The 57,671-nt window shown below is 42.2% G+C and carries 63 protein-coding genes, 1 tRNA gene and 1 other RNA gene (2 of these 65 only partly in view); 38 read left to right on the top strand and 27 right to left on the bottom strand.

All coding sequences use genetic code 11. The features are described 5' to 3' along the window. A protein-coding gene (locus tag OC538_RS03470; RefSeq protein ID WP_251624480.1) for a BrxA/BrxB family bacilliredoxin crosses the window boundary here: on the top strand, positions 1 to 123 show its end. 318 nt of this gene lie to the left of the window's left edge; only the last 123 of its 441 coding nucleotides appear in the window; its start codon lies beyond the left edge, outside the window; the stop codon is at positions 121 to 123. Between the two features lie 32 nt (positions 124 to 155). Here the strand turns inward: OC538_RS03470 and prli42 are convergent, their stop codons facing one another. Then, positions 156 to 251 carry a stressosome-associated protein Prli42 gene (gene prli42 / locus OC538_RS03465; protein ID WP_251694461.1) on the bottom strand — a complete coding sequence of 32 codons (96 nt, stop codon included), beginning with the start codon at positions 249 to 251 and terminating at the stop codon, positions 156 to 158. A gap of 113 nt (positions 252 to 364) precedes the next feature. Between prli42 and mce the strand changes: the two genes are divergently transcribed. The 6 genes from mce to rnz are packed head-to-tail and all read left to right on the top strand — an operon-like array spanning position 365 to position 6,149. After that, on the top strand, positions 365 to 784 hold the full coding sequence (gene mce, locus OC538_RS03460; protein WP_251694462.1) for a methylmalonyl-CoA epimerase: 420 nt from the start codon (positions 365 to 367) through the stop codon (positions 782 to 784). Next, on the top strand, positions 771 to 2,318 hold the full coding sequence (locus OC538_RS03455; RefSeq protein WP_251694463.1) for an acyl-CoA carboxylase subunit beta: 1,548 nt from the start codon (positions 771 to 773) through the stop codon (positions 2,316 to 2,318). Before mce ends, OC538_RS03455 begins: the two co-directional genes overlap by 14 nt. Before the next feature lie 30 nt (positions 2,319 to 2,348). Beyond that, positions 2,349 to 3,476: a M20/M25/M40 family metallo-hydrolase gene (locus OC538_RS03450; RefSeq protein WP_262173307.1), complete on the top strand. Its 1,128-nt coding sequence runs from the start codon at positions 2,349 to 2,351 to the stop codon at positions 3,474 to 3,476. Positions 3,477 to 3,479: 3 nt separating this feature from the next. Further along, positions 3,480 to 3,950 (top strand): chemotaxis protein CheW, encoded by a 471-nt coding sequence (locus OC538_RS03445; RefSeq protein WP_262173306.1) that lies wholly within the window; start codon positions 3,480 to 3,482, stop codon positions 3,948 to 3,950. 60 nt (positions 3,951 to 4,010) lie between these two features. After that, positions 4,011 to 5,201 carry a DNA polymerase IV gene (locus tag OC538_RS03440; RefSeq protein WP_251694466.1) on the top strand — a complete coding sequence of 397 codons (1,191 nt, stop codon included), beginning with the start codon at positions 4,011 to 4,013 and terminating at the stop codon, positions 5,199 to 5,201. A 9-nt stretch (positions 5,202 to 5,210) separates the two neighbouring features. Further along, positions 5,211 to 6,149 (top strand): ribonuclease Z, encoded by a 939-nt coding sequence (rnz, locus tag OC538_RS03435; RefSeq protein ID WP_262173305.1) that lies wholly within the window; start codon positions 5,211 to 5,213, stop codon positions 6,147 to 6,149. A gap of 42 nt (positions 6,150 to 6,191) precedes the next feature. Here the strand turns inward: rnz and namA are convergent, their stop codons facing one another. From namA to OC538_RS03415, 4 genes are all read right to left on the bottom strand, one after another. Further along, positions 6,192 to 7,211 (bottom strand): NADPH dehydrogenase NamA, encoded by a 1,020-nt coding sequence (gene namA, locus OC538_RS03430; RefSeq protein ID WP_262173304.1) that lies wholly within the window; start codon positions 7,209 to 7,211, stop codon positions 6,192 to 6,194. A gap of 22 nt (positions 7,212 to 7,233) precedes the next feature. Beyond that, positions 7,234 to 8,046, bottom strand: a complete 813-nt coding sequence (gene proC, locus OC538_RS03425) for a pyrroline-5-carboxylate reductase (protein ID WP_251694468.1) — start codon at positions 8,044 to 8,046, stop codon at positions 7,234 to 7,236. Between the two features lie 313 nt (positions 8,047 to 8,359). Continuing rightward, the gene (locus OC538_RS03420; RefSeq protein ID WP_251694469.1) at positions 8,360 to 9,478 is read right to left on the bottom strand and encodes a hydrogenase maturation nickel metallochaperone HypA; all 1,119 of its coding nucleotides are present in this window, start codon (positions 9,476 to 9,478) and stop codon (positions 8,360 to 8,362) included. 18 nt (positions 9,479 to 9,496) lie between these two features. After that, positions 9,497 to 10,636, bottom strand: a complete 1,140-nt coding sequence (locus OC538_RS03415) for an SPFH domain-containing protein (protein ID WP_251694470.1) — start codon at positions 10,634 to 10,636, stop codon at positions 9,497 to 9,499. A 174-nt stretch (positions 10,637 to 10,810) separates the two neighbouring features. Here OC538_RS03415 and OC538_RS03410 point away from each other — a divergent pair, with 174 nt between their 5' ends. Further along, positions 10,811 to 11,755 (top strand): MBL fold metallo-hydrolase, encoded by a 945-nt coding sequence (locus tag OC538_RS03410; RefSeq protein WP_251694471.1) that lies wholly within the window; start codon positions 10,811 to 10,813, stop codon positions 11,753 to 11,755. Then, a complete protein-coding gene (locus OC538_RS03405; RefSeq protein ID WP_262173303.1) occupies positions 11,742 to 12,500 on the top strand; it encodes an SDR family NAD(P)-dependent oxidoreductase in 759 nt (252 codons plus the stop codon). The genes OC538_RS03410 and OC538_RS03405 overlap by 14 nt, the downstream gene beginning before the upstream one ends. Before the next feature lie 467 nt (positions 12,501 to 12,967). Here OC538_RS03405 and OC538_RS03400 read toward each other — a convergent pair whose 3' ends face one another. Further along, positions 12,968 to 13,249, bottom strand: a complete 282-nt coding sequence (locus OC538_RS03400; RefSeq protein WP_251694473.1) for an alpha/beta-type small acid-soluble spore protein — start codon at positions 13,247 to 13,249, stop codon at positions 12,968 to 12,970. Positions 13,250 to 13,407: 158 nt separating this feature from the next. Between OC538_RS03400 and hprK the strand changes: the two genes are divergently transcribed. Then, a complete protein-coding gene (gene hprK / locus OC538_RS03395; protein WP_251695268.1) occupies positions 13,408 to 14,325 on the top strand; it encodes an HPr(Ser) kinase/phosphatase in 918 nt (305 codons plus the stop codon). Between the two features lie 22 nt (positions 14,326 to 14,347). Continuing rightward, the gene (locus OC538_RS03390; protein ID WP_262173302.1) at positions 14,348 to 15,178 is read left to right on the top strand and encodes a DUF2785 domain-containing protein; all 831 of its coding nucleotides are present in this window, start codon (positions 14,348 to 14,350) and stop codon (positions 15,176 to 15,178) included. Positions 15,179 to 15,212: 34 nt separating this feature from the next. Here the strand turns inward: OC538_RS03390 and OC538_RS03385 are convergent, their stop codons facing one another. Continuing rightward, the gene (locus OC538_RS03385; RefSeq protein ID WP_316044269.1) at positions 15,213 to 15,887 is read right to left on the bottom strand and encodes a TetR/AcrR family transcriptional regulator; all 675 of its coding nucleotides are present in this window, start codon (positions 15,885 to 15,887) and stop codon (positions 15,213 to 15,215) included. 283 nt (positions 15,888 to 16,170) lie between these two features. Here OC538_RS03385 and OC538_RS03380 point away from each other — a divergent pair, with 283 nt between their 5' ends. Further along, positions 16,171 to 17,673 carry a BCCT family transporter gene (locus tag OC538_RS03380; protein ID WP_251694475.1) on the top strand — a complete coding sequence of 501 codons (1,503 nt, stop codon included), beginning with the start codon at positions 16,171 to 16,173 and terminating at the stop codon, positions 17,671 to 17,673. A 28-nt stretch (positions 17,674 to 17,701) separates the two neighbouring features. Next, positions 17,702 to 19,750, top strand: a complete 2,049-nt coding sequence (locus OC538_RS03375; RefSeq protein ID WP_251694476.1) for a CocE/NonD family hydrolase — start codon at positions 17,702 to 17,704, stop codon at positions 19,748 to 19,750. 120 nt (positions 19,751 to 19,870) lie between these two features. Here OC538_RS03375 and OC538_RS03370 read toward each other — a convergent pair whose 3' ends face one another. Further along, a complete protein-coding gene (locus tag OC538_RS03370; RefSeq protein WP_251694477.1) occupies positions 19,871 to 20,308 on the bottom strand; it encodes an OsmC family protein in 438 nt (145 codons plus the stop codon). Between the two features lie 119 nt (positions 20,309 to 20,427). On the opposite strand from OC538_RS03370, the gene OC538_RS03365 reads away from it, so the two are divergent. After that, positions 20,428 to 21,210 (top strand): GNAT family N-acetyltransferase, encoded by a 783-nt coding sequence (locus OC538_RS03365; protein ID WP_251694478.1) that lies wholly within the window; start codon positions 20,428 to 20,430, stop codon positions 21,208 to 21,210. Between the two features lie 46 nt (positions 21,211 to 21,256). Here the strand turns inward: OC538_RS03365 and OC538_RS03360 are convergent, their stop codons facing one another. Then, complete coding sequence (locus OC538_RS03360; RefSeq protein WP_251694479.1) at positions 21,257 to 22,474, bottom strand: MFS transporter; 1,218 nt, start codon at positions 22,472 to 22,474, stop codon at positions 21,257 to 21,259. Positions 22,475 to 22,673: 199 nt separating this feature from the next. On the opposite strand from OC538_RS03360, the gene OC538_RS03355 reads away from it, so the two are divergent. Continuing rightward, a complete protein-coding gene (locus OC538_RS03355; protein WP_251694480.1) occupies positions 22,674 to 22,880 on the top strand; it encodes a hypothetical protein in 207 nt (68 codons plus the stop codon). Positions 22,881 to 22,982: 102 nt separating this feature from the next. Beyond that, positions 22,983 to 23,852, top strand: a complete 870-nt coding sequence (locus OC538_RS03350) for a YitT family protein (protein WP_251694481.1) — start codon at positions 22,983 to 22,985, stop codon at positions 23,850 to 23,852. Between the two features lie 35 nt (positions 23,853 to 23,887). On the opposite strand, the gene OC538_RS03345 is transcribed toward OC538_RS03350, so the two are convergent. After that, positions 23,888 to 24,847 carry an LCP family protein gene (locus tag OC538_RS03345; RefSeq protein ID WP_251695270.1) on the bottom strand — a complete coding sequence of 320 codons (960 nt, stop codon included), beginning with the start codon at positions 24,845 to 24,847 and terminating at the stop codon, positions 23,888 to 23,890. 330 nt (positions 24,848 to 25,177) lie between these two features. Here OC538_RS03345 and OC538_RS03340 point away from each other — a divergent pair, with 330 nt between their 5' ends. Next, on the top strand, positions 25,178 to 25,786 hold the full coding sequence (locus tag OC538_RS03340) for a protein kinase family protein (RefSeq protein WP_251694482.1): 609 nt from the start codon (positions 25,178 to 25,180) through the stop codon (positions 25,784 to 25,786). Positions 25,787 to 25,999: 213 nt separating this feature from the next. After that, positions 26,000 to 26,746 carry a VanW family protein gene (locus tag OC538_RS03335; RefSeq protein ID WP_262173301.1) on the top strand — a complete coding sequence of 249 codons (747 nt, stop codon included), beginning with the start codon at positions 26,000 to 26,002 and terminating at the stop codon, positions 26,744 to 26,746. Positions 26,747 to 26,801: 55 nt separating this feature from the next. On the opposite strand, the gene OC538_RS03330 is transcribed toward OC538_RS03335, so the two are convergent. The 3 genes from OC538_RS03330 to OC538_RS03320 form a co-directional block, all read right to left on the bottom strand. Then, entirely contained in the window at positions 26,802 to 27,092 is a 291-nt protein-coding gene (locus tag OC538_RS03330; protein WP_251694484.1) for a DUF2653 family protein, read from the bottom strand. Further along, the gene (locus tag OC538_RS03325; protein ID WP_251694485.1) at positions 27,080 to 27,517 is read right to left on the bottom strand and encodes a hypothetical protein; all 438 of its coding nucleotides are present in this window, start codon (positions 27,515 to 27,517) and stop codon (positions 27,080 to 27,082) included. Before OC538_RS03325 ends, OC538_RS03330 begins: the two co-directional genes overlap by 13 nt. Positions 27,518 to 27,653: 136 nt before the next feature. Continuing rightward, positions 27,654 to 27,809: a DUF1540 domain-containing protein gene (locus OC538_RS03320; protein ID WP_251694486.1), complete on the bottom strand. Its 156-nt coding sequence runs from the start codon at positions 27,807 to 27,809 to the stop codon at positions 27,654 to 27,656. 103 nt (positions 27,810 to 27,912) lie between these two features. Here OC538_RS03320 and OC538_RS03315 point away from each other — a divergent pair, with 103 nt between their 5' ends. Continuing rightward, a complete protein-coding gene (locus tag OC538_RS03315) occupies positions 27,913 to 29,220 on the top strand; it encodes an alkaline phosphatase family protein (protein ID WP_262173300.1) in 1,308 nt (435 codons plus the stop codon). Positions 29,221 to 29,241: 21 nt separating this feature from the next. Here the strand turns inward: OC538_RS03315 and OC538_RS03310 are convergent, their stop codons facing one another. Continuing rightward, on the bottom strand, positions 29,242 to 30,072 hold the full coding sequence (locus tag OC538_RS03310) for a S1C family serine protease (RefSeq protein ID WP_251694488.1): 831 nt from the start codon (positions 30,070 to 30,072) through the stop codon (positions 29,242 to 29,244). Positions 30,073 to 30,199: 127 nt separating this feature from the next. Here OC538_RS03310 and OC538_RS03305 point away from each other — a divergent pair, with 127 nt between their 5' ends. After that, the gene (locus OC538_RS03305; RefSeq protein ID WP_262173299.1) at positions 30,200 to 30,502 is read left to right on the top strand and encodes a YunC family protein; all 303 of its coding nucleotides are present in this window, start codon (positions 30,200 to 30,202) and stop codon (positions 30,500 to 30,502) included. Positions 30,503 to 30,548: 46 nt separating this feature from the next. Here OC538_RS03305 and OC538_RS03300 read toward each other — a convergent pair whose 3' ends face one another. Next, positions 30,549 to 30,764, bottom strand: a complete 216-nt coding sequence (locus OC538_RS03300; RefSeq protein WP_262173298.1) for a hypothetical protein — start codon at positions 30,762 to 30,764, stop codon at positions 30,549 to 30,551. A gap of 151 nt (positions 30,765 to 30,915) precedes the next feature. Further along, positions 30,916 to 31,109, bottom strand: a non-coding RNA gene (ssrS, locus tag OC538_RS03295) — 6S RNA. Between the two features lie 137 nt (positions 31,110 to 31,246). Between ssrS and cax the strand changes: the two genes are divergently transcribed. The 3 genes from cax to OC538_RS03280 are packed head-to-tail and all read left to right on the top strand — an operon-like array spanning position 31,247 to position 33,349. After that, positions 31,247 to 32,299, top strand: coding sequence for a calcium/proton exchanger (gene cax, locus OC538_RS03290; protein ID WP_251694491.1), 1,053 nt, complete (start codon positions 31,247 to 31,249; stop codon positions 32,297 to 32,299). A gap of 55 nt (positions 32,300 to 32,354) precedes the next feature. After that, positions 32,355 to 32,798, top strand: coding sequence for a DUF948 domain-containing protein (locus OC538_RS03285; protein ID WP_251694492.1), 444 nt, complete (start codon positions 32,355 to 32,357; stop codon positions 32,796 to 32,798). Beyond that, a complete protein-coding gene (locus OC538_RS03280; protein ID WP_251694493.1) occupies positions 32,795 to 33,349 on the top strand; it encodes a DUF948 domain-containing protein in 555 nt (184 codons plus the stop codon). The genes OC538_RS03285 and OC538_RS03280 overlap by 4 nt, the downstream gene beginning before the upstream one ends. 41 nt (positions 33,350 to 33,390) lie before the next feature. Here OC538_RS03280 and OC538_RS03275 read toward each other — a convergent pair whose 3' ends face one another. The 3 genes from OC538_RS03275 to OC538_RS03265 all read right to left on the bottom strand — a co-directional run bounded on the left by OC538_RS03275 (position 33,391) and on the right by OC538_RS03265 (position 34,736). Continuing rightward, on the bottom strand, positions 33,391 to 33,804 hold the full coding sequence (locus OC538_RS03275; protein WP_262173295.1) for a DUF948 domain-containing protein: 414 nt from the start codon (positions 33,802 to 33,804) through the stop codon (positions 33,391 to 33,393). A gap of 27 nt (positions 33,805 to 33,831) precedes the next feature. Next, on the bottom strand, positions 33,832 to 34,311 hold the full coding sequence (locus tag OC538_RS03270) for a DUF948 domain-containing protein (protein ID WP_251694495.1): 480 nt from the start codon (positions 34,309 to 34,311) through the stop codon (positions 33,832 to 33,834). An 80-nt stretch (positions 34,312 to 34,391) separates the two neighbouring features. After that, the gene (locus tag OC538_RS03265) at positions 34,392 to 34,736 is read right to left on the bottom strand and encodes a DUF3899 domain-containing protein (RefSeq protein ID WP_251694496.1); all 345 of its coding nucleotides are present in this window, start codon (positions 34,734 to 34,736) and stop codon (positions 34,392 to 34,394) included. A gap of 258 nt (positions 34,737 to 34,994) precedes the next feature. On the opposite strand from OC538_RS03265, the gene OC538_RS03260 reads away from it, so the two are divergent. The 5 genes from OC538_RS03260 (at position 34,995) to OC538_RS03240 (ending at position 40,851) form a co-directional block, all read left to right on the top strand. Then, entirely contained in the window at positions 34,995 to 36,716 is a 1,722-nt protein-coding gene (locus tag OC538_RS03260; protein ID WP_251694497.1) for a peptide ABC transporter substrate-binding protein, read from the top strand. 167 nt (positions 36,717 to 36,883) lie between these two features. After that, positions 36,884 to 37,816 (top strand): oligopeptide ABC transporter permease, encoded by a 933-nt coding sequence (gene opp3b / locus OC538_RS03255; protein WP_262173292.1) that lies wholly within the window; start codon positions 36,884 to 36,886, stop codon positions 37,814 to 37,816. Further along, positions 37,816 to 38,838, top strand: a complete 1,023-nt coding sequence (gene opp3C, locus OC538_RS03250) for an oligopeptide ABC transporter permease (protein ID WP_262173291.1) — start codon at positions 37,816 to 37,818, stop codon at positions 38,836 to 38,838. Before opp3b ends, opp3C begins: the two co-directional genes overlap by 1 nt. A 16-nt stretch (positions 38,839 to 38,854) precedes the next feature. Next, on the top strand, positions 38,855 to 39,919 hold the full coding sequence (locus OC538_RS03245; protein WP_251694499.1) for an ABC transporter ATP-binding protein: 1,065 nt from the start codon (positions 38,855 to 38,857) through the stop codon (positions 39,917 to 39,919). Next, on the top strand, positions 39,919 to 40,851 hold the full coding sequence (locus tag OC538_RS03240; protein WP_251695272.1) for an ABC transporter ATP-binding protein: 933 nt from the start codon (positions 39,919 to 39,921) through the stop codon (positions 40,849 to 40,851). The genes OC538_RS03245 and OC538_RS03240 overlap by 1 nt, the downstream gene beginning before the upstream one ends. Positions 40,852 to 40,914: 63 nt before the next feature. On the opposite strand, the gene OC538_RS03235 is transcribed toward OC538_RS03240, so the two are convergent. The 3 genes from OC538_RS03235 to OC538_RS03225 form a co-directional block, all read right to left on the bottom strand. Continuing rightward, on the bottom strand, positions 40,915 to 42,210 hold the full coding sequence (locus OC538_RS03235; protein ID WP_262173290.1) for an OFA family MFS transporter: 1,296 nt from the start codon (positions 42,208 to 42,210) through the stop codon (positions 40,915 to 40,917). A gap of 209 nt (positions 42,211 to 42,419) precedes the next feature. Continuing rightward, positions 42,420 to 43,208, bottom strand: coding sequence for a formate dehydrogenase accessory sulfurtransferase FdhD (fdhD, locus tag OC538_RS03230; protein WP_262173288.1), 789 nt, complete (start codon positions 43,206 to 43,208; stop codon positions 42,420 to 42,422). A 13-nt stretch (positions 43,209 to 43,221) separates the two neighbouring features. After that, the gene (locus OC538_RS03225) at positions 43,222 to 43,569 is read right to left on the bottom strand and encodes a DUF2294 domain-containing protein (protein ID WP_262173287.1); all 348 of its coding nucleotides are present in this window, start codon (positions 43,567 to 43,569) and stop codon (positions 43,222 to 43,224) included. Positions 43,570 to 43,829: 260 nt separating this feature from the next. On the opposite strand from OC538_RS03225, the gene fdhF reads away from it, so the two are divergent. The 3 genes from fdhF (at position 43,830) to OC538_RS03210 (ending at position 47,985) form a co-directional block, all read left to right on the top strand. Then, a complete protein-coding gene (gene fdhF, locus OC538_RS03220; protein ID WP_262173285.1) occupies positions 43,830 to 46,766 on the top strand; it encodes a formate dehydrogenase subunit alpha in 2,937 nt (978 codons plus the stop codon). Between the two features lie 5 nt (positions 46,767 to 46,771). Beyond that, positions 46,772 to 47,251 carry a DUF1641 domain-containing protein gene (locus tag OC538_RS03215; RefSeq protein ID WP_262173284.1) on the top strand — a complete coding sequence of 160 codons (480 nt, stop codon included), beginning with the start codon at positions 46,772 to 46,774 and terminating at the stop codon, positions 47,249 to 47,251. 95 nt (positions 47,252 to 47,346) lie between these two features. Further along, a complete protein-coding gene (locus OC538_RS03210; protein WP_262173283.1) occupies positions 47,347 to 47,985 on the top strand; it encodes a Yip1 family protein in 639 nt (212 codons plus the stop codon). Between the two features lie 48 nt (positions 47,986 to 48,033). On the opposite strand, the gene OC538_RS03205 is transcribed toward OC538_RS03210, so the two are convergent. Together OC538_RS03205 and OC538_RS03200 are read right to left on the bottom strand one after the other, a co-directional pair. Continuing rightward, positions 48,034 to 48,213: a hypothetical protein gene (locus tag OC538_RS03205; protein WP_251694506.1), complete on the bottom strand. Its 180-nt coding sequence runs from the start codon at positions 48,211 to 48,213 to the stop codon at positions 48,034 to 48,036. A gap of 100 nt (positions 48,214 to 48,313) precedes the next feature. Further along, a complete protein-coding gene (locus OC538_RS03200) occupies positions 48,314 to 49,162 on the bottom strand; it encodes an MBL fold metallo-hydrolase (RefSeq protein WP_251694507.1) in 849 nt (282 codons plus the stop codon). 150 nt (positions 49,163 to 49,312) lie between these two features. On the opposite strand from OC538_RS03200, the gene OC538_RS03195 reads away from it, so the two are divergent. Continuing rightward, positions 49,313 to 49,385: transfer RNA gene (locus OC538_RS03195), tRNA-Arg, on the top strand. A 137-nt stretch (positions 49,386 to 49,522) separates the two neighbouring features. Here OC538_RS03195 and OC538_RS03190 read toward each other — a convergent pair. From OC538_RS03190 to OC538_RS03180, 3 genes are all read right to left on the bottom strand, one after another. Beyond that, on the bottom strand, positions 49,523 to 50,641 hold the full coding sequence (locus tag OC538_RS03190) for a tyrosine-type recombinase/integrase (protein ID WP_262173282.1): 1,119 nt from the start codon (positions 50,639 to 50,641) through the stop codon (positions 49,523 to 49,525). Positions 50,642 to 50,662: 21 nt separating this feature from the next. Next, entirely contained in the window at positions 50,663 to 51,163 is a 501-nt protein-coding gene (locus OC538_RS03185) for an ImmA/IrrE family metallo-endopeptidase (protein WP_262173281.1), read from the bottom strand. A gap of 112 nt (positions 51,164 to 51,275) precedes the next feature. Beyond that, positions 51,276 to 51,635 carry a helix-turn-helix domain-containing protein gene (locus OC538_RS03180; RefSeq protein WP_262173280.1) on the bottom strand — a complete coding sequence of 120 codons (360 nt, stop codon included), beginning with the start codon at positions 51,633 to 51,635 and terminating at the stop codon, positions 51,276 to 51,278. Between the two features lie 314 nt (positions 51,636 to 51,949). Here OC538_RS03180 and OC538_RS03175 point away from each other — a divergent pair, with 314 nt between their 5' ends. The 6 genes from OC538_RS03175 to OC538_RS03150 all read left to right on the top strand — a co-directional run. After that, positions 51,950 to 52,270: a DUF771 domain-containing protein gene (locus OC538_RS03175; protein ID WP_251700382.1), complete on the top strand. Its 321-nt coding sequence runs from the start codon at positions 51,950 to 51,952 to the stop codon at positions 52,268 to 52,270. Between the two features lie 48 nt (positions 52,271 to 52,318). After that, on the top strand, positions 52,319 to 53,248 hold the full coding sequence (locus OC538_RS03170) for a transcription termination/antitermination NusG family protein (protein ID WP_262173279.1): 930 nt from the start codon (positions 52,319 to 52,321) through the stop codon (positions 53,246 to 53,248). Then, positions 53,245 to 55,458, top strand: a complete 2,214-nt coding sequence (locus tag OC538_RS03165; protein WP_262173278.1) for an ATP-dependent RecD-like DNA helicase — start codon at positions 53,245 to 53,247, stop codon at positions 55,456 to 55,458. The genes OC538_RS03170 and OC538_RS03165 overlap by 4 nt, the downstream gene beginning before the upstream one ends. A gap of 4 nt (positions 55,459 to 55,462) precedes the next feature. After that, entirely contained in the window at positions 55,463 to 56,122 is a 660-nt protein-coding gene (locus OC538_RS03160; RefSeq protein WP_262173277.1) for a helix-turn-helix domain-containing protein, read from the top strand. Positions 56,123 to 56,615: 493 nt separating this feature from the next. Continuing rightward, complete coding sequence (locus OC538_RS03155) at positions 56,616 to 57,017, top strand: hypothetical protein (protein WP_316044266.1); 402 nt, start codon at positions 56,616 to 56,618, stop codon at positions 57,015 to 57,017. Between the two features lie 287 nt (positions 57,018 to 57,304). Continuing rightward, positions 57,305 to 57,671 carry the 5' portion of a metal-dependent hydrolase gene (locus OC538_RS03150; RefSeq protein ID WP_262173274.1) on the top strand. It continues 95 nt past the right edge of the window, so 367 of the gene's 462 nt are visible here — the first part of the coding sequence; its start codon is at positions 57,305 to 57,307; its stop codon lies beyond the right edge, outside the window.

Here is a 57,671-nt window from a genome sequence, read left to right as displayed (position 1 = left end):
GCTTTATTGAAAGACGGAAAGGTTGTTGCGGAAGTCGGACGCTATGAAATTGAAGGCCATGATCCGATGTCCGTCGTCACAAACCTTCAAAGCCAATTTGAAGAACATTGCGAAGAAATATAAAAAAACAGTCCTTCGGGACTGTTTTTTTGTACTTATAAAAGAACGCTCAAACCAATCAGGACAGTTGAAGCGACCATAGCGGCAATCATTAAATAAACAACGACTTTTTGTACTTTTTTATTGCTCATCGGACAAATCTCCTCGCGTTATAGATAATTCCATTTTAACAGATTCCCTAAAATTCTCAAGATGTAGCGGATTTAATTAGAAAACGTTACAATGGATTGAAGGAGGCGTTCAAATGAAAAAAGTGGATCATATCGGAATTGCCATTAAAGATTTGAAGAATGCGCTGCCATATTACATAGAAACATTAGGGTTGAAACTGCTTGGAATTGAAGAGGTTGAAAGTCAAAAAGTCAAAGTTGCCTTTCTCGATGCTGGCAATTGTAAAATCGAGCTACTTGAGCCGATCGGAGAAGATGGGGCGATTGCGAAATTCCTTGAGAAACGCGGGGAAGGCATCCATCATATTGCATTCGGTGTTTCTGACATACGGACAAGAATGGAAGAGTTGAAGGAAAAAGGCGTGCAATTACTGCAAGAGGAGCCGAAGCCGGGCGCAGGCGGTGCAGAAGTAACCTTCTTGCATCCGAAGTCATCTTTCGGAGTGCTGTATGAATTATGCGACAAAGGGGATAAGCCGAATGGACATTTATGATAAAATCAATGAATTATACGATAGGAAACGGGAAATCGAACTAGGCGGAGGAGATGAACGGATCGCCAGACAGCATGAAAAAGGGAAGTTGACAGCCCGTGAACGGATCAATCTTTTGCTGGATGAAGGTTCATTTGTCGAATTGAATCCTTTCGTCATACATAGGACTCGTGATTTTGGCATGGACAAGCAGATTGGGCCAGGAGACGGCGTCGTGACAGGATACGGGAAGATTGACGGACGTCCTGTTTATTTATTCTCACAAGATTTCACTGTTTTCGGCGGCGCTCTAGGAGAAATGCACGCCATGAAAATTGCGAACGTCATGGACTTGGCCGCGAAGAATGGCGCACCATTCATAGGTTTAAACGATTCAGGAGGCGCGCGTATTCAAGAAGGTGTCGTATCACTCGATGGTTACGGTGAAATTTTCTATCGAAATGCGATTTATTCAGGAGTCATCCCTCAAATTTCTGTCATTTTAGGGCCATGTGCAGGTGGGGCGGTCTATTCCCCTGCTATCACCGATTTTGTATTCATGACGGACGAAACGAGCCAAATGTTCATCACAGGTCCGAAAGTCATTGAAACGGTGACAGGTGAAAAAATCACATCTGAAGATTTAGGTGGATCAAAAGTACATAATTCAATTAGCGGGAACGCCCATTTCCGCGGCAAAGATGAGAAGACGGTTTTGGAACAAGTGCGTCATCTGCTATCCTATCTTCCGCAAAACAATGATGAAAAAACTCCAATGCTCGATACAACGTCGGAGGAAGACTATCGAAACGATCTGGCGGATGTCGTCCCTTACGAAACGATTCGCCCTTACGATGTACGTAAAGTCATCGAACAAGTTGTCGATGAAAATTCATTTCTCGAAGTGCAGGCGGAATTTGCGAAGAACGCAGTTGTCGGTTTCGCACGGATGAGAGGCGAGTCTGTAGGGTTAATATGCAACCAGCCGAAAGTGATGGCGGGAGGGCTGGATATCAATTCATCTGATAAGATTGCCCGATTCATACGCACATGTGATTCATTCAATATCCCGCTGATCACGTTTGAAGACGTAACAGGCTTCTTCCCGGGAGTGAAGCAAGAGCATGGGGGCATTATCCGGCATGGAGCGAAAATCCTTTATGCTTATTCGGAAGCGACCGTTCCTAAAATTACGGTCATCTTGCGAAAAGCATTCGGGGGCGCATATGTTGCATTGAACTCGAAGGCAATCGGCGCGGACGTTGTATATGCATGGCCGAATGCAGAAATAGCCGTCATGGGGGCGGAAGGGGCAGCAAACATCATTTTTGCACGTGAAATTGCAAATAGCGATAATCCGGATTCGACGAGAGCCGACAAAATCGAAGAGTATAGGGCGAAGTTTGCAAACCCGTACGTCGCTGCTTCCCACGGGATGGTAGATGATGTGATCGATCCAAGGGAGACACGCATCAAACTATTGCAGGCGCTTGAAATGATGAGGAATAAGCAAGAGACAAGACCAAAGAAAAAGCACGGTAACATACCATTATAAAGGATCGAATACGAAGGGGAGAGATGCAAAGTGAATGCACAACGTCTATTGGATGAGTTTTTTGAGCTTGTACAAATTGATTCCGAAACGAAACATGAAGATAGAATTGTCACTGTTTTGAAAGAGAAAATTGAGAGATTCGGTTTTGCAGTTATTGAAGACGACACAAAAGATGTTACTGGACATGGTGCAGGAAACTTGATCGCAACATTGAAGGGCACTATCGAAGGTGCACATCCTATCTATTTTACATGCCATATGGATACGGTCGTTCCCGGAAAAGGGATCAAGCCGGAACTGCGTGAGGACGGATATATTTATTCGGATGGCACGACGATTTTAGGAGCGGATGATAAAGCTGGAATTGCCGCTTTATTTGAAATGGCTAGAGTGTTGAAGGAAGACGATATACCGCACGGGGATATTCAATTCATCATTACCGCGGGAGAAGAGAGTGGACTTGTCGGAGCCAAAGCGATGGACCCATCTCTACTGAAAGCGAAGTATGGGTATGCTGTCGATAGTGATGGGAAAGTGGGCGGCATTGTGACTGCTGCCCCTTATCAGGCTAAACTATGGACGACGATTCATGGAAAGACGGCACATGCTGGAGTTGCGCCTGAGAAAGGCGTTTCAGCAATCAATATCGCTGCCAAATCGATTGCAGCGATGACGCTCGGACGCGTAGATTCGGAGACGACGGCCAACATCGGCCGTTTCGAGGGCGGACAGGCGACGAATATCGTTTGTGACGAAGTTAGGATCTTAGCGGAAGCCCGTTCCATCAATTCTGAAAAGCTCGAGAAACAGACTGCCCATATGGTGGAAACGTTTGAAAAGACGGCGGCTGCCATGGGCGGTACTGCTGTAACAGAAGTGAAACTTATGTATCCAGGCTTCAGCTTCGATGAACATGCGGAAGTTGTGCAAACGGCAATGGAAGCAATCCGTAACGTGGGCAGAGAGCCGGAACTTATGACAAGCGGCGGCGGAAGCGACGGCAACGTATTCAATGGAGCAGGCGTGCCAACTGTGACTTTATCGGTCGGCTATGAGGAAATCCATACGAAAAATGAACGGATGCCAGTGGAAGAATTGAATAAACTCACTGAATTATTAATTGAAATTGTACGCGTAGCGTCGACTAAGGGGGTATGAGTGATGAGCGATATGAAAACGGTTATCATTCAATGCGGTAAAGAGGAATACGCTTTGCCTGTCGATACTGTCGTCTCGATTGAAAAACTGGAACGGATAAATCCGATTCCGCATTTGCCCGATTACATGTTAGGATTGATGAAAATCAGAGGTGAATTGGTTTCGATTTTGGACTTTCAGCAAATTCTTTACGGAAATTCTGCAAAAGATGATCCGAATGCTAGGATTGTTGTCGTTCAAACCGAAAAGCTATTTATTGGGTTGCTAGTTCTTGACGCTAAAGAGATATTGGATATCCCTGAAAGTAAATTGACTTCATCCGGCTTGATGGCCTATTCAAAAACGCCATATTTCAAGACGGTCGCAAATTTGGAAGATCGGATGATCACCGTTGTCGACGCTGAAATTCTTTCTCGTACATTGACGGGGATGGATGAAATCGGGCAATATGTGCAAACAATGATAGATAAATGATGTAGAACCGGATGGTTGCATCCATCCGGTTTTTTGAACGAAGCGATGGAGGTGAGGCAAATGACATCTGTCCCGAATGCACAGACGAAAGTCATTCTTCATCTTGACATGAACAGTTTTTTCGCTTCCGTCGAGCAAGCGCATGATCCGAAATTGAAAGGGATACCATTGGCTGTTGCTGGAAATCCAAGAGAGCGGCGGGGCATCCTTGTCACTTGCTCATACGAGGCGAGGGCGCTCGGCATTTACACCACAATGTCAGTCGGCGAGGCGAAAAGGATTTGTCCCAATCTTGTCATCGTGCCACCCGACCATGAAAAGTATCGATTGGCTTCCAATGCTGTTTTTTCGATTTTGCGTTCATATACCGAGCTGGTTGAGCCTGTGTCGATAGACGAAGCCTATATTGACATAACAAATATCGGTGGGTTGACGAGAGCCGTTCAAATTGCAGAGCATATGCAACAGAGAATTCTTAATGAATTGGACTTACCATGCTCCATTGGAATCGCTCCGAATAAGTTTTTGGCGAAGACTGCTTCAGATATGAAAAAACCGATGGGAATTACCATCTTGCGTAAAAGGCAAGTGCCGGATGTTTTATGGCCGCTGCCTGTTATTGAAATGCATGGGGTTGGCAAGAGCACTGAAAAACGTTTGAGCGTAATGGGCATTGTGACAATCGGGGATTTGGCGAAAGCTGACGAATCATTGATCAAAGCCACAATGGGAAAAAACGGAACCCGACTACGAAACCGGGCAAACGGAATTGATTACCGACCAGTCGATCCAGATGCGGCGGAGGAAAGAAAAAGTGTCGGCAGCTCAACGACATTGCCGGTAGACGAAACGGAACTGTCTGCATGCCTTGAAATATTTAAGCGGTTGTCTGTAAATGTCGCTCAGCGATTAGACAGGCGGCAGCTGGCTGGTACGGTCGTCATGATCCAAATCAGGACGTCCGACTGGCGAAATTTCACGAGAAGCAGGACAGTACTTAATCCGCTTTATAAAGCGGAAGACTTATACAAAGAAGCCGCTGATCTATTTAAACGGCATTGGGAAAGGGATCCGATAAGGCTTCTAGGGATTACTGTTTCGAATGTTATTCCGATGAGTGAATTGAATGAGCAATTATCATTCGAGAACTACGAAAAATACGCTAAAGAAGCGAAGATGGATGAGCTCGTCTCGGAGCTCGAGAATAAATTCGGTCCAAACTCCGTTAAACGGGGGCTGGGAGAAAGGTAGGCAATCGAATTGGAATTGTTTTTCTTAGGAACCGGAGCCGGCATGCCCTCAAAGCAACGAAACACATCGTCACTGATCCTAAACCTATCGGCAGAGCAAGCTGGCTATTGGATGTTTGACTGCGGAGAGGCGACTCAGCATCAACTGCTTAGGACATCCATAAAACCTCGGAAAATAAATAAGATTTTCATTACACATCTGCATGGCGATCATATTTTCGGGTTGCCCGGTTTCCTTGGATCCCGTTCGTTTTTGGGCGGCGAAGAAGAATTGGTCATTTACGGACCTGTAGGTATTAGAGAATGGATTTTGACCACTCTTCGTGTAACGAAAACACATTTGACGTACCCTTTGAAAATTGAAGAGATTGAAGAAGGCGTACTCTATGAAGATGATCAATTCATAGTGCATACACAAGAACTCCAGCATGTTATCCAATGTTACGGTTTTAGAATCGAGCAGAAGCCCTTGCCTGGCAAGCTTCTTGTAGAAAAAGCATTCGAGTCCGGAGTTCCAAAAGGGCCTATGTTGAAAAGATTGAAAGATGGGGAAGACGTCGAGCTGGACGATGGGCGTATCGTTTATAGCGACGACGTGACAGGTGAACCGCAAAGTGGGTTTACAGTAGCTGTTCTCGGGGATACAAGATACTGTTCATCGGCTGTAGAATTGGCGAATGAAGCTGATATTCTCATCCATGAAGCCACTTTCGACAACGAAACCGGAGACCTAGCTAAAGAATATGGACATTCAACAATAGGCGATGCAGCACGGACAGCTGAAGAGGCTGAGGTGAAGGTGCTTATCGCAAATCATATTAGCGCACGCTTCATGCCAGCCGATATTGCCAATCTACAAAAGCAGGGCAGCGCTATTTTCCCGAATATCCATATTGCAGAAGACTTCAGCCATTTCGAGTGGATAAACGAACAGTTGATAAAAAAATAAAGCTGCCGCAGTCATTATTGACGAGCGGCAGCTTTTCTAGATTTAATAGGTCCATCCACGATCATACTGTTTAGGCGGCTCGATTTCCACGCCCAATTCCTTCGCAGCAGAATAAGGCCAATACGGATTACGGAGCAGTTCACGTGCTAGCAGAACGACATCTGCTCGACCATTCTTTAAAATCTCCTCAGCTTGCAACCCCGTCGTGATCAAACCGACTGCACCTGTTGCAAGACCGGTTTCTTTTCTAATCTGTTCGGAAAACGGCACTTGATAGCCAGGATATGCATCAATCTTCGCCGGAACGACCGCACCAGAGCTTACATCGATCAAATCGACATCTTGCGTTTTCATCCAATTTACCATTTCAATATATTGGGAAGTCGACATCCCGCCATCCACGTAATCTTCTGCAGATATCCGTACGAATAAAGGTCCTTTCCAGACTGAGCGGACAGAATCGATGATTTCTCGCAAAATGCGGTAACGATTTTCTGAAGGACCTCCATATTCATCCGTTCTCTTATTTGCTAACGGCGAAAGGAATTCATTGATCAAATAACCATGGGCGGCATGCAATTCGATGACGTCAAATCCTGCTTTCTTTGCCCGGATCGCAGCATCCTTGAAAGCGTCAATCGTTTCCCGGATTTCCGCAAGCGACATTTCGACGGGCGTTTTATATTGTTCATTGAAGCGTATGGCGCTTGGCGCATAAATATCGCCTTCCACTGTAGCCTTTCTTCCTGCATGCGCCAGCTGGATGCCAGTCTTAGCTCCATGCTGTTTCATGAGGCGGACAATTTCGAAAAGTCCTTCCACATGGTCATCGCTCCAAATGCCAAGGTCGCGATCTGAAATCCTGCCTTCCGGCAATACAGCTGTCGCTTCCACGATTATGAGCCCAACTTGCCCGACAGCACGGGTGGCATAATGGATCTTATGCCAATCCTCGACTTTGCCATCAAAGTTATGGCTTGAATACATGCACATCGGTGCCATGACAATCCGATTTTTAAATTCTACCCCGCGAATTGTATAAGGTGTAAATAATTTTGCCAATTCAATTACCTCCTCTTTCTTGTCACTGAGATAGTGCGCCCAGTTCCCGCGAACGCCTTTCCGCACTTAGTAGGCAGTCATGAATCGTCTCTTTGAATAAACGAGCTTCTAGAGCCTTCAATCCGGCTTCTGTCGTACCGCCTGGACTTGTCACATTCTTCCTTAACTGTTCAGGCTCTTCGCCAGTTTGCCGTAACATCGCGGCAGCCCCTTCGAACGTCTGGATGATCAGCTCGCGTGCCACTTCATTGGAAAGCCCATTTGCAATTGCGGCTTCTTCCAATGCCTCAACCAAATAGTAAACATATGCTGGGCCGCTGCCGGATAAAGCCGTCACTATATGTAACTCATCCTCATCCACTTCTTTCACAACACCAATGGATGACAGCAGTTCTAAAATACGGTTTCGCATAGTTACATCCACTAAAGCATTCATTGAAACACCGCTTGCGGATTTTCCAATGGCGGCAGAAGTATTTGGCATGGAACGGGCGATAGGGCGATTGCCTAGGCCATTCTCAATCGTATTGATCGACACGCCGGCGATTACGGATAAAACAGCCGCATCATCATTGATGTAATTGGAAATATCATCCATCGCTTGTTTAATGTCTTTCGGTTTCGTCGCCAACACGATAAGTTCTGCATTCTGCAATGCGTTTCGATCCCGACAGACGATAGAAACCCCATACGTTTTCTGCATGTGGGCAAGCCTCTCATCATCCGATTTATTCATTACATATATATCAGCAGGCAGCATGACTTCATTAGCAAGTATACCAGCAATGATCGCCTCCGCCATGGAGCCGGCTCCTACGAACACAATCTTTCCCATCCTCATCCGTCCTTTCGTGTGAATAAAAAAAAGCGCTCCCGTCCCGATACAATCAGGACGAAAACGCATGTTTCCGCGGTACCACCTAAATTTGCCAGAGTCAATCCAGCACAACTTACTAGCTTTCGTAACGTGAAAGGGACGGCCATGTTTCCATGGCAGCTCAGAAGCAGGTTCGGGGCAGGAGAGGGATAGCGGCTCTCAGTCGATGGCCGGCTTTCCTGTTTCCTTCACTGCCTCTACTTGTCTTCTTCAACGCTCTTGTATTGAGAATTATAGTGATTATTGCATGTTGTCAAACAAAAGTCAACGATTACAATACATCTTGGAATAGATAAACGGTGCCTACGAGAAGGGCAGCCGTCAGAACGATGAACATGACTTTCCACACACTGATCGGGGCTTTCCCGCTTACTTTTCCCGTCTGGCCATTCACAAGGAACCGGTATACATTATTGTTGAAGGTGAAGGAGGATATCCATAGCGGCAATAAAACATGCTTGAAAGTTATGTCGTCATATGATGTATCCACTTGCACAATTCGCACTTCGTCGCCAGTTTCCTGACGTAATATGCCATTCCGTATCCTATGATCGATAATGCTACGAGCTGAAAACCAGCCTTCTTTTAACGGAATCGAATAACGCTCTGCGAGGAAGCCCGATAAATATTCTGTTCTATAATCCAGTAAGCCTTCAAGTTGAAATGGCTCCACTTTATCAATCAAGCCGGAGGCGACATTGCGTGACGCCTTTACTAATACATCATCGAAGAAATTAGTATAGGTCCCATATTTGGTGCGCCATCTGATTTTCCTGACCTGCTCTGTAACTTGCTCCATCTTGCCGTCGCGATGAACGGTCCGAGTCTCCATTACATAATAATATGTGCCGATCCTAACTGTATAAGCGGATTTGGTATGTGAGTCAAACGTCCAATAAGGGATATAGGCTCCATTGATCTTTTTCAGCTCATAATCCTTTTTCAACCTGGAAGGAGCGAAATATCGTTTGGAGATCCATTTTTTGAATTTCTCCATAGCCTCATCCTTCGAGATTTGAAAAGGAAGCACCAATGCGGGTTTAATACCTGCATCATGATCCGTGACTGCAATATGAGAAGAACCGCAAAAGGTGCAGAAATCGGCAACTTTATCATTGTCCAAAAGAGTTTCCGCTCCGCAATTATCACATTTGAATACCCGTTTCTCGTTGCTCCAACTATGATCCGCCTGATCCAATGCATCCAAATAGTCATGTTCGGTCGTATTTTCACGGGTCGCTTCAATCTCTACCTCAGTCCCGCAAAAAGGGCATTTCAAACCGCGGGAAACAGGGTCATACACTGTATTTCCTCCACAGGAATTACATTGATTCACTTCAGTTTCTTCAATTATCCCATCTTTAACGAATTCATTCTCCACATTCGTCATCCCATCACCCCGTCACGATTAGCCATCAAGGCCCTCTCCGCAATCTCCACAAAACTTTGAAGCGGGGCCATTGTTTGCGCCACATCCTGCACATTTCTTCTCAGTCACTTGTTTTGCGCCGCAATCTCCGCAGAAATTCGCTCCTTCTTTAATCTGCGCTTGGCAATTGACGCAAGGAACTTTCTTCTCCTGAACGGAATTTCCGCATTCCGGACAGAATTTTGCAGTCGTCTTAATTTGCGCCTGGCAGTGCGGGCAAGCCTTTTTTTCCGCTTCTGCGGAAGGTGCTGTCTGCTGATTCGCAGTGAAAGCTCCAGCTATTGCATTTCCGATTGCAGCGCCAGCACCGATGCCAGCTCCTGTTGCTGCCATGCCGCCGCCTTCATTTCGTGCTGCTTCACGGATCGCTTCTGCGGCCTGGTATTGGGTATACGCACTCATATTCCCTAGGACACCCATTGTTGTCCGCTTGTCCATAGCCTCCTCGACTTCTTTTGGCAGGGACAAGTTTTCTATATAAAGGGAAGTGATGTCGAAGCCGAATTCTGCGAAGCGCTCTTTCATTTTCTCTCTGCCTTGTGTGCTTAGTTCGTCGTAATACATGGCAAGGTCAAGCGCAGGTATTTGCGATTCTGCAAATAGGTCCGTCAATCCCGAAAGGATCATCTTCTTTAGATGATTTTCAATGCTGCTTGTTTCATAAGAACTGTTTGTGCCGAATAGCTCCCTTAGGAAAACGGCAGCATCGGAAACTCTGTATGAATAAATGCCATAGCCCCGCAGACGGATCATTCCGAAATCTGCATCTCGCATCATAATCGGATTGGAAGTTCCCCATTTTTGATTGATGAACTGCTTCGTATTTATAAAATAGACTTCAGCTTTGAACGGGGAATTGAAACCGGTTTTCCAAGATTTAAGTTTCGTCAATACAGGCATATTTTGCGTGTATAAAACATGATGCCCAGGTGTGAATACATCGGCAATCTCCCCTTCATTCACAAATACAGCTACTTGCGATTCGCGGACGATCAAGCTCGCCCCCATTTTAATTTCATTATTTTGTACAGGAAAACGGTACACCATTGTATTGGTATTTTGGTCCGTCCATTCTATGACTTCGATGAATTGGCTTTTGAAAAAATTAAAAATCCCCATATGCATCCTCCTACAAAAAAGTTATCGTTATTATAGTATACTACGGATTATGTGATTAAAGGTTTCAAGAAAGTGGTTTTATCAAGAGTGACGAGACTTTGGAAAAGAGGTACAATAGACTGAATAACCATTCATTACTATAAAAACGGATGGAACTTGAAGGAGTTTACCTATATGATACATAAAATCGAAATTCCGACGCCGTTCGCTGTTGGCGATGTCAATGCATTCGTCGTTAAAGGGGATGCCTTATCGCTAGTCGACGCAGGCCCTAAAACACCCGAAGCTTATGAGGCTCTAAAACGCGGTCTTAACGAAATCGGTTATACATTCAATGATATAGAGCAAGTCATTTTGACGCATCATCACCCGGATCATGCCGGTTGGATGGATGCTTTCGAAAAGGCAGAGTTGATCGGTCATCCGTATAACGACCTTTGGCTGAGAAGGGATCAGTCATTCATGGAATACCATGACCGTTTTTATTTGCAATGCCTAAAAGAAGAAGGAGTACCAGAAAGCTATTTCAATTGGGTGGAAAAGATGAAGCGGCCAATACGGTTGATGGGGGACAGGACACTGGATCGGACAATTGGGGAAGGCGACGAGTGGTCAGGGCATCCGGGCTGGACTGTTATGGAAACACTTGGACATGCTCAAAGCCATATTGTACTCTTCAATGAAAAGACGGGTGAGATGATTGGGGGAGACCTTGTTCTAGAAAAAGTATCGTCCAATCCTTTGATCGAACCTCCTGCAAACCGTGAAGCGGATCGTCCGAAATCATTATTGCAATACAATGCTTCATTGACACGTCTTTTAGAACTGCCAATCGGCATCGTTTACGGCGGTCATGGAAATGAAGTTCGAAATGTTCATCCTCTAATAGAGTCAAGACTTCAGAAACAGTATGAACGAGCTATGAAAGTACACGCAATGTTTGATGACGGAAGCAAGACAATCTATGAGCTGACTCAACGATTATTCCCGACTGTCTATGAAAAGGAACTCGGACTAACCTTATCCGAAACAATCGGGCAAACGGATTATCTAGTATCTAAAGGACTTGTGCATGAAATAGTTGGCGAAGGCGGTATTTTGTATTATGAACAAACGTAAGACAGTTTTAATAACTGGGGCAACGAGCGGTGTCGGGTATGCAACTGCAATGCGGCTATTGTCAAATACCGACCGATACACCGTTTTTGTAACTGGAAGGGCTCCGGACAAACTTTGGGAGTTGCAGAACGAAGGGGCAATTGCAATTCCTGCTGATATTACAAATAAAGATGAGATGCAAAGCCTATTGGGACAGACCGGCCCATTGGACATCGTCATTTTTTCAGCTGGAGTAGGACATTTTGAAGCAGCGCATCTACTCTCTGACGAAGCGATCCGCTCAATGATGGATACTAATTTCATTGCTCCTGTTGAACTGACGAAGCGCGTCCTTCCTCAGATGATGGAACAACAGGAAGGGCATCTCATTTACATTGGTTCGCAAGCCGGAAAAGTAGCGACGCCAAAGGCTTCTGTATATGCAGCATCCAAGCATGCCTTGATCGGATATACAAACGCGCTGCGCATGGAAGTCGCGCCATTCGGCATCAATGTTTCTGTCATACATCCGGGTCCGATCGACACGCCGTTCATAGATGGTGCAGACAGAACAGGAAACTATCGTTCATCGCTCGGCAAGCATCTTTTGAAAGTCGGCACTGTTGCAGATGCGGTCGTCCAAACCATCGCAAAACCCGTCCGTGAAATTAACCTGCCCGGTATCATGGGGATTACAAGCAAAATGTACGCACTCACACCGAGAATAGTGGAAAATGTTGGACGTAGGTATTTCATGAAAAAATAAATAAGCTGAAAAAGCGTAAACCTGCAAAAAAGCTCCATAAACGAATAAAAAGAGCATGATCCAAACTTCGGACCATGCTCTTCTTTCCGCACCGGAAAATTTGATTGTTTGTTCACTTGCTTCAAACTGTTCTTCCTGACAAACCTTAAACGCCCGTCAGTGCAGTCTGATCATACTGACCTCTGACTTTCCTAAGTCTGGCCTTCATTTCATCGACCCAATTGAGTGTCAGCCTCATGTTGCACTTCCACAAAAAACCTACCTCTTACCGTACCAAAGTGGCCGGAGCAATAATAACTATCCCCGGACGAGTGTTCCACTTGCCAGTAAAGCAAATTTTCCGCCAAGGCTGTGCAAATCTCCGTGGAATCGACAATCGATCTCCTCCACTTTCGTTCTGCCTTGTACTCTACTAATACCCCTCACAACTATGTGATAAACATCTTTTATAAATTATTTTTTTATTTTCAGATTTTATCCTTTGCTAGTTGTTCTTGAGCTAATCGGACCATTTCCTTGACCATATTTCCACCGATTGGTCCACCGATTTTTCCCGCTTGTTCCGATGTCAGTTTTCCATTGTACTCTTTCGAAAGGGGAATACCCAGTTCCTTTGCGACTTCATATTTAACCGAATCTGGTTGTTCATTATCTACGGTATATCCCTTTGCTTTCATAACATCTGCTTTAAGTTGATCCATTTGTTTACGTGCCTCGGGGAAGAAAATACGATTGTTGTTACGTGCCATTCATTCATCTCCTTTAACAGGTAGTCTTTCCCGAAAGTGAAAAATGATAATGGATGAATTGAGATACGGTTTGGGAATGCATTAGCAGTCCAACATGTTATACTAAACGAAATGAAACAAATAACCATACCGATTTGAAACTGGAGGTGAGCTTGGATATGAAAACTGTGACGGTCAAACATATCGTAAAGCGATTCTCATTGGAAGTTCTTGTTGGACACCATATGCTAGATAAAGTCCTGAAAAAGACCAAAGTCAGAAGACCGGGCTTGGAATTCATGGATAAATTTGATTTTATTGCAACAGAGCATGTCCAAATTCTTGGAAAGAATGAAATCAATTATTTACATACGCTCACTGATAGTGAATGCAAGCATCGAATCGCAAATATTGTCCAATACGATCCGCCGTGCATCATCATTACTTCCAATCAGGCAGAGCCGCTAGGATTGAGGCAATATTGCACAGAAGAGCATATACCTGTCTTGAGGACGCCTGACTCGACGAGCGAAATGAGCGCGAAGCTGGATGCTTACGTCACTAAAGAAATGGCTCCTGAAATTGCGGTCCATGGGGTGTGCGTCAATGTAGCCGGGATCGGAATACTTCTCCGTGGCAAGTCTGGGGTAGGGAAGAGTGAAACGGCACATACATTGATTGGCAGGGGACATCGATTGATTGCAGACGATATCGTCGTGTTAAAAAAACTGAGTCCGCAAACGCTTCTGGGAACACATGACGAAAAGAACAAGGAATTCCTTGCGTTGCGAAGCATTGGGCTTCTCAATGTCGTCAGGCTTTATGGACGTGCAGCTTTTCAGGAAGAGAGCCGAATTGCGCTCGATATAGAATTGACTGAATGGAAGGATAATGCATTGAACAATGAACTTGAATTAGATACGAAATTCAAGTCATATATGGACGTACCGATTCCGCATATCCAAATTCAATTGCAGCCAGGAAGAGACGTGGCCGGCTTGATCGAGGCGGCAGCGAATAATTGGTATTTACAACAGCAAGGGTATAGTGCCGCTGAAGAATTCAAGAAGAGGTTGGAATCCGAATTTGATGAATGAAGCCACGGAAAAGAGGTCTCTCATGAAACAACAGATGAAAATGGTGTTGGAAATGGATGATATGCAGTGTCAAAACTATATGAAGCTGCATGGAAATGAACTTTTTTCATACATGCTATCAAACCTTGGGTCCCCGGATAGCGTGCTACGCGATGAACTTATTTATAGACTTTTTGTCAAATTGATTTCGGAACAACAATTGGAAACAATTCAATTGACCCATGCCCTCAAGGAATTAATCACAGACCGATATTTATTCGCATCAATTGATGAAAAGGGCTCGGATGATGTGTTTATCCGCTCATTTTCAACGCTTTGGCTTACCGGATTGTTTTGGTTGGATCAAGAACATCCTTTCATGGATTCCGAGCTAAGAAGTAAAGCGTTGGAGAAAAGTGCAACCTATCTATTACAAGAGCGAGATACTCGCGGATTTGTTGAAGGCAAAGGATGGGCGCATAGCATCGCTCATGGCGCGGATTTAGCCGCGATGATTGCAAGTCATTCTTTAGTGGAAAAAAGACTGATTCCCATCATTCTGGAAGGCGTCGCTTCTTGTTTTTGGAAAGGCGGCGTCTATGTCGATGATGAGGATGAACGTTTAGTTGCCATCATTATGTCATTGGCAAAAAGTGATTATCCTGAAGAAATCCTAATTGAGTGGATGGAACAAGTTTTTGATAAATTGGATAGAAAAACACCGAAAAAAGGTTACTTCCAATCTTTTTACCACGCAAGAACAAATATTCTGCAATTCATGAAAACATTGTATTTCGCATTAAAAAAGTCGAAACGTTATCCTAAGCTTCAAAGCACGGCTTCTTTTTTCATTCAAAAGTGGCAGAACGTATAATACGAAAAACCGATGGATTCGTTCATCGGTTTTTTTAGTTTTGGATCTTTTTAGTCAAAGCATTTTCTACCATTTCATTAATGTATTCCAAAGTTTTTTGTTCCGCTTCTTTCAAACTATAATCCAGTCGGTTATTCAATATATTTGTCATCATCCCTTGCCATAGAAGATTAGTCATTTCATTAAGCGAATCCACCTGACACTCGTCGATCAGCCCATCTCTTGCTACCAATTGTAAAAGCGATCTTCCTCTTTTGGTCGTGCTCCGTTCAAACAAAATCGGTTTCAATCCATCTGGTATATTAATCAAATCAGAAGGGTACATCTCATAATAACGTTCAATCATTCTTTCCGGGTTGTCACCTAAATCCATAATGAACACCGCATGGAAGATGGCAGGCTGCTGGAAGGAATACCTACAGAAGCATTCCCAAGCAAGCAGATATTTTTCCAGTGATGTTTGTCCTTTCTTCATGCTTTCCGTGACTTCCTCGGTGTAATTTTTCAACAGCTTCATCGATGCAAAGAAGATTAGATGTGAAACTTCCCCAAAATAATTGTACATCGTCGCACTGTTGTACCCAGCACGGTCTGCAACTTTCCGGATCGTCACTTGATTGATGCCATCCTCATTTATAATATCCACTGTCGCATCGATAAAATATTTCCACATTCTGCTCATTTGGATTTTCTTATTGTCCATACTCATTAATCCGTCCCCCCATATCATATTCAACTCTAAACATATTTTAATTATACAATATTTACAAATTATTAATTTGCCTTTTATAATTGTTCTATCATTTTTCCTGTGGTAGAATAATCAATATTAAAAAATAATCATGATTATTATATTTTATCTGATTATCAGAGGTGTTTCTACCTAATCACTGTAGTTGTATTAACAGAAGGGGTATCCACCTCTGAAAGCGCTATCAAAAGAAGGAATTGCATGGTCGCACTGTAAAAGAAAGATCATAGGGGTGGGGAATATGAATAAAGTACGGATAGATCCTATTATTTTTTGGGCGTCGATAGCAGTCATTGTTGCGGCAACGGTTTTGCTAGTTCTTAATCGTTCAACAGCTGAACCGTATCTAGATGATTTGATGACTGCCATCACGTATAAGATGGATTGGGCATTTCAGTTTCTGACAATCGGATTGTTCATCCTTCTCATCTGGTTGGCATTCAGCCGATACGGAAAAATCAAATTAGGGGAGGGGAAGCCTGAGTTTTCGACTTTCAGTTGGGGTACGATGCTGTTCACGGCAGGCATGGGGACAAGCATCATGTATTGGTCTATGCTTGAACCCATCTTTTATTTCACTGGCCCTCCGTTCGGGATTGAAGCTGAAAGTAAAGAGGCTGCCGAATGGGCATTGACGTATGGCTTATTTCATTGGGGTATATCGGCGTGGTCACTATATGCATTCCCGACGGTAGTCATCGCCTATTCTTACTTCATTAAAAAACGTCCTTCTTTAAAGATGAGCGTCGCTCTTAGCGGTGCACTTGGTAAATATTCTGATGGCTGGATAGGCAAAGTGATTGATATTCTCGTCATTTGGAGTTTGGTCGGAGGTTTAGGAACATCGCTCGGTTTAGGAGTTCCAATGGTGTCTGCTGTAGTAGGTAGTATTTTTGGTATTGAACAAACCCTAGCACTTGATGCCATCATCGTTATTTGTATTACGGTCATTTACTCGGCAAGCGCTTACTTGGGGCTTCATAAAGGAATTCGGAGATTGAGCGACATTAACGTTTATCTTGCATTGGCTCTTGCTATATTCGTTTTGTTTACCGGACCGACACTATTTTTATTGACATACTTCACGAACAGCTTTGGAATGATGATCCAGAATTTTGCAATGATGAGTTTCTATACCGATCCCATCAGCCAAGGTGGCTTCCCGCAAGGTTGGACGGTATTCTACTGGGCTTGGTTTGCAGCGACAGCTCCTTTCATGGGACTGTTTGTGGCAAGGATTTCAAAAGGAAGAACAATCCGTCAGCTGATCACTCATATGCTGCTTTGGGGTTCTATCGGTGGGTGGATTTACTTCATGGTATTCGGTGGCTATACGATGAACTTGCAATTACAAGATATCCTTCCTGTCAAAGACATTCTAGTTGAAAGCGGAGGGCCAGCCGCCATCGTTTCAATCTTGAAATCATTGCCATTAAGTTCTATCGTCTTGCCGTTCTTCGTAATTTTGGCCATCATTTTCCTATCAACCTCACTAGACTCGGCTACGTATATCCTATCAGCCATCGCAACGAAGGAATTGGGGGAAGGGCAGGAGCCAGCTAGATGGCATCGGATGGTTTGGGGATCTATTCTAGCGACAATATCCATTACGTTGCTTCTTATCGGCGGATTACGGGTCATTCAAACTTCCGCAGTCGTTGTATCAGTGCCTATTTATATTTTCTATCTTCTGCTCGTCGTCTCTCTTTTGAGATGGCTCAAGCAGGATTTTCCAAAAGTATAAACAGGATATCACTTAGGAGGTTTTCATAATGGTTTTCAACGTTCGTGAATCAAATCGGGTTGTCCGGACAGATTTTCCAAGGAAAATTAAGGAATTGAACAATATATGGATTCCGATGTCGGATGGCACGCGCCTTTCTGCACGGATTTGGCTGCCTGAAGATGCTGTCAAAAACCCTGTCCCGGCGATCCTGGAATATATCCCGTACCGGAAAAATGACTTCACTGCACTGAGGGATTCGCTGCGACATCCATATTTTGCAGGTCACGGCTATGCGAGCATCCGTGTCGATATACGAGGATCTGGAGACTCCGGGGGGATTTTGTACGATGAATATTTAAAGCAGGAACAGGACGATGCATTGGAAGTGCTCACTTGGATTTCTGAGCAGCCATGGTTTACAGGTGGTATCGGCATGATCGGGAAATCATGGGGAGGATTCAATGGTCTACAAGTGGCGGCAAGAAGACACCCGTCTTTAAAGGCGATTATCACACTGTGTTCAACGGACGATCGTTATGCAGATGACGTTCATTACAAAGGGGGTGCGATGCTTGCTTCGGATATGCTCTGGTGGGCCTCCACGATGCTTGCCTATAACGCGCGTCCGGCAGATCCAGATGTTGTTGGGGATGCGTGGCGTGACAATTGGCTGGAACGGTTGGAAAAGACGCCTCCTTTCGTGGAGGAATGGGTAAGACACCAGCACCGCGATGAGTATTGGAAGCACGGTTCTGTTTGTGAAAATTACGAGGACATCAATATTCCGGTATACGCTGTAGGTGGATGGGCGGACGGGTATACGAACGCGATCCCTCGGTTATTGGAAGGATTGAAAGGACCTCGCAAAGGATTAATCGGGCCCTGGGCACATGAATATCCTGAAATGGCAGTTCCTGGACCGCAAGTCGGGTTCCTTCAGGAGTGCCTGCGCTGGTGGGATCACTGGTTGAAAGGCATCGATACCGGCATTATGGAGGAACCGATGCTGAGAGCATGGATGCAGGATAGTGTCCCGCCCCAAACCGATTATTTTGTTAGACCGGGCCATTGGGTGGCGGAAGAACAATGGCCTCCAGTCAATCTAGAGGAAAGACGATTGTATTTATGCAAATCACAATTAACAGCACAAATTGAAGAAGTGAAAGAAATCCAAGTGTCCAGTGTTCAACAGCATGGTCTCCATGCAGGCGTATTCTGTCCGTTTGGCCAACCGGGCGACTTGCCGGGTGATCAAAGGAACGAAAATGGCTATGCAGTCGTCTTTGACTCCAAACCAGTGGAAGAACCGGTGCAAATTTTAGGGCATCCGACATTCACTGTTGAGCTTTCATCCGACAAACCAAATGCCTTATTATCAGTCCGGTTGAATGATGTTGCACCAGATGGTTCATCCACACGAGTGACGTGGGGGTTGTTGAACCTTACGCATCGGAACAGCAATGAGTTTCCAGAGCATCTAGTGCCTGGGGAAAAATACTGCGTAACTGTCGATTTGAATGCAATCGGACACAAGTTGAAGAAAGGGCATCGCTGGCAATTGGCCATATCGCCTACTTATTGGCCGCATGCTTGGCCATCTCCTGAAGAAGCGACATTGACTGTCTATCCTTCAGAGAAGACTTGCTTGTCGTTGCCTATAAGGGAACCGAAAGCAATTGACCTGGAACTTCAGCCTTTTCAACATCCGGAGACGGGCTCAGTATTGGAAAAGGACATTCTGCGTGAGGCAGAAAGGACACGCGTCATTTCACATGACGTCGTTTCAAACGTGTGGACGCTAGATGATTTTTCGGATGAAGGTGCTAGAAAACTGCATGACAATGGCATTGAATACGGTAGTACAAACAGAAATGTCTATACAGTCAAGGAAGGTGAGCCGCTAACTGCGAAAGTGCAATGTGATTGGACATTGTCGGTCGGTAGGGGTGAGTGGCAGACGAGCCTTGAAACGACGAGTGTTATGACAGCAGATGAAGAGAATTTTTATTTGATGAACCGATTGATTGCGTATGAGGGCGAAGAAGAAATTTTTAATCGGAAATGGGAAACTAAAGTTCCAAGAGAGTTTGTATAGGACTTGCATAGGCATGGAAAGTGACCAATTTTGGTCTCTTTCCGCCCTTTTTTTGTGAATCATCATAAATATAAAAAGTCTCTCGTCAAAAATCAGACATAGAGACTTTATTTGTAGCTGCTATTTAATAATTGGTTCCACTGTCACTACAACATTTCCTTGCAAAGCCCTGCTGATCATACAGGAAGTTTCCGCTTTCTCAACCAATCGCTCTACAATATTCCGCTTGTCAGCCATCCCTTCAGCTAAAACAATTTCCGGCTTATGTATGATCTTTTTATACGTAACAACTCCATTCGAGAAATCCACAACTCCAATTGATTCCATCTTCAGGCTATCCTTTTCTATACCGTTTCTCTCCATCATCGCGGCGAGTGTGATTATATAGCATGTTGCAGCTGCACCAAGCAGCATTTCATCAGGATTCGTCCCGATGCCAGGCCCGTCCATTTCGGTTGGTATGGATACATCCGTCTTCAAGTTCTTCGTTTCGATTGTACCGACATCATTGCGTAAACCCGGCCAGTTCGCCTTGAGATAAAAATAATGTTCTGCCATATACAATAACCCCTCTCTACCGTATTAATTATATACCATGCTTGAGCTCTTTCCATCATGAAGATTCGAATGGTAAAGTATGGAGAGTAGTACTACTATATTAGATGGGTGGGATTCATTTGGACAAACAAGATTTGCTATTGCTTTTTGACAAAGAGCTTCGTAGGGAGTTACAATCACCCGGTTACCAACGTGAAGAAACCGAATATCTCGTCCGACATGTCTCGATGCATGGAGATAGGGGATTCATTATTCATTCCAATCTCAATGAAGATAATGCAAGGGTAGTAATTCAGGAAGAGCTGAACTACTTTAATCGCCTTGGCGTAGGATTCGAATGGAAAGTGTATAGTTATGATAAACCAGAGCATTTAAAGGAAATTCTCGAGGAGGAAAACTTCAATATTGAACCTCGGGAAACTCTCATGGTTTTGGAAATTAAAGACTTGCAACCACATTCACATTGGGATGAGCAGACGTATATAAAGGAAATTGAAGATGAGAAGGGAATCCGGGAAATCATATCGTTACTAGATATCATTTGGGAAGAATCGCATGAAGAACTAGGTGACCGGTTATGGAGAGACAAGCAAATTGACCCTGATTCTCTCTATCTATATGGAATATACGATGATGCTAAAATAGTCAGTGCTGCATGGATGTATTTTGAAAAAAATTCTTCATTCGCAAGCCTTTGGGGTGGCTCAACATTACCTAATTATCGGAGCAAAGGATATTATTCATCACTTTTATCAGTCCGAGCTAAAAAAGCAGTCGAGATGGGATACCGCTTTCTTACTGTTGACGCAAGTCATATGAGCAGGCCGATATTAGAGAAGCACGGATTCCATTGCCTCGCATACTCCTACGGCTGCCAGTCACCCGTCATTCCAACATCATGAATTAATTTATAATGAAAAGAGCCCAGAAAAAATGGGCTCTTTCTCTTTAATAAGTAGTTACTTGTGGACTTTTCGTAAATCTGACATAGACAATAAAAAACAATCCAGCACTAAACAACCGCAACGCAGAATTAATATACATAGCTAGTTCTACACCCCACTGTTCCAACAGCCAAATGCCGATTTGTGGAGCTATAAACGCGACAATCGATAATAAAACATTATAGGTCGTAATGCAATATGTCCTTACATGATCAGGGGACTGTTCCAACAACAAATTGAACAATAATAAAACAATGCCTGCCAGGAAAAAACCTGATGAAGTTTGGACCAGTGCGATATAATACAAATTTGTCGAGAGGACCGTCAGAAACGGAGTCGTCGCCATTCCGATCGCAGCCCATACAAATACTAATGTGTTCGACCTTTTTTCCGCCCATTTCTTCCATAGAGGGAAGGACAGGAACTGGGCCAACATGTTGCCGACAGCGAACATACTCACCCAAAAGATTGTCACACCGACATATCGCACATGATAAATATTGAAAATTCCCCAAGCCATCTGCCAGGCAAAATTAAAGAAGAGAGCTGCTATCAGGAATGCCACGTACTTCTTATACTTGAAGATGGACCAGTCCATCGTTTTCTTTTTCGCTGACAAACCATCCGTCTTTGCTGCTTCTTCTTCATGCTTCATCAATAAGAAAACCTCAAGTATCCCGAAACAAAAAGCTATCCCGAATAATAGTTGGTAGGCTATCACGCTGGAGGAGGCATCTTTCATTAATAGCCCGATTAGAAGCGTGGAAACCAATCCTACAATCGTTAACAATCTATTCCGATCACTGAAAAACGATCCACGCATTGATTCCTCGACAAGCCCGCTAATGAAAGTTTGCCAACCAATATTGGCAACAGTATTCGGCAAACTCATGAATGCAATAATGGCCAAAAAAATCCAAGAATGCATCGAGGGGGAAGGCAAGTATACGATACCTATAATTAGCAGAAACATAAGCCGAGCCATCAGGACGGACATAGCCACTAACTTTTTCTGTTGTTGGGCCCGGTTTAATAGAATTGCAGCAGGTATCGTCATGACCAATGCCATTAGTGGGGGTAACGAACTAATAAGACCAACTTGGTAATTGGTCGCGTTAAGCATGGTTATAGCGAAAATCGGAAAAAAGTTGTTTGAAAAATTTAATGCAATGGTCGAAGCCATTCCATGGTAAATACTGATTTTCTCATTATATGTACGCATAATCTCTCCACGTTTCTATTCATTTAAGCAAGCTGTTAATCTGAATTATATACTTCGCTACACGAAACACAAGACTCTTTTACTGCAGATCAGAAAAATCATAAAGAATGTTACTATGGCATACTTATAATAGTGTTTCATTTTCAATTGATAAATCTTCTCATTTCAAGTAAAATGTATTTGAGAAAGATTCTCAAACATGGAGAAAGTGGAGAGGATGAAGTTCATGCTTCGTATTATCATAATGGCATTGTTTGCAGGTACCGTTGCAAGTATTTCAGCAATAACTCTCTTTAAGGGATTTGACTTGGAAGGGGCATTGGTCGGACTTTCTTCCCTGGTCGTTTTATTTGGAATAACATCATTTTTCTATAGCAAATATAAAAAACAATTAATCAGATCATAGACACCAGCCTCTCTGGTGTTTTTTTAATGGTCATTCAAGGAATTTTTTTCGTAAATGAAGTATAATCAAATAGCTATTCTGATCTGTTATGAGGAGGTACTTATGTTTTTTATTGAATTTAAACGAATCCTAGTCGTCATATTCGGCTCTTTGCTGATGGCTGTTTCTTTGAATTTTTTCCTGATCAATGCAAACGTCTATGCAAGTGGATTCGCAGGGGCTGCTCAGCTTGTTTCAAGCATCCTGGTTGATCAAATCGATATTTCAATCAGCACCGGTATTCTACTATTTCTATTCAACATACCTGTAATTATTTTAGGATGGTTCAAGGTTGGCAGAGGATTTACGATCTACAGCATCGTCTCGGTTGTCTTTACTACAATTTTCCTCGAAATCCTTCCGATTCTTTCACTTTCCAATGACATCATCCTGAATGCAGTTTTCGGGGGAGTGATTGCTGGCGTCGGTGTAGGCATATCGCTGAAACTTGGGGCATCTACAGGTGGAATGGATATTGTTGCTATGGTGTTGTCACGTCTGCAGGACAAACCAATCGGAACTTATTTTTTATTGTTAAATGGAATTATCATTGTCCTTGCAGGGATATTGTATGAGCCGGAGAATGCGTTATATACGATGGTTGCGCTGTATGTAACAACTTCTGTCATCGATATGATCCATACCCGTCATGAGAAAGTGACGGCAATGATTATCACCCATAATGCCGAAGAGCTTCAGCGGGCAATCCATCAGAAGATGGTTCGTGGGATTACAATAGTTCCGGCAAAAGGCGCTTATTCCAATGAAGATAAGAGCATGCTCTATTTGGTCATCACAAGGTATGAATTATATGACCTTGAGAAGATCATTAATGAAGTTGACCCGCAGGCTTTTACAAATATCGTTCAAACAGTTGGGATTTTCGGGTTTTTCAGGAGAGAAGACGAGCTGCCGAAAAGAAGAACAACATAAAACAAGGTATCCCTGAAAAATGGGATACCTTGTTTTTATTTTAAGCCACTGTCTTTTGTATCGACTATTTCTGTCGAGCCTTCCAGGAATTTAGTTAATTCCTCAATATTTTTATCAAAATCAATATCCAAGACTCGGCCAGCTCTGACGTCAAGATCGCGGTAAGAGTTGTCCACCGGAATCCGAAGTGTATCGATTTTTTCGGATTTATTGTCCAATATACCTTTACCTATGGAAAGCATTGTCATCTTATCAAGATTGGTATCAATATAGGCATCCGCTGCCCCTAATAACTTCGGTAAATTCATTAAGCTGTGTACGCTTACAGCTTCATCCTTCAATTTTGAGAGCACTTCCTGTTGGCGTGCTACACGGCCAAAGTCATTTTGACTATCGTGCCGGAAGCGGACATAGCCTAATAGCTGGTCCCCGTGCAGCCTTTGAACTCCCGGGTGCAGCGTCATATAAATTCCGTGTGACATGGTATATGGAATGTCTACTTCAATACCATCCGGTGCGATAATATCCGCAATTTTAGGGAACCCATTAAAGTCGACCATCGCGTAGTAATGAACATCCATGCCGAAGTTTTCTTTAATTGTCTGTCGGACGAGCTCCGGTCCGCCGAGGGTGTATGCAGAGTTCATTTTCTGCATACCATAACCAGGAATCTCGACATACGTATCACGCATGATCGAAATAAGTTTTACCTTCTCGGTATTTTGATTGTAATTCGCTATCATTAGTGTATCGGATCGCCCTTCTTCATCTTTCCGTGCATCTGAGCCGAGCAACATAATATTGATTTCGCCGAATTGCGGTTCCGGTCCATCAAAAATGCCGAAGTCCTCATTCTGCTCTTTCAACGTCCCATCTTCAGATAGTGACAATCCTTTATTATATTGATCGAACCAGTAGTAGAGGCCTAGTCCTAGCAAGACGACAACAATACTGATTATAATACCGAGCTTTTTCTTTTTTTTCTTCTTTCGCATATCTATTCTCTTCAAATGGTTCACCGCCTAATTATAAAAATCTATAAAGAGATTGTTTAGCACGCGTATCATATCACCTAATAGCTTGATGGGCAAGGGGATATTTCCACTACATATAGACGTCTCATGACATAAAAAGTTTTCATTTCAAGCAAAATAGTCGTTCCAATTTCTTCTTGTCGACTTCTTTACCCTTGCTTGGCTGCTTAAATTCTTCTTTTTACAATATTTATTTGCGAGATTTTACCGGTTATTTGGTGAGGTCTATTTTGAGGTGGTATGACCGATAATTAGTTATACCGCTTTTTTTATTTTATTGGAGGTATAATTTTGGATACATATGAAGGACTTGCTAGAACAGTACAAATAAATAATGAAAACTGCTTATTGAACTATGATGATTCATTAGAGCACGTAGGCACAGGAAGGAGTGCATTTGTATTTAGGATAAAGTCGACGATGAAAGCGATGAAAGTGTATTTCCCCGCTTTTTCCCATATAGCAAAGGAGGAGGCGGAAATTTATGGACAACTTCAAGATATAGTTTATTATCCTTCCGTCTATGCATCAGGTACGAATTTTATCGTAATAGATTACATTGAGGGCGATACACTTTTTGACTGTTTAGTCCAAGGGACAGTCGTTAAGTCTACACACATAGTAGAAATCGACCGAGCACTTTCATTGGCAACTGCCAGAGGTCTTAATCCTTCCGATATTCACTTGCGAAATATTTTCATCACTACTGAAGATAAAATAAAGATTATTGATGTTGCGCGTTTTAGACAAAAGAAAAACTGCAGACAATGGGGAAACCTGAAAAGGGCGTACAGACAGGTATATTGCAAGCGGCTTTTCCCCAAGAGAATTCCCGCCGCTCTCTTAAGTGCGGTTGCTTGGATATATAAAAAAGACTGGATACCTTCTTACCGGATATGAACATTATTCTGATTGATAACGCCGGATTTCATTCAAAATAAAATCGGTGTCCTCTAAATATATTCTTCGTTTGAGCAGGATAAAAACAAATGTATGATGAATAAAGTAGAGAAGTGGCCACGAAAAGTACAAGGGGAGAAAAAAGTGAGATTCTCTGAGATTCATCCTTTTATTTATTACGTAAGAATTGAGCAAAAAAGATTTTTTCGTTTCATGAAAAACGTTAAGAACAGAAAACGATTTGCAAAGAGTAAAGCTGAAGTAGATTTCCACTATACATGTAAAAAACATCAATCGTTATTGCGTAGAAGGCTGGGAGATAGCGATCCGATCTTACAGGAAAATAAAATCGTGAATCTCACTATCGCGGCAAAAAGGATTGACGGAGTCATCATTCGACCAGGCGAAGTTTTTTCATTCTGGGGATTGGTCGGTAGGGCTACAAGGAAAAAAGGGTATATTGAAGGGATGCAGCTTTCGAGGGGAGAAGTGAAGACAGGTGTGGGTGGCGGCATTTGTCAGTTAGCAAACCTTCTCTATTGGATGGTGTTGCACACGCCGATGACCGTAGTGGAAAGGCATCATCATAGCTTTGATCCTTTTCCTGAAGAAGGGAGGGTCCTTCCTTTTGGCAGCGGTGCCAGCGTATTTTACAATTATGTAGATTTCCGCTTCAAGAATACTACCGAATCTGCTTTTCAAATCCGTGTTTGGTTGACTGATCGTCACTTGAAAGGTGCTATATATTCCAATAAGGATATTGGAGTAAGTTACCACATAGAAGAAAGGGCACACCAATTTTACAAGAGAGACGGTAATACTTTTAGACAGAATGAAATATGGAGATGGACTGTCGATAAACGGACAGGGGAATATATGCACGAAGAACTGTTAATAAAAAATGATTCGGAAGTGAAATATGAAGTGATAGAAAGACAGCTCGTTAATGTAAATGATTGATTCGGGAGAAAAAGCCAGGCGGGTAATCACCCTCCTGGCCGAAAGTCAGATCCTATCATTGAATTGTTGCAATAATACCTTCTTCTCTGTCCAATAACAATTTGATACCCGCTGCATAAGGATCTCCGTTTAAAACTTCTTCAATCCAATAACGGATTGCCTGGATGATGTCGAATGAACCGAGGACTTGTATTTGACCGTTATATTCCAGTTCTGCGGAAAAGCCTTCATCATCGTCGTAGACAAGCTCGACTTCGATTTCTTCCGGGGGAATTTTATGTTTTTGTGAATGATCAATGCAAATTGCATTTACAATATCCTGTTCGGACATCATTAATTCTGCCATGGATTAGCTTTCTCTCTTCTTGCTTTAAGGAGAGAGAAAACTCTCCGAATTAAGCTAATGATGAAGATTATTGCCAACATATTGATCAGAAAACCTAATACTGAACCTAATATGCCCATATTGGCGAAAAGACTTCCAAATAGAAGACCTGCAATCCCACCGACAAATAACCCGCGCATGAGACCTCCGGAGAAGAACCCGCCTTTTGAAGATTGGCTATTAGGAGATTTGGCAAAGGATGTATCGTCTTCCTGCTTCTTATCCACTTTCGGTTTTGATATGTTGTTCTGACTAGGGTTAAAGCTTTTCTTGCCTGATTTATATCTTTTCGCTTCAACAGTAGTAGCATGATCATTCAGTATAAAGCTACCGATTGGTGACATGACTATTGTCAAAGCAAGTAACGCAGATAGTAATTTCTTCAATCCATAAACCTCCATCAATATGTAAAATTCATCACTGTACAATTATAAGTAAAAAGTATATTGATGGCAAACAATCGGTTGTTTCGGTTTTAGGAAGAATGCAGATCATATTTGATCATGCATTCTTCCCATTCACTTACTCCTCTGGTTTAAACGTTTTGCAATTAGTATCTTCACTATCGTCTGCCTGATCACCGATTTCACTGACGACGTATATGACTTCGGCATGACAATTATTTCCTTCTCCCCAATATGTGCAGTTATTCACTTCACATAATATTTTCTGAGTCATCCTATCACCTCCGTATCCGTAGCCTTCCACCAAATCCACGAATAATGCTTACCTGTATTTGAGCATTGTAAGTGATAAAATGACATAAAGAGGAGGGGTTTTATTGAAGCGTCTAACTGATCATCTAATCGTCATATCTTTCGACTGTTTATCCTCTTTGGATATGCCTTTACTGGAAACATTGCCGAACTTCCGGAAGCTATTATCAGGAGCAGCCAAATGCAAACAAGTCAATACGATATATCCATCTGTTACTTACTCATGCCATACATCGATAATTACTGGAAATTACCCGATTCAACACCGAATAACAACGAATACATTGCTGCAACCGGGTAAAAAATCGCCGGATTGGTATTGGCAAAGAAGAAATATAAAAGGTACGACATTATTTGATGAGGCAAAGAAGGCTGGTATGAAAACGGCGGCTTTGCTATGGCCGGTCACTGCCAGGGCTAACATTGATTTTCATATACCAGAAATCTTCGCTAACCGGCCTTGGCATTCCCAAGTTGTAGTATCACTTGTCAACGGCAGTTTGCTTTATACGATCCGCATGAATCAGCTCTATGGGCATATGCGAAAGGGGATTCAGCAACCGTGGCTCGATGATTTTGTTACAGCCGCTGCAGTACATACCATTACGTCAAAGAAACCCGATCTACTACTAATCCATTTAGTCGATCTCGATTTCCAAAGGCACATCCATGGATTTGCTTCAAAGGAGGCAGATGAGGCTTTACGCCGACATGATGAAAGATTAGGTGATGTCTTTCAGGCATTAGAAGAGAGTGGAATCGCCGAAAAATCGACCATCGTCGCTCTTGGTGATCATAGTTCCATTGATATATCGAAGGTGATCAAGTTAAATGTTTTATTGGAAGAAAGCGGGCTCATCAAAGTGAATAAAAAAGGACAAGTGAAAAGTTGGAGGGCGTTTTGCAAAAGTAATGATGGGTCGGCGTACATTTATTTGAATGATCCTGAAGATAGACATGCCGAAGAAAAAGTTCAAGCAATTTTGCATTCGATGATGAGGAATCCGGAAAATGGTATAGAGTTCGTTTTATCAGGAAAGGAAGCAAGTGAGACAGGAGCAGATAACGAAGCTGATTTCATGCTTGAAGCACGTGCAGGTTTTTATTTCACAGAAGAGCTCGATGGGGAAGCGTTTAGTGAAATTACTGAGGAAGATCTCGCAGTTGGTAGATATTCAAAGGCGGTACACGGGTATTCACCACTTAAGCCGGATTATGAGACTGTATTTATCGCTAAAGGGAGCGGGATAACTCCTGATGTTGAAATTCCAACTATGAGCTTGGTCGATGAAGGACCTACGTTTGCTAGAATTTTAGGACTAGATTTAGGAGAAACGGATGGAAGAATTTTGCATGAAATTCTCGAAAGCTGAGAATACCCGGAAATGGTTGATTCATTCCCGGGTTTCTTCTTCGTCTGAGAGATTTTCATGTAGCAATGATACAGGAATAAACAAACCGACCTTGCCATGTTCCTTATGATCCATTGTAGCAAAAATGATACCGATAACTTTTCCGTCTTCATTTAATACAGGGCTCCCGCTATTTCCTCGATAGACAGGTGCTTTGATCATCATTACTTCATCTGACCAACCGGTAAGCTTTATCGGTGCCAAAATGGAACCTTCATTTGCAATCCCTTTGAAGCTTAGTGGATTTCCGATAAAGGTAAGTGGGTCATTATTGTCCATCTTGCTGGAATGATCTATTTCGAGGAAGGGAAGCTCGCTGCCGTGTACTTCAAGTACCGCCACATCAATAGTTGGAAAGGTTTCTTTTACGGTAGCTTCATATCTTCCGTCATCAGGGAAAACAACCGATACCGATCGGTTTTCTTCCACGACATGATAGTTGGTGAGGATGGTTCCATCGCTTGAAACGGAGAAGCCAGTTCCTTTACCATCTTCAGTTACGACAACGACTACGGATTTTTTAAACTCTGCGATATCCTCACTTTTGGATAATGAAGCAGACGTCATTAGAAAATCAATTGCCGGAATCGAAAAGATCTGAAAAAGTCCTGCGAATGTGCTAAGAAAGAGCATAATTGATAGCAGCCAGATGAACGACTTCGGGATTTCTTTCTTTGGAATCGCATCATCCTGCTGTTGCATTAAGGCTTCCTGTTGTGCCTGCAAAACAAGTAGATGCATTTCTTCTTCGCTCAACTCTTCAGCGTATTGTTCGTCATTTTCCGTATGTTCATCATTCTTTTCAACTGTCATTTGGCGTCACTTCCCCTACTCACATGTTTGTACATTACTACTAGTATAGCAGTGAATCGTGATGTGCATATAATGGCACAAACTAGTAAGGAACTCCATATGTATAGAGGTGAAAGGGGAGACCAGCTTGGTAACATTGACACCAATACTTATCGGAGGGTATCCGTTTACAGCAGTAACTGTCCGTTTGCCGAAAACAACCTTATTGACCGTGTCGAATGAAAAAGGCTATATCATGTGCGGCGCCTTGGATGTAGGACTGCTGAATAATGTTTTAGCAGATCGTAAAATAGTCGCCGGAAGGGCTGTCGGGGTAAAAACAATTGAGCAATTACTGAAAGCGCCGCTTGAATCGGTTACATTAGAAGCAGAGGCACTAGGTATTCACACTGGAATGATTGGAGGAGAAGCATTGTTGAAAATGCGCTAATGATAAAAAGCCCCGTATCGCGAATGCGATACGGGGCTTTTTATCATTAGCGGTTGTCGTTACGGTTGTTGCGGTTGTTTCTGTCGTTGTTGTTGTTGTTGTTGTTGTTGTTGTTGTTATTTCTGTCGTTACGGTTGTTGTTGTTGTTGTTGTTGTTTAAGAAATCATCGGCAAATTCTGTGTTTCTGTTGTTGTTGTTGTTGTTGTTTCTGTCGTTGCGGTTGTTCTGGTTATTGTCTCGGTTTTGGCGATTTTCTGGCATGTGTAAGACATCTCCTTCAGATTTTTTGTTAAGTGAAATGAATTCACTTACATGATGTATGATGTCCCTTCAACATAAAAATATCCGTTTCCTTTTTTTTGTCTAAGTAAAAACCATCACCCAATATGGATGATGGTTGTCGTTAGATATAATAAAAGCCGCCTTTGCCGTATCGTTAATCATGAAAGTTTTAAACCACCACTCCTCAAAGTGGGTGTTCGCAAGGACGATCCTGTCCGTCCTGATTGATAATGAATCAGGCATACCATTCCAGTCCCGATATAAAACTCCCTTTTACAGCTTAAAGGTTAAAACTTAATGTGAATACGAACAATGCAGCTTATGTATTTATATTACACGTTAATTTGAAAAATATCAATGAAAATATATTCCAGTCATTTTTCCGTCGGAATGTTATCTGTTTGTTTCAGTCGGTTACAGGGAAAGATATGGAGGAATTCCATTGAAGGAGAGTGATTCCGGTGAATCGAATATTTACTCTGCTTGTGTTCATCGGTGTACCGCTAATCATTATTGGTTCGATTATGGACTGGCCGGATATTCCGATATTCATCATTAGTTGTGTTAGCATCATCGCGCTTGCAGGATTTATTGGGAGAGCTACAGAAAGCCTTGCGATTGTTAGCGGTCCGAGAGTCGGCGGATTATTAAACGCAACATTCGGCAATGCTGTCGAATTGATCATTTCCATTTTTACACTGAAAGCAGGCTTAATAGGGATTGTATTAGCCTCTTTAACCGGATCGGTTCTTGGGAATCTTTTACTCGTACTGGGCGTGTCGTTTTTTGCAGGAGGCATTAAATTCAAAACGCAAAAATTCGGTATCCACGACGCTAGGTACAATTCGGGATTACTGATCTTCGCGGTCATTGTAGCGTTTGTCATTCCTGAGATATTCACACAAACAATGGATCAGACGAATACAATTTCGTTAAGTATTGGCATTTCCATCATATTGATCACTTTATATCTTGCGGGCCTGTTTTTCAAGCTTGTTACTCACAGAGGCGTTTTTTCATCGGCAGATACAGAGAGGCAAGAAGAGGAGACTCCTGAATGGACTAGAAAGAAATCCATTGTCATATTGCTGTTATCTACAATTGCCGTGGCTTATGTTTCTGAACAGCTCGTACATACATTCGAGACGCTTGGGGAGAAGTTCGGTTGGTCTGAGTTGTTTATCGGTGTTATTATCGTGGCGATTGTCGGGAATGCGGCAGAGCATTTTTCCGCCATTACAATGGCAATGAAGAACAGGATGGACGTAGCAGTGGAAATTGCGGTCGGCTCAACTTTGCAAGTTGCAATGTTTGTTGCTCCGATACTTGTATTAATATCTCTGATGATGCCCGAATCAATGCCACTCGTTTTTACTATACCTGAACTCGTCGCCATGGTCACTGCTACATTTCTTGTCATCAACCTCTCGAACGACGGCGAGTCCAACTGGTTTGAAGGCCTGACATTGCTAGCCGCTTATCTGATTATCGGCATAGGGTTTTATCTATTATAATAGAAGATGCTTACCAACGAACTAAAAGTGGTATAGACGGACAGGGAGGGATGACATGATGTTAGTTCAAATCGGCGTTTTTTTAATAGCAATTTCCTTTGCCATTTTTGCGATCGCTCTGTCGAAATTGCTTCTTCGCGCATCATCAGGCGTCAAGGCAATCCGGACTGCCACAGGAGAAATGGAGTCCAAATTGGACGGAACACTTCAAGCACTCGAGGGGACATTAGACGAAACGAATAGAACGATTTCGGATATGGACGGAAAATTGAATGCACTTAACAGTGTATTTCTATCTGTGGAGAAATTTGGTGGTGCGGCCAACATAGTAGGTGAGGAATTGAATGAATTGACCGAAACGTATGTTGAAAAAGCAGACATGAGTGGTGTAAAACCGTTTATCCGGACTATCCAAAGCGCCGAATTTGCAAAAATATTACTGGAATCATGGAAGCGCGGACGGAGTTTATCTGAAACTAGGAAGGAGAGAGCATATTGAGTTTAACCGGGATTGGTGTTTTATTAATAGGAATAGCATTTCTTATACTATCCATATATCTTGCCAGGGTGCTTAAAAATACGGCTTCCATTTTGGAAGGTGTTGGCCGCACCGTCGATCATTTGCCAAATCAGCTTGATGATGTCTTACATGAAACAGGAAAGATGATACAAAATTCCAATGATACGTTAGCGGATGTGAATGAAAAGCTAGGAACGTTGACACCACTCTTCCAGATCGTAGGAGATGTAGGGGAATCGACGAGAAAACTTGCATCATCCGCGAATGACATTGCAGGAGCCGTCAAAAAGAAGGCGCAATCGGTCGACGAGGAAACGCGCAATAAACGGCTGGATGGATTATATGGAGCATCTGCACTTGTCTATTATGTCATTCGAAACAGCAGGAATCATAAAAAAGACTATATGCTGAGGCCATCTCCATCTTCATTATATATATCTGGTGAACAGCGAGTGTTTGACATCGATAGGATGAAAGAGGAAGCGAAAGAGGCTGCAAGGGAAGGGAAGTACGTAATCAGTGACAAGTAAAAGCGATGGAGGATCAATTATCCTCCATCGCTATTTTATCTTTATTTTTTATTTCCTCTGAGAAAGAAGATGAACGAAAGTATGCCATAGATACCTTCGTACTTTTCACGAGTAGTAAAATCTGAGGCTTTACTCGTTTTATCCTTCAATGCATTCATTTTTTCAATGGCACTAAGGGTGAGTTTTCGTGTCGCAGTGCCTGTATCCCCGATAATATGGAAGAAAGGGCTGACCTCTTTCACTTGTTCATTGACAGTAGCGATTGTCGCATTACCCAATTGCATCACTTCGGCTGTTTGTTTAGAAAGGTCATCTACCATTCGAGGCAGACGATCTGTCGTCTGTTTCAACCCGTCCAATGCATCGGACATTTTACGTAAAGGTTTGATTAGAAAACATGTGAGTGTCAAGAATGCAATGCCTATGAGTAAAACCCCAATACCGAGCCAGTCCATATTCATCACCTCCGTATGTACTCTTCTTTATGTTCCTTCCACTTTTTGTGGTGAAGGGAGCTGCTTCATCTTTTGCTGGTCGTTAGAATCTTGCTTCAGTTTTTCGGATTTGAATTTGAAGTAAACCCTGGAAGCCCCTTCCGTCAATGCTGTCAACTTCTCCATCAATTCAAGATGTTTTGGATTTGGTGAAGCGATTTGCTGTGAAATTGACTGGAACGAACGTTTAAGATTTTCGGAAGATTTTTCGATGTGCTGGGCTGATTGTGCAACGCTTTCCATGCTTTGAACCTTGCTTTCCACATCAGCAGCAATTCTGTTGGTTCTTGCCATCAGTTGTTCGGATTTCGTTGTGATGCCACTAATCTTATTTTCCATCCTTGCAATTGTTTCGGATACTTCACTCATTGTCGTTTTTACATTCCGTAGAGCGACGATGAAGAAGATGGCAATCAGTAACAAGGATACAGCTGCTATGATTGCACTACTATAAAGAAGAATCTCCATTCTACTATCAACTCCATTCCATTGCTTTTGCATTTACCTATTCGGTACCACTCTTTCCAATCGAATAAACCTTAGACGAATCAGAATGAATAGAAGAATAAAGCGGCAAGCATACATAGAATGATTGGCAATCCCGAACGGAAGAAGAAAGACGGTTTCATCGATATGACTTCAGAGGGTGGGCGCATGGATACTAATTCACTTTGGACATGTTTAGGGGAAAGTACCTTTTTCATACTTGTAGAAAAGAAATCAAAAAAGCCGGACTGTAACACTGAAACAAGGATTCCAATGAAGAGAAACAAGGATCCTAGGTAGAATGAAACATTAATATAATCTAGAATTGTCAGCTTCTTATAAAATATTAACACAAGTACCAATATTAATAATTGGTTTACAATAATGTTCAAAACAATTTTCTTCATATTCCAACCTCTTTTTTCTCGTTTATATTATTTATTATTTATGTATATTATATCATTCGGCGAAAGAATGCAATTTAAGGAAAAGTCACTCATTACAAGCTTCCAAGGGTATGTAAGTAGAATAATATGATTTGTGTATCACTTATAATTATGTTGTTTCAGAAAAAAACATAAAAAAAGACTTTGACTTAAGATGTTTTGAATGTATAATAAAAAGTGATAATTCTTCAGACAATTACAAAAGGGGAGGTCAAAGATTTGAAAACTAACAAATGGCTTTTGCTAGTCGCTTTATCACTAGTGCTCAGCTTAGTTCTTGCTGCTTGTGGAAACAAGGACAAGGATGAAGACAAAACTGCTGCACCTGATAAAGAAGACGAAAAAGCAACAGAACAACCAACAGAAGAAGCCGGCGAGCCGGACGCAGAACAAGTTGTGAACTTGATAGAATCTGCAGCAATTCCATCTGTTGACTCCGCAATCGTGGAAGATGCAGTAGGATTCAATGTATTGAACAACGTAAATGAAGGGTTGTACCGTTTAAACCTTGAAAACATTGCAGAACCGGCAATGGCAGCAGAGGAAGCAGAAGTAAGTGAGGATGGTCTAACGTACACATTCAAACTTCGTGATGCAAAATGGTCCGACGGAACACCTGTAACTGCGCATGATTTCGTATTTGCATGGCAACGTGCAATCGATCCTGCAACCGGATCACCTTATGGTCCGTTCATGATGTCTGGAGTTATCAAAAATGCAACAGCAATCAGTGAAGAGAAAATGGAGAAGTCGGAACTTGGCGTAGTTGCCGAAGACGACAAAACATTGGTCGTAACATTGGAACGCCCAGTGCCTTACTTCTTATCACTAATGTCATTCGGAACATTCTACCCTCAAAAAGAGGAATTCGTTACATCTAAAGGCGATGCATATGCAACGAACTCAGATAACTTGCTTTACAACGGTCCTTTCGTTCTTACTGAGTGGGATGGAACTGGAGATAGCTGGGTATACAAAAAGAACGAACATTACTGGGATGCAGAGAACGTAAAACTTGAAACTATCAACGTAGATGTAGTTAAAGATTCTGCAACTGCAGTTAAACTTTACAACGATGGAAAGAAAGACCGCGCAGGAGTTTCAGGAGACTTGGCTCTTCAATATGGAACTCATGAAGAAGCTGTAAACGAGTCGGACACTGCTGTGTTCTACTTCAAATTTAACCAAGAGCGCAATGGTGAAAAAACACCGCTTGCAAACGTTAATATCCGTAAAGCACTAGCAAAATCTTTTGAGAAAGAAGATTTGGCTGACGTTGTTCTTGCAAACGGATCAACTGCTGCAAACTTCTTAGTACCAAGAGACTTCGCATACGATGAAAGCGGAACAGACTTCCGTGACATCAGCGGAGACCACCTTGTATACAATGTGGAAGAAGCTAAAGAATACTGGGCAAAAGGATTGGAAGAACTAGGTGTATCTGAATTGGAATTTGAAATCCTAGGCGGAGACACTGAACTGTCCAAGAAGATGAATGAGTATTTCAAAGCACAACTTGAAGGCAACCTAGAAGGATTGACAATCAAGTTGAAAGAAGTTCCATTTGCAGTACGTTTGGAGCTTGATGGAAACCAAGACTACGATATCCAAGTTTCTGGATGGGGTCCTGACTTCCAAGATCCAATTTCATTCATGGATTTGTTCGTTACAGATGGCACTAACAACTTGATGTCCTTCTCGAACAAAGAGTACGATGAGTTGATTGAAGCTACTAAAGATGAGCTTGCATTAGATCCTGCAGCACGTTACGAAGCATTTGCGAAGGCTGAAAAAATCCTTCTCGAAGACGAAGCTGCAATCGCACCAATCTACCAACGTGGTTTGATCCAACTTCAAAAGCCGTACTTCAAAGGACTTGGAATTCATCCTTTCGGAGCTGATCACAGCTACAAATGGGCTTATATCTCTGGTAAAGAGTAAGTAAGCATTGGCAGTTTAATTAGAAATGAGAGTATATGGCGGAAAATCCATATACTCTCTTTTTACTAACAGGAAATAAAGTGAAAGTTTGTAAGTGTTTTCATTTTGAAAAGAAATTGATTATTCAATTTGACATAAATCAAACTCACGTACTTTGGAGGTGCAACGTGGTTAAGTATATTGGAAAACGACTCGTTTACATGTTCCTTACGATGTTCCTGATCGCTACTGCAACGTTTTTCTTAATGCAAACGCTACCAGGTTCACCGATTGCTTCTTACAACAAGCTGAACGAAACGCAACGGGCAATTGTGGAAAAGAAATACGGCATCGATAAACCGAAGCCTGTTCAATACGCTATTTATATGAAAAACCTGGCCAAAGGAGATTTGGGAACATCTTTCGTATTTAAAGGGAAGAGTGTTAACGACCTATTGGCTACGAGAGTGAAACCTTCCTTCATATTGGGAGCGCAGGCGATGGTATTTGGAACAATCATAGGGATTTTGTTAGGAATGCTCGCCGCCTTGAAGCAGAATACAATATGGGATTACGGTAGCACGTTCTTTGCGATATTAGGGGTATCGATACCTTCTTTCGTATTCGCTTCATTGCTGCAGTATTGGGTAGCTTCTCAATGGCATTTGTTGCCGGTCGGTCTATGGAACGATGGTTGGAAATCAAGTATTCTACCATCCATCGCATTGGCGATGGGACCGCTTGCATTATCTGCACGTTTCATCCGTACTGAAATGATTGAAGTGCTGAGCTCCGATTATATTACGTTAGCAAAAGCGAAAGGTGCGAACGGTTTTGAAATCGCGTTTAAACATGCATTCAGAAACGCGCTAATTCCTCTCGTTACAGTATTAGGGCCGGTAGCAGCCGGTATTGTAACCGGTTCCTTAGTTGTAGAACAGATCTTTGCGATTCCAGGAATCGGGGAGCAGTTCGTATCTTCCATCATGACGAATGACTTTGCAACAATCATGGGTACGACACTATTCTTCTCTGCATTGTTGATATTCATTATCTTCATTGTGGACCTTCTGTACGGAATCATTGATCCGCGAATCCGGTTGTCTGGAGGTAAAGGTTAATGCGAAAAGATGAACTTCAACAATTGCCGCCGGAAAAATTCGAGCGCATTACAATTGATAGCAGTAGGGCTGAACGGATTACTAAACCAAGTTTAAGTTTTTGGCAAGATGCTTGGCTGAGGCTGCGAAAAAATAAAGCGGCCATCGTCAGCATGGTCATCCTAATCTTACTTATCATCATGGCTTTGATAGGACCGCATCTAAATGGTCATGATGGCGAAACACAAATACTACGACACGCTAACTTACCGCCAAAAATTCCCGGCGTTGAGAATTTGGGGATATTTGACGGCATGGGTCAATTAAGCGGCGAGAAAGTAAATTTGTATGAAATTAAAAAAGTGGATGAGTATTATTGGTTCGGAACTGATGGACTTGGTAGAGACTTGTTCACCCGCGTTTGGGAAGGAACTCAAATTTCTTTATTGATCGCATTCGTTGCTGCGGCAATCGATGTGGTCATCGGGGTCCTTTATGGAGGTATATCAGGTTATTTCGGCGGCCGTGTCGACGATGTCATGCAACGGATTGTCGAAATATTGATTGGTATCCCAACACTTATTATCGTAATCTTGATGCTATTAATAATGGAGCCGGGTTTAACCGCCATTATCATTGCGATATCGATTACAGGGTGGATTGGCATGTCCCGTATCGTACGTGCCCAAACCTTGAAATATAGAGGGCAAGAATTTGTACTTGCATCACGTACATTAGGAGCAAGCGACAAGCGAATAATCGGGAAACATTTATTGCCGAATATTATGGGGATTATCATCATTAATACAATGTTCACAATACCGACTGCTATTTTCTTTGAAGCGTTCTTAAGCTTTATCGGGCTTGGTCTGCAGCCACCTAACGCTTCATTAGGTACATTGATCAATGATGGCTACAAAGTGATGGAACACCAGCCGTATTTCCTATTGTTCCCAGCCGTGATCATCAGTGTCTTGATGATTGCTTTTAACTTGATCGGTGACGGACTGCGCGATGCGCTTGACCCGAAAATGAAAGATTGATTGGAGGAAAGCCAAGATGGAAAAAATATTGCAAGTAAAAGACTTGGAGCTTTCCTTCCACACGTTCGCCGGTGAAGTGAAAGCAATCCGAGGAGTCAGCTTTGATTTGATCAAAGGAGAAACATTAGCCATTGTCGGTGAGTCGGGTTCCGGTAAATCGGTGACAACGAAATCGATAATGCGCTTGTTGCCCGAGTCGAGCTCTGAATTTAAAAATGGGGAAATTCTTTTTAATGGAAATGACTTGACGAAACTTTCTGATGGTCAAATGCAGAAAATCAGAGGGAAAGAGATTTCAATGATTTTCCAGGATCCGATGACTTCGTTGAATCCGACAATGACAATCGGCAAGCAGGTTATGGAGCCGATTTTAAAGCACCAAAAAGTTAGCAAGGCAAAAGCGAAGGAAGTTTGCATTGACTTATTGCGCATGGTAGGTATACCAAATCCGGAAACGCGAATTAAAATGTACCCGCATCAATTTTCTGGCGGACAAAGACAGCGGATCGTCATTGCGATAGCACTCGCTTGTAATCCGAAAGTATTGATTGCGGATGAACCGACGACTGCACTTGATGTTACGATACAGGCACAAATCCTTGAATTGATGAAGGACATTCAGAAAAAAGTCGATACGTCGATTATTTTCATTACACACGACCTCGGTGTTGTTGCAAACGTGGCAGACCGAGTGGCTGTCATGTATGGCGGGCGGATTGTGGAAGTGGGAACAGTGGATGAGATATTCTACAACCCGCAGCATCCATATACTTGGGGACTTCTCAGCTCGATGCCGTCTATGGATTTGGCTGATGAAAAGCTCTATGCGATTCCAGGCACTCCGCCTGATCTGTTGAATCCTCCTGTTGGAGATGCATTTGCACTAAGAAGTGAATATGCATTGCAAATTGATATGGAGCAAGCCCCGCCGATGTTCAAAGTTAGCGACACACATTATGCAGCGACTTGGCTGCTTCATCCGAATGCACCGCAAGTCGATCCTCCTAAGACGATTATCGAGAGGATGAAGACGTTCCGGGGAAGCAGATACTATGAACAAACGACTGGAGGTGATGCATGATGGTGGAGAAATTGCTTGAAGTGAAAAACTTGAAACAATATTTTAATGCCGGTAAACCATCCGAAGTCCGGGCAATCGACGATATCAGCTTTGATATATATCGTGGAGAGACATTTGGCCTGGTCGGGGAATCGGGCTGCGGAAAATCGACAACTGGCAGGACAATCATTCGTCTTTATGATGCCACCGACGGAGAAGTCCTTTACGACGGGATTAGTGTACATGAGAAAAAATCAAAATCCGAAGTGAAGGCTTTGAATCGGAAGATGCAAATGATTTTCCAAGATCCATATGCATCATTGAATCCGCGAATGAAAGTCCTGGATATTATCGCTGAAGGACTGGATGTTCACGGATTGGCTAAAAATCCGAAAGAACGGAAGCAGAAGGTTGTGGAGTTGCTGGAAACAGTAGGCTTGAATAAAGAGCATGCCGATCGATATCCGCATGAATTCTCGGGAGGTCAGCGTCAACGGATTGGAATTGCGCGAGCGCTCGCCGTCAATCCGGAGTTCATCATTGCTGATGAACCGATTTCCGCGCTTGACGTTTCCATTCAAGCCCAAGTGGTCAACTTGCTGAAAGACTTGCAGAAGGAAAAGGGATTGACATATTTATTCATCGCGCATGACCTATCTATGGTGAAGTACATTTCGGATCGGATTGGCGTCATGTATTTCGGGAAGCTTGTTGAAATGGCTCCTGCGGATGAATTATACAAAAATCCGTTGCACCCTTACACAAAATCATTGCTATCTGCGATTCCGCTTCCGGACCCGATTTACGAACGGTCACGGGTAAGACATCCGTACGATCCTAAACAACATAATTACGGACCCGATGAAAAAGTGGAATTCCGTGAAGTAACACCTGGTCATTTCGTACTTTGCTCCGAAAAAGAGTTTAAAGAAATGAAGGCCCAAGCTAACTAATAAGATAAACCGCTATCCACATCGAAAAATATGATGTGGATGGCGGTTTTCTCATTTTTAATATTAGACGCTCTTCACCGTTTGTACTGTATTTACATTTTTCGGACCATGCTGTTCAGCTCTTACCTTTTTGATATCCAATTGAATTAAAATCGAAATAACCAATGCAACTCCAAACAGTCCCGCGAAAAAGAGTAAACTACTTTCATAACTTCCAGTCGTGTCTTTCATCCAAGCAGCAAACATAGGTCCGGCAATTCCCGCTGCCGCCCAGGCTGTTAATATATATCCATGAATTGCGCCAAGTTGTTTTGTTCCGAAAATATCACCGATATACGCAGGTATGCATGAGAAACCTCCGCCGTAGCAAGTATAAATCACAGCGAGCATTACTTGGAACAGTATGGCGTTAGTTGTAAAAGGTAGAAGGGCAAATAACACTACCTGAATAACAAAAAATACTGTGTACGTATGTCTTCGACCGATATAATCGGAAATGGATGCCCATCCTAACCGTCCGAATCCATTAAAGAGTCCGAGGACTCCAACGAGTGCAGCAGCCTGTATTGTAGTCATGCCAATACTTTCTATGGCAAGAGGCTTGGCAGCAGACAAGATGGCGATTCCGCAAGTGACATTCAGGAAAAGCATCATCCATAAATAATAAAATCGTTTTGTCTTGATAGCTTCGTTCGCTGTCAATTGTGCTAAGTCCACTTTCGCTTCGACTTTTCCGGATTCCAACTTTTTTATATAACCCGCTGGAGCCCAACCTTCCTCAGGTTTCTCAAGATAAAGTGAAGAGGTGATCATGATAATTAAATAAGATGCTCCTAGGATATAGAATGTGTTTTGAAGGCCAACAGAAGTGATGAGCGCTTCCATTATGGGACTGCTGATTGCAGCTGCAAAGCCGAACCCCATTATTGCCATTCCTGTTGCAAGACCACGCCGATCCGGGAACCATTTCACAAGTGTGGAAACTGGGGCAATATATCCTACACCCAGCCCAATTCCGCCTAGTACCCCATAAAAAAAGTACAACAGTGTAAGCGAGGATATGCTTACGGCGAAACCAGCACCCATAACACCTACTCCGAAGAAAGTTGCCGCAAGTATCCCAGCTTTACGTGGACCATGTTTTTCAACGAAGTGACCAAGGAATGCAGCAGACAGGCCCAAGAATAAAATTGCGATACTAAACGTCAATTGCACTTGGCTTGTCGACCATCCGAATTGGTCGATCAGCGGGTTTGTAAAGTTGCTCCATGCATACACGGAGCCGATCGAAATGTGAATCCCAACGGCGGAGGCGGCAATCAACCATCTGTTCTTTGTTTTCTTCGATCCTACTTTCACTTTTCACATCTCCCTTTGATAATAAAGTAATACGACAAAGGAATCTTCCTCTCGTTTTTCAAAGTAATTTCAAATAGGAAATGAAAGCCCTTTCATTTTGTTTGAAGATTCGAAAAAAGAGATACATATTTTGTCATATTCCCGTCATGATATCATCATCTTTTGGGTTTGTCACTAAATATTATATTTAGTCTAAAAATATCGAAAAGTCATAGTTTGATTCTTTCTGGGTGCGTATACACATTGAATGATTGGCCTCTTATGAATCCGACTGCGGTTATTCCTAATTCATCAGCAAGATTTACTGCTAGTTCTGTCGGAGCGGATTTAGAAAGAACGACTTCACAGCCGATTTTTGCGACTTTTAATAATATCTCCGAAGATATCCTACCGCTAAAGACAATCACCTTGTCTTTAACAGTAATTTCGTTTTTAAAACAATATCCATAAATTTTATCAAGCGCATTATGCCGTCCTATATCCATTCTAGTCAGCATGAAATCTTGCGAATCGCAAAGAGCAGCAATATGCACTCCGCCCGTTTGTTGAAACAGATCAGCTTTCTGATCCATCTTTTCCATCAACGAAAAACAATGCTGAGGTGTCAATACGACATCCCTTTGCAACATGCGTTTAGCTGTGAGTGCGTCATTGGCAAAGACAAATCCTTGTCGGCTCATCCCGCAACACGATGTAATATACCTTTTGTTTTGGAGCTGTTCAAAAAAAGGAAATGTTCTTCTTGTATGTACATGGATTAAGCCCAATTCTTCCTCCAACCGGATCTCCTGGATATCTGAGTAATCGATAATAATTCGTTCGGACGCAAGGAATCCGATTACCATATCCTCGATATACTCGGGCGTACAGACGATAGTTACTAATTCTTTACCGTTTAATTTAATTGTAATCGGGAATTCAGTTGCGACCTCATCTGTCTTTTGTTCGAATGCACCGTTGGCAAATCGCAAAATGGCCCGTTTTTGAATGCGATTCATAATGGTTCTCCTTTCATTGATCAATAATCCTATCGAACAAGAATACAGAAACAGCAATATCGTCCTCCAATTTGATGTCTGAGAATAGATGGATGAATTTAGCGCCAACTACCTCCTCAAGACCTTCTGGAGGTGAGACAGCATATACTTCTTGTATCATTCTTGTCCTGGCCATATGGACCATCTCTTTGCCATCATTTGTGCCTGCGATGAATTTTTCGGTAGGTGTCAAATTCCCGTAAAGTGTCGAGATTGCCATATTGTCGACAAATATTGTGGTAATCCTTTCTGGACCCTTGCCGAAGAGGTCTTTTCTCAGCTTCCTGATAATATCATTGAATTCATGGATTTTTTTTGACACTCCTATACACTCCTTTTGAAAAATAAGAATTATCTTTCAATAACCCATAAAAGACATTGTATAATAATTGCATATAATCTATAATACTAGTAAGAATGATATCGGGGTATGAAACTGCACTGGTATTATTATTCAATTACTTTACATTTGGATTGGTTATTTAGCAAGCTCTGCTACTGGACTATTCCACCATAGACAAGCACACCTATTGGCAGGTGTATTTGTCTATGGTGGTTTTTTATTTCAAAGGAGGCATTTTTATGTCAATCAAAGTTAATGGAAAGGTATCGCCGTTCAGGGAAGGCATGACTATATTACAAGTGGTCAATGAACAGCGGATTGAGCATCCACAAATCTGCTATTTGCCTGAAGTGGACCCCATTGAAACGTGCGATACATGTATCGTTGAAGTAAATGGCCGTCTTGTTCGTGCTTGTTCAACAAAAGCCGAATATGGAATGGATGTCCAATTGAACTCTATGCGCGCAAAGGAAGCGCAAACGGAAGCAATGGATCGGATCCTTGAAAACCACTTATTATATTGCACTGTTTGTGATAACAACAATGGCAACTGTAAAATCCATAACACGGTTGACATGATGGGAATCGAGGAACAAAAATATCCATACGAGCCAAAATGCACACAAGACAGTGTGGATTTCACACATCCATTTTATCGTTATGATCCGAATCAATGCATAGCTTGTGGCCAATGTGTAGAAGCATGTCAAAACCTGCAAGTGAATGAAACACTTAGTATGGACTGGAAAAGGGATCGGCCGATTGTCCTCTGGGATGGTGGCGCGAAGATCAATGATTCCTCCTGCGTCGGCTGCGGCCATTGCGTCACTGTTTGCCCTTGTAATGCATTGATGGAGAAGTCCATGCTTGGGGAAGCTGGATTTATGACTGGGATGAAAGAAGAGATTCTAACTCCGATGATTGATCTCGTGAAAGACGTGGAGCCTGGATATAGCGGTATCATGGCCATTTCGGATGCAGAAGCGGCGATGCGTGATACAAGAACGAAGAAAACAAAAACGGTTTGTACTTTCTGCGGGGTAGGGTGTTCATTTGAAGTTTGGACAAAGGACAGAAAAATCCTGAAGATCCAGCCTGTTTCAGAAGCACCCGTCAATGCAATATCGACTTGTGTCAAAGGAAAGTTCGGTTGGGATTTCGTCAACAGCGAAGAACGATTGACGACTCCGCTCATCCGGAAAGGGGATTCATTCGTCGAAGCCACCTGGAAGGAAGCCTTGGATTTGGTGGCGGAGCGTTTGGGATCCATCCATAAGGAATATGGCGAAGATAGTGTTGGTGTCATATCATCTTCAAAAATCACCAATGAAGAGAACTATGTGATCCAAAAGCTTGCGAGGCAAGTGTTCAAGACGAATAACGTCGACAACTGTTCACGTTACTGTCAATCGCCGGCGACCGATGGGTTATTCAGGACTGTTGGAATGGGTGGCGACGCGGGAACGATCAAAGACATAGCAAAGGCGGGTCTTGTGATCATCGTTGGAGCAAACCCTGCTGAAGGACATCCCGTTCTCGCCACGCGTGTTAAGCGGGCTCATAAACTACATGGTCAGAAATTGATCGTTGCTGATTTGCGCAAGCATGAAATGGCGGAGCGATCCGATATTTTTATCAGTCCGAAGCAGGGAACTGACCAAGTATGGTTGATGGCGGTAACGAAATATCTGATTGACAAGGGCTGGCATGATGCGGCCTTCATACGTGAAAACGTCCACCATTTTGATGAGTTCAAAGATGTATTGAAAACATATACGCTTGATTTTGCCGAGCATGTGACTGGTGTGCCGAAAGAAATGCTGATCCAGACGGCTGAAATGATTCGCGATGCGGATGGTACATGTATTTTATGGGGAATGGGAGTTACTCAAAATACTGGCGGGTCGGACACTTCCGCTGCGATTTCTAACTTACTTCTAGCTACCGGGAATTATCGCAGGCCAGGCGCAGGTGCGTATCCATTACGTGGCCATAACAATGTCCAAGGTGCTTGTGATATGGGTACTCTTCCAGGATGGCTGCCAGGCTATCAGCACGTAACGGATAATGCTGCACGTGAAAAATTCGAGCGCGCATATGGGGTTGAAATTGGCAATAAGCCAGGACTGGATAATATTCAAATGTTGCATGCGGTTGATGAGGGCATCATGAAAGCGATGTATATCGTCGGTGAAGATATGGCGCTCGTCGATTCCAATGCAAATCATGTGCATGACGTCTTATCCAAACTCGATTTCCTAGTAGTCCAAGATATATTCTTCTCTAGGACTGCAAGATATGCAGACGTAATCTTACCGGCGGTACCTTCCTTGGAGAAGGATGGGACATTTACGAACACGGAGAGAAGAGTTCAGCGATTGTATAAAGCTTTGCCGGAATTAGGGGATGCGAAGGCCGATTGGTGGATTGTCCAGGAAATCGCTACAAGACTCGGGGCTAATTGGCAGTTTACACATCCGAGTGAAATCTTCGCTGAAATGGCCAGTCTTTCACCGTTGTTCAGCAAGGCCGATTACAGTAATATGGAAAACTGGAATAGCTTTTTGTGGGGAAGTCTTGACGGTGAAAGTACTCCGTTACTATATGTCGATGGATTTAATTTCCCTGATGGAAAAGCAAGGTTTGCCTTGTCCGATTGGGTGGAACCGGTCAAATACGATGACGAATTCGACTTGCATATTAATAACGGCAGGATGCTTGAGCATTTCCATGAAGGGAACTTGACGAATAAATCTGCTGGAATTCAATCGAAAGTGCCTGAAATCTTCGTGGAAGTATCTCCAGAACTTGCAAAAGAGAGGGGAGTTCTCAGCGGCTCGTTAGTAAGGCTCGTGTCACCGCACGGAGCACTACGTCTTCCTGCTCTAGTGACCGAAAGGGTGAAGGGGAATGAATTATTCCTTCCGATGAACTCGGTTGAAAAAGAATCGGCGATAAACTTCCTGACGGGAACGGCGGTCGATCAAAGGACCAATACTCCTGCTTTCAAACAAGCAAAAGTCCGCATGGAGGTTATACGCACGGAAGGCGAAAATCCGTTGCCGGCAAGCAACCACCGAAATAAAAAACGGCATCCTCAAGATGGGGTTGAAGTTGAACGGAAATGGGCGAGACCTGGTTACGAGCATCTGACAGATCAAGTGGAGAAAGGGTGATCTTAATGGCAGCGCCGATTACTTCAATTAAAAGAATAGAACTTACTCCTGAGGAGCAGCAGCAACAGAAAATGTCAGAACTGCAATCCCTCATTTCGGAACAGCAACAATCATTGAATAAAATCATTCAAATAACCGCTGAATTGGACACCGCAGGCGTGTTGGATGCAGTAACCGCAATGGTGAAAGCGAAAGACGAGATTGCGGGCATTGCTGTGAAGCAAGCTTCACGGGAGCCGATGACAAATCTCATTAATAATTTGTTGAACGCAACGGGTCTTTTGACAACAATTAATCCGGAAGTCACCGCAAAATTGACGGATAACATCACAAAGGGGATTGAGGAAGCCGAACTGTATAAAGGGAACGGGGATAAAGTTTCCATTTTGCAGGTTATGACAGCACTCAACGATCCTCATATAAATCAAGCAGTGAAATACGGTCTAAATTTCCTGAAAGGGATGGGAAAAGGATTAAATGAGTGAATTCCATTTCTCTATTATTCTTTGAAACGAAATCAATTGCCATACGTATGTATGTGTAGAGATTAGAAAAAGAGTAATGGAGAGTGGGGTTAGCTATGCCAAATAATGAAAATGAAGCTTCAGGTCAACTAGTAAACCCGTGGACATCCGTATGGCTTCACCCGAGACAGACAGTCCAATATGTTATGGATTATAAAAACGGAAGTTTTGTTCTTATGATTGCTGCGATTACGGGCATTATACACTTTCTCGATCAAGCAGCGGGCGATGATCTATTTGAAAACTGGAATATTGCAGCTGTTCTATTAGTGGCATTGCTTGCTGGACCGGTCATAGGCGTGATTGGCCTTTATATCGCATCAGGTATCTACCATGCTTTTTCACTGATGCTAGGTGGATTGGGAACATTTGAGGAAACACGGAGGGCATTTACAGTTTCCAGCATTATTATTGTCATTGGAGGCCTTATTTGGATACCTGACATGTTTATTTTAGGGCAGGGCAATTTCTCAAGTGATTATGATTTCTCAATTGGACAGTTAGGGTGGTCAATGATTTCATTAATCGTCAACTTCATTTTAGGAATTTGGTCGTTGATTGTCCTAATAGCGGCAATCGCTGAAGTTCATCGATTTTCAGCATGGAAAGCCACCTTGGCCGTCATCCTGCCAATTCTAATCCTTGTTGTCATCTTGCTCGTTATTATTGGATTGACAGCTCCAACATTATTTTGAAAATGAAAAAGACGTCTCTTTGTCATTTACGACAGAGAGACGTCTTTGTTATTGGTTCGTCGTAGATTCATCGTCTTCTATTTGCTCTCGTTTCGACTTCCTATAAGCTTCGACCATTGCTTCTTTGTAATCGCCCAAAGTGGCAAATTCATGGAATCGATCTGCATACTTTTTTTTAAGCATTTCGACTTCGTTCCGTTTAGTAATTCGTCGTTCGACTCTGTCCAATACAGTGACCTCCTCACTCATCTTTTACTTAGTTTGCCTGTTATGTCTGTAAATATGAAAAGGAACTAAGAAGATGGAGTAGGGTCAGTGACATCAGATGTTAGTTGGAATCGTCGACATACTTCCCATGATCCGGCACTGCAATCGCTTGAAAGTCTGACGCCAAACGATCTAAATTCTCATGCAACCATTGTCCTCGGACAGGGACACCGTGCCCCGTAATAGCAATTTCCGGCCGTAACGCAGCTAAGATTTCGACGGATTGTTCTGCTGTTTCCCAATTAGGAGTCAAATAGCGGGGCGGGCCACCAATTTCCTTTTCTTGAGTAAACACTTTATAGAGTTCATCCTGTTTTACTGTAACGAAAGCATCTCCGACAATCATTGCATGATCTTCATTGCGAAATAAGGATATATGCCCCTCAGAATGTCCAGGTGTATGAATCCATTTCCAATCAGGCATGAAGGGAACTGTATGGTCAATAGACAACTCATGTGCTCTTGAGCCGATGTCTATACCTTCATGAGGAAACATGAATGATAGCTTTGCAACCATTCCTCCTTCTACAGTCGTGTCAGGTTCCGGGTAATTCTTATGCCCAGTAATATAAGGAAGCTCCAACTCATGCGCATATACAGGTACATCCCAAATTTCCAATAGATCAATCAAACCACCGATGTGATCGAAATGTGCATGAGTCAGGATGATTGCTTTAGGCGGATTATTTTTACCGAATCTCTTTTCAGCTTCTTCCTTTATCTTTTCAGCCGATTTCGGCATTCCCGCATCAATCAGAACCCAATCATTACCTTCGCCGGCAAATCCGTAAAAGATGACGTTTACAATTTGAATCGTATAACAGTACAAATCAGGAGCGACTTCTACTCCTTGTCCACTCATCACCGATGTCATCGGTTGAAATCTCTCGGTAGAAGAACTTCTATCCATACGTCCAAACCTCCTCAGTTAAATAATCAATTTCTTTTATACCCTAATATGTGTATAAAAAACTTTGTCATACGACTAACTAGAAATCAAAGAAACAAATATATTGCCCTTAGCTGTTCTACTCTTTATAATAGAAAGGTATTATTATTTGTCTCAGTAGCTCAGGGGATAGAGCATCAGCCTCCTAAGCTGAGGGTCGCAGGTTCGATTCCTGCCTGGGACGTTTTTAGATGAAAAGTGAACACGATAAGAAGTAATAGGAATGACCATAAACGTTGGTGTTACAGCGTTTATGGTCATTATTTGTTTTTTGAGAATACGTTCAGAAACGATAGGAAATGAAATCATTTTACACAAATTTTACACATTCAACGTATTTGCCATGTCCTCATATAACTGAACTGTCCGGTTAGCATCTTCTGTACGCAGCTCCTTAACAACATGGGCATAATGATTGAGTGTGGTATCAATCGTTTTGTGACCTAACCGCTCGGAAACATAGTAAATGGAGACTTTGCGATATAGGAGAATACTTGCATGTGTATGTCGCAATCCATGTAATGTAATATTATTTATGCCCAAGTCATGCAGCAAGTTTCTTAGTAATTTATTTGCTGCTTCGTTGGTAAAAACTTTTCGTCTGGATAAGGGGCTATAAAAGACGAGATCATGTTCATTGTTTGAAGGTTTTGTTTCAAATAAGTTTTTGAATGTTAGCATTGTTTGTTTGTCCATCTGAATTTCCCTTTCAGATGAGGCGGTTTTTAATTCTTTGAAACCCCTGTCGGTTTTGTAATCCCATGCCTCTGTCACTTTAATTACATTTCTCTTGAAATCAAAGTCACTTCGAGTTAAACCTACCATTTCTCCGAATCGCATTCCTGATGTCAGTCCAAGCAGAATCAGATAATATCCTATTCCTCTATGAAGTCGCTTATAAACTTCGGACATCAGGAGCTGACTCTCTTTATAGCTCAAATGCTTATCGGCTGGCCTGGATGTTTCATCATTGCCAGTAATGACTGCTTTACGAGTAAAATCTATCCTTATTAAATCTTCATCAATCGCATCCTTTACACAGGCTCTTATATGCATATTCAACTTTGCGGTAGTATCCCTTGCATGAGTAAGACCATATTCGTTCAGGAAGGCTTGATAAGAGCGTTTATTTATATGTTGTAAAGGTTGATCCTTGAAATACACGAGAATTGTCTGATGGGTGTTTAAATAGCGTTTAAGTGTGATATGGTCAACTTCCTTCTTGTATAACTCCAACCACTCACGAAAATACTCGCTGAAAGGGACCAATGTGATTTGTGGAATGATTCCCCGTTGCAAATCGGTTTCCACTTGATTTGCCACGATTTGTGCTTCTTTTTTAGTTTTGAAACCACCTTTTCTGATGGGCTTTGAGACCCCGTTATCCATTCTGCTAACAGTGAACTGCCAGGTTTTCCCACGCTTTTGAAATGACGCCATAGTAAACTCTCCTTCCTCTTGTTATGTGTTTAAAAGAATGGCCTCTCTACTTCTCAACCACTTATCTAATCTTGTTTCAGCAAATTCAGGCTCTACATTGAATAGCGTAGAGATCAGGCCGATTGCTTCGCATTTATGCTTAGGCATTACCAATTCATTCAACATGAATGTCGGTATGCAGAAATAGTAAGCAAATTTCTCAGCCTGCCATTCCTGGTAGATTCGAAAAGATTCAACCATGGATTGCTGATGCCCTTCATGTATAAGAATGTGCCCTAGTTCATGACCAAAATCCTGCCAAATCTTTTGAGGGCTTTGATTTTCATTTAAAAAAATCCGATACTTTCCCCCTAAATTGTTTGCCTCGCTTGCCTCGTCAAAGTAATAAGTACTTATGTCAAACTTCTCGGAAATCATAGCAATCAATTCATCGCAATTAAATGAAGCTAGATCAGTTACAGCTAGTGAATGATAAATGGATGAAACCATATCTTCTAAGAGACTAAAATTTGCAATCCTCAAATTTACACATCTCCTTGCCAACAAAGCGAATGTATGTTCGCTTTTGATTTATAATGATACCCTATCTAAAAATAAAAGATAGGGTAGGTTAATCATATTTTTAAAATACGTTTCATTTGTCCTCGTTTTTAATAATTTCCCACATTTTCCGCAATTTCATTAAGTCTTCCTCATCAGATTTGGGTAATTCTAAATACCATCTTTTGAGATCTGGGTCTTTAATCGCATTCTCAAAATCCTCGTCTTCTCTAGTAGGGTAGGAATTATCTGAATGTCCGTAAAGATAATCAATAGAAACATTATAAAGTGTAGCAATTTCTTTTATCATATGTGGATCCGGACGTCTCGTTCCGTATTCCCAATTAGCATAGGTAGATAATGTTTTAATACCTAACTTTCTCGCCACATCAGTTTTTGTCCAATTTCTTTCTATCCTCAGAGCAATTAATTTCTCGTGAAGGTTTTCAGCCACAATACATGCACCTTCTCATGATCATTTTCTCTATTCTATCATACCATGTGTGGTTTGAGTAACTTCCCTGCACTTAAAGAAGTCTCTAATTATTCATAACGGGTAACATTTTATTTGACTTACTCGTTTCGAGTAAGTATAGTAATCTATAAAGCTACTCAAAACGTGTAGAAAGTTGGTGTGTTTTAGTTGTATTTCTATTTTTGGAACTCGATACTACACAAATAGTGAAGGACATATTTTTTTAGCTTTAAGTTACTCGAAACGGGTAACCTTGAAAAATTAAGATTCTAATATCCAAGGAGGGAAGGCGTGTGGAACAACAGTTATCAGTTAATCTTACAATCCCCATCCCGAACGATACGGTTTTAATCCGAAAGGTGGAACTTGAGGAACTGAGAAGCCGCGAGTTGATGGGTGTCTACTGGAGCATGAAGGATCTAGAAAAAAGGACAGGCAAAAAAAGTGAATGGCTTAAAGAGAATATCCTTTTCAGACCACTGTTTAGAAAAGAACTCGACAGTCAGAATGGTGGATTTGTGTATTATCCAAAAGGCAAAGGACAGACTTGGTCATTTCAAGCATCTAAGATGGCGATATTCCTGGACAGAAATTTTCATCTAGTTTTTCGATAACACTTACGCTCCTGTACTGATAAATAACTTTTGAAAGGATGAAGAGAGATGGCATACTTTGTAGTCCAAGTGCGTTCTGGCAAAGAGATTGAAGTGAAAGAAATGTTGAAAGCGGCTTTGCAGAGGACAGGCGATTCGATGGTTAAAGCAATATATGCAATGGAAACATTCACTGAAATCATTCGAAACGAACATGACTTGTGTGATCTATCCGCTTTAAAGACCGAAGACATTTCGGATCATTTATATGTGAAACGGATTCAGGCCGGTTTAAGTAACCTCCGCGCAGCTTGTGACAGTCTTAAAGTATATGAAGATGCCAACTCGCTTAAATTACTCAACAGTTTTAAGGAAAACATCCGGCAACTATCAAGTGAATTGCGAGAAGCTCGTAAAGGTACAAGGAAAATCAGTAGCGTTTTAAGTGGGTACATTTTAGTTGAGTTGAATGTTAACTTTCATTATTTCCCAGATAATATTTGGCATCTAGTGAAATCGATTCCGAATGTAGCTGGGATTCCAAGTAAGTATAATATTCCGCAAGAAGAAGTGGATGCTTTCTTTACTCAGGTTGATGTTACTCCGGAAGTGGAAATGCAACTAGATGAACTATTATCCAATGAGGAAATCAAAGACATGAAAAATGAAATGCTACATGAAGCGAACAAAGCTATGGGAACTGTACAAGAAGGTGAGTTGCTTGAAAGCATTGATTCACTTGAAACTACGCTGATTGAATCTGTTACTGAGATGAAAGCAACAGTAGAACCATCCAATCCGATTAAGAGCCTGGTAGAGCGTTGTAAAGCGTTGGTCCGTCGAAAACGTCAATCAGTCATCATACCGAGAACCTTGTTTCTGGGCCTTTACAATGAAATTGAAATTCAGAACCTCTTTCCAGCCACAAATGTCGATGATTTCCTCCATCGGTTAAAGGATTGGATCTACCGGCATAGTAGCGAGGTGAACATAGAATGAACGTCTATATTGGGAAAATCTCGAAAGTGCTGTATCGAAATGAAGAATTCTTAATCGCTAAATTGAAGACAGGCGAAGAGGAAATCATTGTTAAGGGAAATATCTATCGGGTGTATAAAGGTGAGGAAATCCAAGTGCAAGGTACTTGGGAGATGCACCCGAAATTCGGTAAACAACTAGCAGTCGCCTTTTGGGAAAGGCCGATCCCACAAACGAAAGACCAGATTATCGCATTCCTTTCCTCGCCACTTGTTAAGGGGTGCGGAGCCAAACAAGCGACACTCATTGCTGAACATCTGGGAGAAGAGGCATTACCAATCATTTCTCAACAAGGCGAACAAAGTTTACAAGGCATCAAAGGAATAGGAAAGAAACGAGCCAATCAAATTGTTGAAAGTGTCAAGTCCACGTTTGAAGTCCAAAGAATTCTTTCGGAGTTGCTTGTCTATGGAATTACGGCAAATATGGCTATGCGTCTGTATAAGGAATATGAATCCAATACGATTGCCATCGTTACTGAAAATCCATATAAGCTAACAGAGTTGAATTTGATAGGTTTTCTAAAGGCAGATGAAATTGCTCGTAAAATGGGGATTTCCCCTTTGTCTGGATTTCGAATTGATGCTTGCGTGAATTACATCTTGAAGGAAACGTGTTTTAGTTCGGGACATTGTTTTGTTTCGGAAGATGAGCTCTTGAAAGAAGCGGAACGTGCCTTAAATCATAATGCTTCAGTTGCTGATAAAGTATCTATGGATGAATTGACTCAAAGCATCTATCGTTTAGAAGAAAAACAGATTGTAATTGAAGATGGTTGCGTTTATCCCAAGTTTTTATTCACATATGAAGACAGGTTAGCCCGGAAACTTTCAGAAATGAAGGGTTCTCGGGGTGGCGAAGCATTGCCTTCGCTCGAAAAGCAGATAATGAAGTATCAGAGGAAACATGGAATCATCTTGGCTGAAAAGCAACGAGTTGCAGTCAGGCGCTTATTCGAGGAACAGATTCTGATACTAACAGGTGGACCCGGAACTGGGAAAACAACCGTTATACGTGCCATGTTGGATATCTATAAAGAAATGTATCCCGGAAAAAATGTCCGCTTGGCAGCCCCCACCGGTAAAGCAAGTCGTCAACTGTCCGAAGTGGCAGGATATGAGGCTTCGACAATTCATCGATTAATTGGATTCCAGCAAGGAGAGATTCCCCAATATAATTGGGAAGACAAGTTGCCTTGCGATTTCTTGATCGTTGATGAGATGTCTATGGTTGATGTTCAGTTGGCCAGTTTGTTGTTGGATGCCCTTGAGCGCGATACAAAGATACTCTTTGTTGGTGACATTGACCAACTGCCTTCCGTCAGCCCTGGCAATGTTCTTAGCGATATGATTAAGGCAGGTCTTTCTACAGTCAGCCTGACAGAAGTATTTAGACAAGCCGAAGAAAGTCAGATTATCAGCAACGCCCATAGAGTCAATAAAGGGAAATCACTTCTTATCAATGATGATAAAGGTGATTTTTATTTTATCCATCAAGAAGATCCGAAGCGGATAGCTAATCTGATTGTCAGAAGCGCACTTCGTTTTCAGGAGTTGGGGCATCCCTTGTCCGATATCTTAATTTTAAGCCCGATGAAAAAAGGTCCCGTCGGCACAATCACATTGAATGAGCAGCTACGGGAAGCTTTAAATCCTCCTGATCAAACGAAAAGTGAGTGGAGAATCGGCAAGAGGCTTTTCAGGCTTGGCGATAAAGTGATTCAGATTAAGAACAATAAAACAAAAGGTGTTTTCAATGGAGATATCGGGGTCATCGTCCAAATTTCAAAAGAGGTAAATCAAGATAACGAAACCGTGGAAGTGATGACTTGTGACTTTTCTGGATGGACAGTGACATATGAAAAGGCAGATACGAAAGAATTAGAGCTTGGCTATGCCATCACCATCCATAAGTCGCAAGGGGGTGAAGCACCGATTGTCATCATCCCTGCAACGACCAGCCATTATGTCATGCTTGCTCGTAATCTTATGTACACAGGAATGACAAGGGCAAAGGAGAAGATTGTTCTAATCGGTACACAGAAGGCAATGAATATGGCAATCAACAATAACAAATTGGCTAATCGGAATAGCAGGTTGGCACAACGGATAAGAACATATATCAGTTACAATAATCGATTCGTAAATGAAGCTAGCATAGTTAGGCGGTGAATGTATGAATTTAAAGGAACATCTAGAGTCAGCGGAAAAGAAAGCTAGATTGCGTGATAGTAAGTCAGTCGTTGATTTAGTGAGTGTAGCCAATGAAGAGCGTAAAGCGAATGAGCAGGGGTACGGCCTCTACAAACTGGAACAGAAGAACAAGGCAACTTTTGTGCAGGGAATCAAAGATAACCTAGATGTGCTAGTCAGGAATGAACACCTGACGAATGCAGAGCTAGGTTTTTTATTTTCCCTGTCACCATTAGTCGAGTTTCATTCGAATGCAGTCACGGATCAAGAGACCGGACAATTTATGACTGTCTCCGATTTAGCAATTTATTTGAACAGGAGCAGGGAGAGCTGTAGCCGTGTATTAAGCAAGTTGATTGAAAAAGGGGTGATCTATGAATTTGTGGATGTTCAAGAGATCAAAGAGTTTAACCGCAATGTTTCACGAAGACCTCTGTTTATGAACCCTGAAATTATCTATGCAGGTGATCGAAACAAGGTGGATGCCACTTTATCCAAACTGATCATTACCTTTGATCGATTGGAAAGGAAGAAAGTATTGCTGCCGTGGAAATTATGGATTCACCAGAATGAGGAACACGGGAAACTGTATAAAAGAAAAACCTTTTTGGAGTTCAAAAAGAAGCAAAAAGCCGGTAAATGACCTATTTGGGGTGTGACATATTTATCACACCCCTTGACTTTTCGAATTAAAGGGGAATTTCTCGAAAGTGGGTGTGACAATTAAATCACACCCCTGTGACTTTTCTGTCACACCCTAAAACGGCAACGAACGTTGTCATAAAGCGATTCTTGGCCGTTTTGCCAATGGCGTCCTATCTCACTCTTATATATAGGGCTACTCCTTAGGAAAAGCACTCATCAAATGCAGGTTTATATCATCGAAGTGAAAGTGGACAAATAGAAAATATAACGTTCACCATATCAGGTTCGGTTGTTGGGGAGAACCCATGAATTAGCACATTAAATCGAATACAATTGAATAACGCAAAAAATTTGCAGTGTTGGATTTGGAGACTTATGGTAAAATAAATTTAAATGTTGTGAAAGTTTTCACTTAAACTAACGGTGCAGTTTAGTTAAACAAGAAACTTATGATGGAGTATTTCCGACTATATACAAAAGGGGGTTTTATTTTGGTTCAAAAGTTATTTTATGTCCTGATTGCATTAGCGTTAATTACGATTAGTGGATGTTCCAATGAAGGGGATTCAACTGAAGGGGATTTAACCACAGTAACGGTTGATAGTATCGATGCTAAAGAAGTTTTAACATTGGATTCTGATGCTGATATTTTTCAGTTTAAGGGCGTAATTTATCAAACAAATATTGATTGGGTAGAAGAATTGTCTTTAACAAAAGATGTTCAAATCGGTGAAATTAAATCAAAAAACGATACTAACACAGATTTTAAAGATGAAATGTCGAATAAACTTCCTATTGGTGCAAGGATTTTCTCCACCAAAGAAAGAGAAGATATTTTAATTGTTGAATCTGATGGAGAAACCAAAAAATATCTTGCAATCGTTGAGGGGTAAACAAAATATCTTATTCAACTAACGGGTGCTTAGTTGAAGAATCGGCTGCCTTTACATGGCAGCTTTTTCATATTGAGTAATGGAATATTTCAGCATCAGGCTGCCTAATCAGAAGATACAAAAAACAATCTAAAACATGGGCTGGAAAAAGGATGGTGTAGCGATGTATTGTTCGCTCTTACTCCAATTTTCCAGCCCATGTTTTCCTTTGTTTGATAAAAGGATAGGTGAGAATGGAGATTGTAAGGACATGGAGGCTGATGAATTAAAAAGTGAGGTGTTGTCTGGTGGAGTGGTCCACTCACGCTATTTCAGGAATGGTAGCAGGTTATACGGTGACAGGGGGTGATTGGAAAGGGGCTGCGGTTGGAGCTGTTTCAGGAGTCATTCCAGATCTTGATGAACCGAAATCAAAGTTCGGGAAACTGTTTTTCTTTGTATCCTATCCAATCCATTCATTGTTTGGTCATCGTACCTTTACTCATTCGCTTCTATTTGCATTCGTTATCGGCATACTGGTTTATCCATTTGCCGAGTTGTGGGTGACATATGCATGTATTGGTGGAATCCTTGCTCACATTATAGGAGACATGCTGACTGGAAAAGTGAAGCTGTTCTATCCCTCAAGTAAATCTGTGGGCATCTCAATACCAT

Origin of the sequence: Saccharococcus sp. Marseille-Q5394 (assembly GCF_946901335.1) — a bacterium.
Taxonomy (GTDB): domain Bacteria; phylum Bacillota; class Bacilli; order Bacillales_A; family Planococcaceae; genus Sporosarcina; species Sporosarcina luteola_C.
The sequence above is the reverse complement of the archived record's forward strand: the minus strand, read 5'-3'. Positions and strand labels throughout refer to the sequence as shown.

Bases quoted from the DNA above. Each gene is read 5' to 3' on its own strand.
- prli42 (WP_251694461.1), bottom strand. From the start codon at position 251: ATGAGCAATAAAAAAGTACAAAAAGTCGTTGTTTATTTAATGATTGCC.
- OC538_RS03270 (WP_251694495.1), bottom strand. From the start codon at position 34,311: ATGGAGATTCTTCTTTATAGTAGTGCAATCATAGCAGCTGTATCCTTG.
- OC538_RS03190 (WP_262173282.1), bottom strand. From the start codon at position 50,641: ATGGCGTCATTTCAAAAGCGTGGGAAAACCTGGCAGTTCACTGTTAGC.
- opp3C (WP_262173291.1), top strand. From the start codon at position 37,816: ATGCGAAAAGATGAACTTCAACAATTGCCGCCGGAAAAATTCGAGCGC.
- proC (WP_251694468.1), bottom strand. From the start codon at position 8,046: ATGGGAAAGATTGTGTTCGTAGGAGCCGGCTCCATGGCGGAGGCGATC.
- OC538_RS03420 (WP_251694469.1), bottom strand. From the start codon at position 9,478: ATGACGAATGTGGAGAATGAATTCGTTAAAGATGGGATAATTGAAGAA.
- OC538_RS03380 (WP_251694475.1), top strand. From the start codon at position 16,171: ATGAATAAAGTACGGATAGATCCTATTATTTTTTGGGCGTCGATAGCA.
- OC538_RS03240 (WP_251695272.1), top strand. From the start codon at position 39,919: ATGGTGGAGAAATTGCTTGAAGTGAAAAACTTGAAACAATATTTTAAT.
- OC538_RS03360 (WP_251694479.1), bottom strand. From the start codon at position 22,474: ATGCGTACATATAATGAGAAAATCAGTATTTACCATGGAATGGCTTCG.
- OC538_RS03385 (WP_316044269.1), bottom strand. From the start codon at position 15,887: ATGAGTATGGACAATAAGAAAATCCAAATGAGCAGAATGTGGAAATAT.
- OC538_RS03370 (WP_251694477.1), bottom strand. From the start codon at position 20,308: ATGGCAGAACATTATTTTTATCTCAAGGCGAACTGGCCGGGTTTACGC.
- OC538_RS03245 (WP_251694499.1), top strand. From the start codon at position 38,855: ATGGAAAAAATATTGCAAGTAAAAGACTTGGAGCTTTCCTTCCACACG.
- OC538_RS03210 (WP_262173283.1), top strand. From the start codon at position 47,347: ATGCCAAATAATGAAAATGAAGCTTCAGGTCAACTAGTAAACCCGTGG.
- OC538_RS03160 (WP_262173277.1), top strand. From the start codon at position 55,463: ATGAATTTAAAGGAACATCTAGAGTCAGCGGAAAAGAAAGCTAGATTG.
- OC538_RS03165 (WP_262173278.1), top strand. From the start codon at position 53,245: ATGAACGTCTATATTGGGAAAATCTCGAAAGTGCTGTATCGAAATGAA.
- mce (WP_251694462.1), top strand. From the start codon at position 365: ATGAAAAAAGTGGATCATATCGGAATTGCCATTAAAGATTTGAAGAAT.
- fdhD (WP_262173288.1), bottom strand. From the start codon at position 43,208: ATGAATCGCATTCAAAAACGGGCCATTTTGCGATTTGCCAACGGTGCA.
- OC538_RS03355 (WP_251694480.1), top strand. From the start codon at position 22,674: ATGGAGAAAGTGGAGAGGATGAAGTTCATGCTTCGTATTATCATAATG.
- OC538_RS03330 (WP_251694484.1), bottom strand. From the start codon at position 27,092: ATGGCAGAATTAATGATGTCCGAACAGGATATTGTAAATGCAATTTGC.
- OC538_RS03170 (WP_262173279.1), top strand. From the start codon at position 52,319: ATGGCATACTTTGTAGTCCAAGTGCGTTCTGGCAAAGAGATTGAAGTG.
- fdhF (WP_262173285.1), top strand. From the start codon at position 43,830: ATGTCAATCAAAGTTAATGGAAAGGTATCGCCGTTCAGGGAAGGCATG.
- OC538_RS03275 (WP_262173295.1), bottom strand. From the start codon at position 33,804: ATGGACTGGCTCGGTATTGGGGTTTTACTCATAGGCATTGCATTCTTG.
- OC538_RS03215 (WP_262173284.1), top strand. From the start codon at position 46,772: ATGGCAGCGCCGATTACTTCAATTAAAAGAATAGAACTTACTCCTGAG.
- OC538_RS03415 (WP_251694470.1), bottom strand. From the start codon at position 10,636: ATGGGGATTTTTAATTTTTTCAAAAGCCAATTCATCGAAGTCATAGAA.
- OC538_RS03455 (WP_251694463.1), top strand. From the start codon at position 771: ATGGACATTTATGATAAAATCAATGAATTATACGATAGGAAACGGGAA.
- OC538_RS03410 (WP_251694471.1), top strand. From the start codon at position 10,811: ATGATACATAAAATCGAAATTCCGACGCCGTTCGCTGTTGGCGATGTC.
- OC538_RS03285 (WP_251694492.1), top strand. From the start codon at position 32,355: ATGATGTTAGTTCAAATCGGCGTTTTTTTAATAGCAATTTCCTTTGCC.
- OC538_RS03300 (WP_262173298.1), bottom strand. From the start codon at position 30,764: ATGCCAGAAAATCGCCAAAACCGAGACAATAACCAGAACAACCGCAAC.
- OC538_RS03200 (WP_251694507.1), bottom strand. From the start codon at position 49,162: ATGGATAGAAGTTCTTCTACCGAGAGATTTCAACCGATGACATCGGTG.
- OC538_RS03320 (WP_251694486.1), bottom strand. From the start codon at position 27,809: ATGACTCAGAAAATATTATGTGAAGTGAATAACTGCACATATTGGGGA.
- OC538_RS03350 (WP_251694481.1), top strand. From the start codon at position 22,983: ATGTTTTTTATTGAATTTAAACGAATCCTAGTCGTCATATTCGGCTCT.
- OC538_RS03265 (WP_251694496.1), bottom strand. From the start codon at position 34,736: ATGAAGAAAATTGTTTTGAACATTATTGTAAACCAATTATTAATATTG.
- hprK (WP_251695268.1), top strand. From the start codon at position 13,408: ATGAAAACTGTGACGGTCAAACATATCGTAAAGCGATTCTCATTGGAA.
- OC538_RS03375 (WP_251694476.1), top strand. From the start codon at position 17,702: ATGGTTTTCAACGTTCGTGAATCAAATCGGGTTGTCCGGACAGATTTT.
- OC538_RS03445 (WP_262173306.1), top strand. From the start codon at position 3,480: ATGAGCGATATGAAAACGGTTATCATTCAATGCGGTAAAGAGGAATAC.
- OC538_RS03400 (WP_251694473.1), bottom strand. From the start codon at position 13,249: ATGGCACGTAACAACAATCGTATTTTCTTCCCCGAGGCACGTAAACAA.
- OC538_RS03405 (WP_262173303.1), top strand. From the start codon at position 11,742: ATGAACAAACGTAAGACAGTTTTAATAACTGGGGCAACGAGCGGTGTC.
- OC538_RS03310 (WP_251694488.1), bottom strand. From the start codon at position 30,072: ATGACAGTTGAAAAGAATGATGAACATACGGAAAATGACGAACAATAC.
- OC538_RS03345 (WP_251695270.1), bottom strand. From the start codon at position 24,847: ATGCGAAAGAAGAAAAAAAAGAAAAAGCTCGGTATTATAATCAGTATT.
- OC538_RS03335 (WP_262173301.1), top strand. From the start codon at position 26,000: ATGAAAAACGTTAAGAACAGAAAACGATTTGCAAAGAGTAAAGCTGAA.
- OC538_RS03390 (WP_262173302.1), top strand. From the start codon at position 14,348: ATGAAACAACAGATGAAAATGGTGTTGGAAATGGATGATATGCAGTGT.
- OC538_RS03440 (WP_251694466.1), top strand. From the start codon at position 4,011: ATGACATCTGTCCCGAATGCACAGACGAAAGTCATTCTTCATCTTGAC.